The 56,159-nt window shown below is 72.0% G+C and carries 51 protein-coding genes and 1 tRNA gene (1 of these 52 running past the window's edge); 28 read left to right on the top strand and 24 right to left on the bottom strand.

From position 1 onward, the window contains the following. The 7 genes from FHS22_RS07900 to FHS22_RS07870 form a co-directional block, all read left to right on the top strand. A protein-coding gene (locus FHS22_RS07900) for a GNAT family N-acetyltransferase (protein WP_221473446.1) crosses the window boundary here: on the top strand, window positions 1-864 show its 3' portion. It extends 156 nt beyond the left edge of the window; only the last 864 of its 1,020 coding nucleotides appear in the window; the start codon falls outside the window, past its left edge; the stop codon is at window positions 862-864. Between the two features lie 197 nt (window positions 865-1,061). Further along, complete coding sequence (locus tag FHS22_RS07895; protein WP_184939753.1) at window positions 1,062-1,889, top strand: glycosyltransferase family 2 protein; 828 nt, start codon at window positions 1,062-1,064, stop codon at window positions 1,887-1,889. Between the two features lie 2 nt (window positions 1,890-1,891). Next, window positions 1,892-2,833, top strand: a complete 942-nt coding sequence (locus FHS22_RS07890) for a glycosyltransferase family 2 protein (protein ID WP_184939751.1) — start codon at window positions 1,892-1,894, stop codon at window positions 2,831-2,833. Next, window positions 2,830-3,633 (top strand): polysaccharide deacetylase family protein, encoded by an 804-nt coding sequence (locus FHS22_RS07885; RefSeq protein WP_184939750.1) that lies wholly within the window; start codon window positions 2,830-2,832, stop codon window positions 3,631-3,633. The genes FHS22_RS07890 and FHS22_RS07885 overlap by 4 nt, the downstream gene beginning before the upstream one ends. A 35-nt stretch (window positions 3,634-3,668) precedes the next feature. Beyond that, window positions 3,669-5,126, top strand: a complete 1,458-nt coding sequence (locus FHS22_RS07880; RefSeq protein ID WP_184939748.1) for a lipopolysaccharide biosynthesis protein — start codon at window positions 3,669-3,671, stop codon at window positions 5,124-5,126. A gap of 32 nt (window positions 5,127-5,158) precedes the next feature. Continuing rightward, window positions 5,159-7,387, top strand: coding sequence for a hypothetical protein (locus FHS22_RS07875; RefSeq protein WP_184939747.1), 2,229 nt, complete (start codon window positions 5,159-5,161; stop codon window positions 7,385-7,387). A 74-nt stretch (window positions 7,388-7,461) separates the two neighbouring features. Further along, on the top strand, window positions 7,462-8,658 hold the full coding sequence (locus FHS22_RS07870; protein WP_338047648.1) for a DUF418 domain-containing protein: 1,197 nt from the start codon (window positions 7,462-7,464) through the stop codon (window positions 8,656-8,658). A 7-nt stretch (window positions 8,659-8,665) separates the two neighbouring features. Here FHS22_RS07870 and FHS22_RS07865 read toward each other — a convergent pair whose 3' ends face one another. Then, window positions 8,666-10,042, bottom strand: coding sequence for a GH39 family glycosyl hydrolase (locus tag FHS22_RS07865; protein WP_338047647.1), 1,377 nt, complete (start codon window positions 10,040-10,042; stop codon window positions 8,666-8,668). Window positions 10,043-10,203: 161 nt separating this feature from the next. Beyond that, on the bottom strand, window positions 10,204-11,229 hold the full coding sequence (locus FHS22_RS07860) for a phosphotransferase family protein (protein WP_184939745.1): 1,026 nt from the start codon (window positions 11,227-11,229) through the stop codon (window positions 10,204-10,206). A gap of 214 nt (window positions 11,230-11,443) precedes the next feature. Between FHS22_RS07860 and FHS22_RS07855 the strand changes: the two genes are divergently transcribed. Both FHS22_RS07855 and FHS22_RS07850 read left to right on the top strand, forming a co-directional pair. Beyond that, entirely contained in the window at window positions 11,444-12,526 is a 1,083-nt protein-coding gene (locus FHS22_RS07855) for a GNAT family N-acetyltransferase (RefSeq protein WP_184939744.1), read from the top strand. 31 nt (window positions 12,527-12,557) lie between these two features. Beyond that, window positions 12,558-13,688, top strand: a complete 1,131-nt coding sequence (locus FHS22_RS07850; protein WP_184939742.1) for a DegT/DnrJ/EryC1/StrS family aminotransferase — start codon at window positions 12,558-12,560, stop codon at window positions 13,686-13,688. Here FHS22_RS07850 and pdxR read toward each other — a convergent pair. After that, window positions 13,678-15,174, bottom strand: coding sequence for a MocR-like pyridoxine biosynthesis transcription factor PdxR (gene pdxR / locus FHS22_RS07845; protein WP_338047682.1), 1,497 nt, complete (start codon window positions 15,172-15,174; stop codon window positions 13,678-13,680). The genes FHS22_RS07850 and pdxR overlap by 11 nt on opposite strands. A 163-nt stretch (window positions 15,175-15,337) precedes the next feature. On the opposite strand from pdxR, the gene FHS22_RS07840 reads away from it, so the two are divergent. The 8 genes from FHS22_RS07840 to FHS22_RS07805 all read left to right on the top strand — a co-directional run bounded on the left by FHS22_RS07840 (window position 15,338) and on the right by FHS22_RS07805 (window position 23,672). Further along, complete coding sequence (locus FHS22_RS07840) at window positions 15,338-15,994, top strand: pyridoxamine 5'-phosphate oxidase family protein (protein WP_184939741.1); 657 nt, start codon at window positions 15,338-15,340, stop codon at window positions 15,992-15,994. A 75-nt stretch (window positions 15,995-16,069) separates the two neighbouring features. Continuing rightward, window positions 16,070-17,950 carry a serine/threonine-protein kinase gene (locus FHS22_RS37260; RefSeq protein WP_221473381.1) on the top strand — a complete coding sequence of 627 codons (1,881 nt, stop codon included), beginning with the start codon at window positions 16,070-16,072 and terminating at the stop codon, window positions 17,948-17,950. 118 nt (window positions 17,951-18,068) lie between these two features. Further along, on the top strand, window positions 18,069-19,718 hold the full coding sequence (locus tag FHS22_RS07830) for a serine/threonine-protein kinase (RefSeq protein WP_184939739.1): 1,650 nt from the start codon (window positions 18,069-18,071) through the stop codon (window positions 19,716-19,718). A 20-nt stretch (window positions 19,719-19,738) separates the two neighbouring features. Then, on the top strand, window positions 19,739-21,193 hold the full coding sequence (locus tag FHS22_RS07825) for a protein kinase family protein (RefSeq protein ID WP_184939737.1): 1,455 nt from the start codon (window positions 19,739-19,741) through the stop codon (window positions 21,191-21,193). Between the two features lie 55 nt (window positions 21,194-21,248). Then, window positions 21,249-22,451 carry a DUF2510 domain-containing protein gene (locus FHS22_RS38930; protein WP_221473380.1) on the top strand — a complete coding sequence of 401 codons (1,203 nt, stop codon included), beginning with the start codon at window positions 21,249-21,251 and terminating at the stop codon, window positions 22,449-22,451. Between the two features lie 23 nt (window positions 22,452-22,474). Further along, a complete protein-coding gene (gene orn / locus FHS22_RS07815; protein WP_184939736.1) occupies window positions 22,475-23,107 on the top strand; it encodes an oligoribonuclease in 633 nt (210 codons plus the stop codon). Window positions 23,108-23,183: 76 nt separating this feature from the next. Continuing rightward, window positions 23,184-23,259 (top strand) — tRNA-His (locus tag FHS22_RS07810). A gap of 140 nt (window positions 23,260-23,399) precedes the next feature. Beyond that, window positions 23,400-23,672: a helix-turn-helix domain-containing protein gene (locus FHS22_RS07805; RefSeq protein ID WP_184939734.1), complete on the top strand. Its 273-nt coding sequence runs from the start codon at window positions 23,400-23,402 to the stop codon at window positions 23,670-23,672. On the opposite strand, the gene lat is transcribed toward FHS22_RS07805, so the two are convergent. Continuing rightward, entirely contained in the window at window positions 23,656-24,957 is a 1,302-nt protein-coding gene (gene lat / locus FHS22_RS07800; protein WP_184939733.1) for an L-lysine 6-transaminase, read from the bottom strand. The genes FHS22_RS07805 and lat overlap by 17 nt on opposite strands. Before the next feature lie 261 nt (window positions 24,958-25,218). On the opposite strand from lat, the gene FHS22_RS07795 reads away from it, so the two are divergent. Then, window positions 25,219-26,415 (top strand): M20 metallopeptidase family protein, encoded by a 1,197-nt coding sequence (locus FHS22_RS07795; RefSeq protein WP_184939731.1) that lies wholly within the window; start codon window positions 25,219-25,221, stop codon window positions 26,413-26,415. A 130-nt stretch (window positions 26,416-26,545) separates the two neighbouring features. Here the strand turns inward: FHS22_RS07795 and FHS22_RS07790 are convergent, their stop codons facing one another. Continuing rightward, on the bottom strand, window positions 26,546-26,926 hold the full coding sequence (locus tag FHS22_RS07790; RefSeq protein ID WP_184939730.1) for a PPOX class F420-dependent oxidoreductase: 381 nt from the start codon (window positions 26,924-26,926) through the stop codon (window positions 26,546-26,548). A gap of 157 nt (window positions 26,927-27,083) precedes the next feature. Between FHS22_RS07790 and FHS22_RS07785 the strand changes: the two genes are divergently transcribed. Beyond that, complete coding sequence (locus FHS22_RS07785; protein WP_184939728.1) at window positions 27,084-28,316, top strand: GAF domain-containing sensor histidine kinase; 1,233 nt, start codon at window positions 27,084-27,086, stop codon at window positions 28,314-28,316. Window positions 28,317-28,400: 84 nt separating this feature from the next. On the opposite strand, the gene trhA is transcribed toward FHS22_RS07785, so the two are convergent. Further along, entirely contained in the window at window positions 28,401-29,075 is a 675-nt protein-coding gene (gene trhA / locus FHS22_RS07780) for a PAQR family membrane homeostasis protein TrhA (RefSeq protein ID WP_184939726.1), read from the bottom strand. A 79-nt stretch (window positions 29,076-29,154) separates the two neighbouring features. Continuing rightward, on the bottom strand, window positions 29,155-30,771 hold the full coding sequence (locus FHS22_RS07775) for a penicillin-binding transpeptidase domain-containing protein (RefSeq protein WP_184939725.1): 1,617 nt from the start codon (window positions 30,769-30,771) through the stop codon (window positions 29,155-29,157). A 55-nt stretch (window positions 30,772-30,826) separates the two neighbouring features. On the opposite strand from FHS22_RS07775, the gene FHS22_RS07770 reads away from it, so the two are divergent. Further along, window positions 30,827-31,675, top strand: coding sequence for a spermidine synthase (locus FHS22_RS07770; RefSeq protein ID WP_377296786.1), 849 nt, complete (start codon window positions 30,827-30,829; stop codon window positions 31,673-31,675). A gap of 69 nt (window positions 31,676-31,744) precedes the next feature. On the opposite strand, the gene FHS22_RS07765 is transcribed toward FHS22_RS07770, so the two are convergent. Genes FHS22_RS07765 through FHS22_RS07725 form a run of 9 tightly spaced genes read right to left on the bottom strand, consistent with a single transcriptional unit; the run spans window position 31,745 to window position 43,462 of the window. Continuing rightward, complete coding sequence (locus tag FHS22_RS07765) at window positions 31,745-33,397, bottom strand: amylo-alpha-1,6-glucosidase (protein WP_260407764.1); 1,653 nt, start codon at window positions 33,395-33,397, stop codon at window positions 31,745-31,747. Window positions 33,398-33,399: 2 nt separating this feature from the next. Further along, window positions 33,400-34,257, bottom strand: coding sequence for a carbohydrate ABC transporter permease (locus FHS22_RS07760; RefSeq protein ID WP_184939723.1), 858 nt, complete (start codon window positions 34,255-34,257; stop codon window positions 33,400-33,402). A 15-nt stretch (window positions 34,258-34,272) separates the two neighbouring features. Next, window positions 34,273-35,211, bottom strand: coding sequence for a carbohydrate ABC transporter permease (locus FHS22_RS07755; RefSeq protein ID WP_184939721.1), 939 nt, complete (start codon window positions 35,209-35,211; stop codon window positions 34,273-34,275). Window positions 35,212-35,216: 5 nt separating this feature from the next. Continuing rightward, on the bottom strand, window positions 35,217-36,518 hold the full coding sequence (locus FHS22_RS07750) for an ABC transporter substrate-binding protein (RefSeq protein ID WP_184939720.1): 1,302 nt from the start codon (window positions 36,516-36,518) through the stop codon (window positions 35,217-35,219). Between the two features lie 60 nt (window positions 36,519-36,578). Continuing rightward, window positions 36,579-37,334 (bottom strand): SDR family NAD(P)-dependent oxidoreductase, encoded by a 756-nt coding sequence (locus FHS22_RS07745; RefSeq protein WP_184939718.1) that lies wholly within the window; start codon window positions 37,332-37,334, stop codon window positions 36,579-36,581. After that, window positions 37,331-38,512 (bottom strand): ATP-NAD kinase family protein, encoded by a 1,182-nt coding sequence (locus FHS22_RS07740; protein ID WP_184939717.1) that lies wholly within the window; start codon window positions 38,510-38,512, stop codon window positions 37,331-37,333. The genes FHS22_RS07745 and FHS22_RS07740 overlap by 4 nt, the downstream gene beginning before the upstream one ends. After that, window positions 38,509-40,062 (bottom strand): aminomethyl-transferring glycine dehydrogenase subunit GcvPB, encoded by a 1,554-nt coding sequence (gene gcvPB / locus FHS22_RS07735; RefSeq protein ID WP_184939715.1) that lies wholly within the window; start codon window positions 40,060-40,062, stop codon window positions 38,509-38,511. The genes FHS22_RS07740 and gcvPB overlap by 4 nt, the downstream gene beginning before the upstream one ends. After that, window positions 40,059-41,390 carry an aminomethyl-transferring glycine dehydrogenase subunit GcvPA gene (gene gcvPA, locus FHS22_RS07730; protein WP_184939714.1) on the bottom strand — a complete coding sequence of 444 codons (1,332 nt, stop codon included), beginning with the start codon at window positions 41,388-41,390 and terminating at the stop codon, window positions 40,059-40,061. The genes gcvPB and gcvPA overlap by 4 nt, the downstream gene beginning before the upstream one ends. Next, window positions 41,387-43,462: a beta-galactosidase gene (locus tag FHS22_RS07725; protein WP_184939713.1), complete on the bottom strand. Its 2,076-nt coding sequence runs from the start codon at window positions 43,460-43,462 to the stop codon at window positions 41,387-41,389. The genes gcvPA and FHS22_RS07725 overlap by 4 nt, the downstream gene beginning before the upstream one ends. Window positions 43,463-43,548: 86 nt before the next feature. Between FHS22_RS07725 and FHS22_RS07720 the strand changes: the two genes are divergently transcribed. Further along, window positions 43,549-44,187, top strand: coding sequence for a GntR family transcriptional regulator (locus tag FHS22_RS07720; protein WP_184939711.1), 639 nt, complete (start codon window positions 43,549-43,551; stop codon window positions 44,185-44,187). A 78-nt stretch (window positions 44,188-44,265) separates the two neighbouring features. On the opposite strand, the gene FHS22_RS07715 is transcribed toward FHS22_RS07720, so the two are convergent. From FHS22_RS07715 to ngcE, 5 genes are all read right to left on the bottom strand, one after another. Beyond that, window positions 44,266-44,835, bottom strand: a complete 570-nt coding sequence (locus tag FHS22_RS07715; RefSeq protein WP_184939710.1) for a superoxide dismutase family protein — start codon at window positions 44,833-44,835, stop codon at window positions 44,266-44,268. A 142-nt stretch (window positions 44,836-44,977) separates the two neighbouring features. Next, window positions 44,978-45,271 carry a 4a-hydroxytetrahydrobiopterin dehydratase gene (locus FHS22_RS07710; protein WP_184939708.1) on the bottom strand — a complete coding sequence of 98 codons (294 nt, stop codon included), beginning with the start codon at window positions 45,269-45,271 and terminating at the stop codon, window positions 44,978-44,980. Window positions 45,272-45,378: 107 nt separating this feature from the next. Further along, the gene (locus tag FHS22_RS07705; protein WP_184939706.1) at window positions 45,379-46,284 is read right to left on the bottom strand and encodes a carbohydrate ABC transporter permease; all 906 of its coding nucleotides are present in this window, start codon (window positions 46,282-46,284) and stop codon (window positions 45,379-45,381) included. Further along, window positions 46,284-47,261, bottom strand: coding sequence for a carbohydrate ABC transporter permease (locus FHS22_RS07700; protein ID WP_221473378.1), 978 nt, complete (start codon window positions 47,259-47,261; stop codon window positions 46,284-46,286). Before FHS22_RS07700 ends, FHS22_RS07705 begins: the two co-directional genes overlap by 1 nt. 6 nt (window positions 47,262-47,267) lie before the next feature. Continuing rightward, window positions 47,268-48,719: an N-acetylglucosamine/diacetylchitobiose ABC transporter substrate-binding protein gene (gene ngcE / locus FHS22_RS07695; protein WP_184939704.1), complete on the bottom strand. Its 1,452-nt coding sequence runs from the start codon at window positions 48,717-48,719 to the stop codon at window positions 47,268-47,270. Window positions 48,720-49,047: 328 nt separating this feature from the next. On the opposite strand from ngcE, the gene FHS22_RS07690 reads away from it, so the two are divergent. The 6 genes from FHS22_RS07690 (at window position 49,048) to FHS22_RS07665 (ending at window position 53,215) form a co-directional block, all read left to right on the top strand. Further along, complete coding sequence (locus FHS22_RS07690) at window positions 49,048-49,695, top strand: class II aldolase/adducin family protein (protein WP_184939702.1); 648 nt, start codon at window positions 49,048-49,050, stop codon at window positions 49,693-49,695. 4 nt (window positions 49,696-49,699) lie between these two features. Beyond that, window positions 49,700-50,914, top strand: a complete 1,215-nt coding sequence (locus FHS22_RS07685) for a DUF4032 domain-containing protein (RefSeq protein WP_184939701.1) — start codon at window positions 49,700-49,702, stop codon at window positions 50,912-50,914. A 154-nt stretch (window positions 50,915-51,068) separates the two neighbouring features. Continuing rightward, the gene (locus tag FHS22_RS07680) at window positions 51,069-51,449 is read left to right on the top strand and encodes a roadblock/LC7 domain-containing protein (protein ID WP_184939699.1); all 381 of its coding nucleotides are present in this window, start codon (window positions 51,069-51,071) and stop codon (window positions 51,447-51,449) included. Between the two features lie 3 nt (window positions 51,450-51,452). After that, window positions 51,453-52,391, top strand: coding sequence for a DUF4388 domain-containing protein (locus tag FHS22_RS07675; protein WP_184939697.1), 939 nt, complete (start codon window positions 51,453-51,455; stop codon window positions 52,389-52,391). A 58-nt stretch (window positions 52,392-52,449) separates the two neighbouring features. Further along, window positions 52,450-52,830 carry a roadblock/LC7 domain-containing protein gene (locus tag FHS22_RS07670; protein WP_184939695.1) on the top strand — a complete coding sequence of 127 codons (381 nt, stop codon included), beginning with the start codon at window positions 52,450-52,452 and terminating at the stop codon, window positions 52,828-52,830. 13 nt (window positions 52,831-52,843) lie between these two features. Then, entirely contained in the window at window positions 52,844-53,215 is a 372-nt protein-coding gene (locus tag FHS22_RS07665) for a hypothetical protein (protein WP_184939694.1), read from the top strand. Window positions 53,216-53,271: 56 nt separating this feature from the next. Here FHS22_RS07665 and FHS22_RS07660 read toward each other — a convergent pair whose 3' ends face one another. From FHS22_RS07660 to FHS22_RS07650, 3 genes are all read right to left on the bottom strand, one after another. Beyond that, window positions 53,272-54,126, bottom strand: coding sequence for an alpha/beta fold hydrolase (locus FHS22_RS07660; RefSeq protein WP_184939692.1), 855 nt, complete (start codon window positions 54,124-54,126; stop codon window positions 53,272-53,274). Window positions 54,127-54,217: 91 nt separating this feature from the next. Continuing rightward, the gene (locus tag FHS22_RS07655; protein ID WP_184939690.1) at window positions 54,218-55,045 is read right to left on the bottom strand and encodes a DUF4253 domain-containing protein; all 828 of its coding nucleotides are present in this window, start codon (window positions 55,043-55,045) and stop codon (window positions 54,218-54,220) included. Window positions 55,046-55,188: 143 nt separating this feature from the next. Further along, a complete protein-coding gene (locus tag FHS22_RS07650; RefSeq protein WP_184939689.1) occupies window positions 55,189-55,566 on the bottom strand; it encodes an ArsR/SmtB family transcription factor in 378 nt (125 codons plus the stop codon). Window positions 55,567-55,691: 125 nt separating this feature from the next. Between FHS22_RS07650 and FHS22_RS07645 the strand changes: the two genes are divergently transcribed. Beyond that, the gene (locus tag FHS22_RS07645; protein ID WP_184939687.1) at window positions 55,692-55,859 is read left to right on the top strand and encodes a DUF3073 domain-containing protein; all 168 of its coding nucleotides are present in this window, start codon (window positions 55,692-55,694) and stop codon (window positions 55,857-55,859) included. The last annotated feature ends 300 nt before the right edge of the window (window positions 55,860-56,159 follow it).

Here is a 56,159-nt window from a genome sequence, read left to right as displayed (position 1 = left end):
ATCTCCGTTTCCGACCTGAAGGTGGACGTCCGCGCCCTGCTCCGCACGTGCAGGCTCTCGGTCTTCGACTTCGACCACATGGTCGCCGGCCAGCCGACCTTCGCGCCCTACCAGACCGACGTACGGCCCGCGCCCGTCATGGACCTCAGCGCCGGGTTCGACGCCTACGTCGAGCAGGTCCGCGCCAACTCCCCCAAGAACTACAAGACCGTCCGCTACAAGGAGCGCAAGTTCGGCCGCGAGCAGGGCGGGCTCCGCTTCGAGTGGGACTCCGCCGACACGGGGGCCCTGCGGCAGCTCATGCAGTGGAAGTCCGACCAGTACCGCCGCACCGGCCGGGTGGACCGCTTCGCCCAGCCCTGGATCGTCCGGCTGCTCGACGAGATGCACGCCGAGCGGTCGCCGCACTTCGCGGGCGTGCTGACCATGGTCTACGCCGGCGACACGCCCGTCGCGGGGCACTTCGGCCTGCGCACGGCCGACACCCTGGTCGGCTGGTTCCCCGCGTACGACACCGAATTCGCCCGCTACTCGCCCGGGATCGTGCACCATCTACTCATGGCGGAGCACGCGGCCGGCGCCGGCCTGCGCCAGGTCGACATGGGCAAGGGCGGACGCGAATACAAGGGCTGGCTAAAGAGCGGCGATCTTTTCGTCGCCGAAGGGCGCGTCTCTCGCCCGTCGCCGACGGCCGCCGTTCACTGGATGGGTCGGACACCCGTCAACAAAGCACGCACGATCGTCACCGACCGTCCTGAGCTGTATCGACTGGCCGATCGTGTGCTGAAAGGTTTCGGCCGGATGCGTACCTCCGTCCAGAACCAATCACCCAGCACCGCCGTCAAGGAAACAGGAGGGGTCTAGGCCCCTCCGCACGTCCCGCTATATCGCACAACGCAAGTCCCGTATCGCACAACCCAGCACCTCAGCCGCCGCCAGGACCCTTCCATGCATCCCTCACCGCATCTGCCATTTCCCTCGATCGTCCCGATCGCGTCTGGCTCCGGGTCCGTCTGGCAGTCGTCTCCGACGACCGACCGAACGGAAGGACATCCGTCACCATGAGTCCCGACATCACCAAGCACCCTGCCAACCCTCCGCTCAGGTCGATGCCCCCCATCGAGCGCTTCACGCCGCTCACGCCGCACGTGGCCATCTCGCCCACGGTCAGCGTCGTGGTCCCGGCGATGAACGAGGCGGAGAACCTGCCGCACGTGTTCGCCACCCTGCCGCAGTGGATCGACGAGATCGTCCTGGTGGACGGCAACTCGGTGGACGACACCGTCGCCGTCGCCAAGCGGCTCCGGCCCAACGTCCGCGTCGTCACCCAGACCGGCAAGGGCAAGGGCGACGCGCTGGCCGCCGGCTTCGCCGCCTGCACCAGCGACATCATCGTGATGATCGACGCCGACGGGTCCACCGACGGCCGGGAGATCATCCAGTTCGTGGGCGCGCTGGTCACCGGCGCCGACTTCGTCAAGGGCTCGCGCTACGCGTCCGGCGGCGGAAGCGACGACCTCACCTTCACCCGCACGTTCGGCAACAAGGTGCTGACCGGTCTGGTGAACAAGATCTACGGCACCCAGTACAGCGACCTCTGCTACGGCTACAACGCCTTCTGGGCCCGCCACCTCGATGTGCTGAACATCGACTGCGCCGGCTTCGAGGTCGAGACCCTGATGAACATCAGGGCCGCCAAGGCCGGTCTGAAGGTCTACGAGGTGCCCAGCCACGAACGCTGCCGGATCCACGGGGAGAGCAACCTCCACGCGGTCCGCGACGGCATCCGCGTGCTGAAGACCATCATCCGGGAGTGGCGCGTCAAGCCCGCCGCCCTGCTGCCGGAGCCGCAGACCGCCACGCCCGCCGCCGACCAGGGCGCCGCCTAGCCATGAAGACCAGCGTCGTCATCTGCGTCTACACCGAGGAGCGTTGGGAGGACATCCGGGAGGCCGTGGACTCGGTCCGGAGGCAGAGCCGCCGGCCGCACGAGCTCATCCTGGTCGTCGACTACAACCCCGACCTGCACCTGATGCTGAAGCGGGAGTACCCCGACGCGATCGTGGTGGAGAACACGCACGAGAAGGGGCTGTCCGGCGGCAAGAACACCGGTGCGGCGACCGCCTCGGGCGACATCGTGGCGTACCTCGACGACGACGCGGTGGCGGAGCCCGGCTGGCTGGAAGCTTTGGAGGAGGGCTTCCAGGACCCGGCCGTGGTGGGGGTGGGCGGCCTGACCAGGCCGCTGTGGGCGACGGGCCGTCGCCCGCGCTGGTTCCCGCAGGAGTTCGACTGGACCGTGGGCTGCACCTACCAGGGCATGCCCACGGCCCGGGCGCCGATCCGCAACGTCATGGGCGGCAACGCGGCCTTCCGCAAGGAGGTCGTGACGGAGAGCGGCGGTTTCCACACCGGCATCGGCCGGAGCGTCCAGGGCCGCAAGCCGCGCCCGCTGGGCTGCGAGGAGACCGAGTTCTGCATCCGGATCTCGCAGCGCATGCCGGGTTCGGTGATGATGTTCGAACCGGAGGCGGTGATCGGCCACAAGGTCTCGGCCGCGCGCTCCCGGTTCTCCTACTTCCGGTCCCGGTGCTACGCCGAGGGCCTGTCCAAGGCGCTGGTCGCCCAGAGCGTCGGCGCCGGCGACGGGCTGGCGAGCGAGCGGGCGCACGCGCTGAAGGCGCTGCCGCTCGGCGCGCTGCGGGGGGTCGGGGAGGCTCTCCGCGGCGACGTGTCCGGCCTCGGCCGGGCCGCCGCGATCGTGGTCGGCCTCGCCTGGACGACCTGGGGTTATGTTGTCGGCTCTCTCCGCCTGAAACTGGGGCAGTCATGATCCGCGTGCCCATCCTGATGTACCACTCGGTCTCCGACCGGCCCACGGCCGAGACGAAACCGCTGGCCGTACGGCCCTCGGCCTTCGCCGAGCAGCTCTCCTATCTCAAGGAGAGCGGCTTCACGCCGCTGACCGTGGCCGACCTCGTCGCCTCGCTGCACCGCAACAACGGGCGCTCCATCCCGGAGCGCCCGATCGTGGTGACCTTCGACGACGGCTACGAGGACTTCCACTCCGAAGCCCTGCCCGTGCTCGACCGGCATTCCTTCCCCGCCACGCTCTTCCTGACCAGCGGATGGGTGAGCGACGCGGGCAAGGACGCGGCGGGCCGGCCGCTCGACAAGACGGTGTCCTGGACCCAGGCCCGCGAGGCCGCCTCCTGCGGCATCGAGATCGCCGGGCACAGCCACAGCCATCCGCAGCTCGACCAGCTCCCCGAGGACCGGCTCCGCCAGGAGCTGCGCCGCAACAAGGCGCTGGTGGAGGACAAGATCGGAGCTCCGGTCACCACGATGGCCTATCCGTACGGCTACTCCAGCGCGCGCGTCCGGCGCGAGGTGCGGCGGGCCGGCTACTGGGCCGCCTGCGCGGTGAACAACGCCATCGCCGCCGACCGGCACGACGTGCTCGCGATGCCGCGGCTGACCGTCACCGACGGCACGACGATGCCGATGTTCCGCCGGGCGGTCGAGGGCAGCCGGATCCCGCTGATCTACATGAAGGAGCGCGTGCTGACGAAGGGCTACGCCGTCGTCAGGCGCACGAAGTACGGCTTGCGCAGGGTCCGTGGGCTCGCGTGAGTGACACGTCCGCGGGCGTGGGGGGAGACAGGGACATGAGCGAACTCGACGAACGGACGATCCGGGCCGATGCGTTCACGGACGCCGGCCTCGGGCTCCTCGGCGAGAGTCCTGCGGGCGCCGGGTCCCCGGCCCCGGGCGAGGCCTCCCCTCCCGGGCCGGCCGAGGAGGCCGGGCCGACGGGGCTGTGGGGCAGGCTCCGGCATGACCTGCGCAACCCGCTGTTCCGCAACGGCTACGCGCTCATGGCCAACACCGCCATCACGGCCGTGCTCGGCATGGGCTACTGGTGGCTCGCCGCGCAGCTGTACGACGCGGCGGACTTCGGGCGGGGCCAGGCCGTGATCACCGCGATGCGGCTGTTCGCCTCGCTGACCGCGCTCGGCTTCGTCGGGGCGCTGGCCAGGTTCATCCCGCTGGCCGGGCGCCGTACCCCGGAGCTCATCATCCGGGCCTACGTGATAGCCGGGGCGACCGGCGTGACGGCGGCGGTCGGGTTCCTGCTCACGCTGCCGTGGTGGGGGCCGACCTACGCCTCCCTGGACGGTTTCGGGCCGGGCCTGTTCTTCCTGGCCTCGGTGCTGGTCTGGTCGGTGTTCACCCTCCAGGACGTGACCCTGGCCGGCCTGCGCAAGGCCACCTGGGTGCCGGTGAACAGCCTCGGCTACGGCCTGGTCAAGATGGCCATGCTGGTCGGGCTGGCGTACGCCCTGCCCGACGGCGGCATCTTCGTCTCCTGGATCATCCCCGCCGCGATGGCGCTGATCCCGATCAACATCTTCATCTTCGGGAAGGTCGTCCCCCGGCACGTCAGGAAGACCGCTTCCACCGTCCCGCCGCCCCGGCTCCCGGAGATCGGCCGCTTCCTGGCCGGCGACTATCCGGGCACGTTCTCGATCCTGGCGATCGTCTACCTGATCCCGGTGCTGATCGCCGCGCAGGTGGACGAGGTGACGTTCGGCTACTTCTCGATGGCTCACACGCTGGGCTGCCTGATCGAGCTGCTGGCGATGAACATGGCGACCTCCCTCACCGTCGAGGGCTCCTTCGACCGGGACGCGCTGGCCGCCAACGCCCGCCGGGCCCTCCGCCGGGCGTTCATGATCATCGTTCCGATCGTGATCGCGACGATCCTCACCGGCCCGTTCATCCTGCGTGTCTTCGGTTCCGAATTCGCCGATCGGGGTACCTTGCTGCTGCAGCTGATGGCGCTCGCAGTGCTGCCCCGGGTCCTCATCGAGATCTATCTCAGCGGTCTCCGGGCGCGCGGGCAGGCACGTAAGCTGGCGCTCGTCCAGATGGGGCTGGCGGTTCTCGTGCTGGTCAGCACGTTGCTGCTCTTCCCCCACCTGGGCGTGAACGCGGTGGGCTACGCCCTGCTGCTGAGCGAGCTCGCGGTCGCCGGAATGATATTCGGCGGCCTTCGCAAAATGCTCAACTATGGCAAAACTTCGCAATCGGTCGTCGCATCAGGGTCCACGCAGCCCTCATGATGTTAGACGTGAGTCAATCGGCGGGTAATGACGTGACAACGGGGGCGGCGGGAACTGCCGAGGTCGAGGGAAAGGCCGACTCCACCACCGGGCCGCCGGTGCCCGCGGCCGGGTCCGCGCGGGCGGCCGCGCTGGTCCGGACGGCCGCCAGGTGGCTGCCGCCGCTGCTCACGGTCGAGGGCCTGGTCATGTACGTGCTGGCCCTGCGCGTCTCGCCGGGGCCGCTGCGCGGCGTCGAGGTGGCGGACATCGACGGGCTCGGGCTGATCTCGGCCCTGCCCGGCGCCGCGTTCGCCGCCATCCTGCTGATGATCACGGCGTTCTTCGTCACCATCGCGCAGAACACCGACCGCAAGTTCCTGCTGCTCTTCCAGATCTCGGCGATCACCTTCGCCCTGCACGGCGCCTCCGCCCTGATCCACGACGAGCCGCGCTTCCACACCGCCTACGTCCACGCGGGCTTCGTGGAGTTCATCGCCCGCACCGGCGAGTCCTCCCCGATCCTGGACGCCCGCTTCGCCTGGCCCGGGTTCTTCGCGCTGGTCGCGTTCGTCACCAGGGCCGCGGGGATCACCGACCTCACGACGCTCATGCAGTGGACCCCGCTGCTGTCCAACCTGCTCTACCTGCTGCCGTTCGTGCTGATCCTGCGCCAGGTGGTCGCCACCACGCGGGCGCGCTGGTTCGCCGCCCTGCTCTTCGTCGTCGTGCAGTGGATCGGCCAGGACTACTTCTCCGCCCAGGGCTTCACCTACGCGATCTACCTGGCCTTCGTGGCGATCCTGCTGCGCTGGTTCGGCAGGGTCGAACCGCGCGAGACGCCCCCGAAGACCGGCGGCCGGCTGCGGCGGCTGCTGATCCGGCTGGGCAGGCTGACCCCGGGCGAGCTGGGCCACACCACCGGCGTCTACGACCGGTCGATCATGCTGATCATGCTGATCGGCCTGTTCGTGGCCGCCACGACCGCGCACCAGATCACCCCCTTCATGATGCTCGGCGCGCTGACCGGCCTGATCCTGCTCCGGCGTTCGTCGCTCACCTGGGCCGCGCCGTTCTTCTTCGGCCTGATCGTGCTCGCCTGGATCAGCTACCAGACGACCACCTTCTGGAGCGGTCACCTCGACCAGCTCTTCGGCGGGCTGGGCAGGATCCTGCAGAACCTGCAGAGCAACACCGGCGACCGGATCGAGGGCAGCGACGCCAAGCACGCGCTCGTGCTGATGGCCCGGCTCGGAATCTGCGCCGTCATCCTGCTGCTGGCCGCCGTCGGCCTGCTGCGCCGGGTGCGCCGGGGCGTCGGCGACCGGGCCGCGCTGCTGCTGCTGTGCGTTCCGGTGCTCGCCCTGGGCCTGCAGAGCTACGGCGGCGAGATCGGTCTGCGGATCTACATGTTCGCGCTGCCGGGCGCCTGCATCCTGGCCGCCTACGCGTTCTTCCCGAACCTCCCCGCGGGCACGGCCGACAACCCCGACGAGACGGTGCCGATCCGCAGGCGGAACATCCGCTTCGATCCGCATCTCACCCGCCGGATCTCCCTGCTGCTGGCCGCCGCGTGCGCGCTGGCGCTCTCCATGGCCTTCCTCGTCGCCCGCTACGGCAACGAGCAGTTCGAGCGCGTCTCCACCGGCGAGGTCGCGGCGATGCACTACGTCTACCAGCACGACGAGCCCAGCGCCCGCGTGCTGTACCTGGTCCCGCAGATCGGCGAGGAGGTCACGCCGAGCATCCCCTGGGGCGAGGAGGACTTCGACAAGATCCGCTACGAGCAGGTGCTCGTGGACAAGAACCCCGCCGTGATCTCCTCGGTGATCGACAAGCTCAAGCTCTCCCCGCCCAACACCTACCTCGTGGTCAGCCGGGGGCAGGCCGCCTACCTGCAGCTCAACCACGGCTACCCGGACGCCTGGGACAGGCGCCTGCGGGCCGCCCTGGACGCCGCGCCGCTGCTCAAGCAGGTCTACGGCAACGAGGACGCCGCGGTCTACACGCTGCGGTCCTACCCCAAGGGCGCCGAGATCCCCGAGCCGGTGAGCCTGCGCGGCCCCGGCGACCGCAGCTCGCCGTGGACTCCGGTGGGCCTGGGCGCCCTGGTGGTCGCCTGGTCGGCGCTCTTCGGCTACCAGCTCGTCCGGCTGCGCGAGCCGGGCCGCGCCCCGAGGACCAGGCGCCTGCTGCTGTGGACCGCCATTCCGGCGTTCCTGCTCTCGGTCGCCGTGGTCGCCGAGCGCTTCATCGTGATCGGCCTCAGCGCGACTCCCTGACGAAATCCCCGGCCGGTCCCGACCCCTGTGGAATGATGACCGCCATCCTCCCGTAGCGTGAGGAAGGGGTTACTGTGCGTGCAGGGGAACATGGAGGGCCGGCCACGACCACCGGGCTTCCCGGAGACCGGATCGCCGCCGTCGACGCCCTGCGGGGGTTCGCGCTCCTGGGCATCGTGGTCGTCAACATCGCCTATCTGGCCTCGGGATACCGGATGGCCGGGCTGGCCGAGCCCGGGTTCTCCGCACCGCTGGACTGGGGGGTGCGCCGGGCCGTCACGATGCTCTTCGAGAACAAGTTCTATCTGCTCTTCTCGTTCCTGTTCGGCTACAGCTTCATCCTCCAGCTCGACTCGGCCGCGGGTTCGGGAGCGGCGTTCGTCCCCCGGTTCCTGCGACGGCTGGCCGGGCTGCTCCTCCTCGGCGCCGCCCACGCGGTGCTGCTGTTCCCCGGCGACATCCTGATCACCTACGCCGTGGTCGGACTGGTCCTGCTGGCGGCCCGGCGGATCACCCCGCGTGCCGCGATGACCGCCGCCATCGCGCTGACCGTGCTGCTGGCAGTGGGCTTCATCCTGCTGGCCGTCCTCGCCCTGCTCGGCGCCGACGCCTCGGGGACGATCTCGGGTGGCGCGGCCGAGGCGGCGCGGACCGACCGCGCCCTGCACGGATCGGCAGCGATGATCATCAATGAGCACCTGCGCGAGCTGGGCAAGATCCTTGTGTTCCGGGTGCTCTTCCAGGGGCCCGCGGTCCTGGCCGCCTGCCTGGCCGGGCTGGCCGCCGGCAAGATGCGGGCGCTCGCCACCGCCTCCGGGCACGACGCCGTGCTGCGGAGACTGCAGTGGACGGGCTTCCCCGTCGGGCTCGCCGGCGCGGCCGTCGCCACGCACTCGACGTGGTCGGACGGCGGCAGCGCCTACCACATGATCGGTCAGGCGGTGGACCTGCTCACCGCGCCGCTGCTGGCCGCAGCCTACGCGGCGACGCTGCTGCGCCTGCTGCCCCGGGCCCCGCGGCTGACCGGCATGCTGGTGCCGCCGGGGCAGATGGCGCTGACGAACTACCTGGGCCAGTCCCTGATCTGCTCACTGCTGTTCACCGGGTACGGGCTGGGCCTCGTGGACCGGCTCAGCCCGCTCACCGTCGTGTCGATCGCCGTCACGATCTTCATGGTCCAGGCCTGCTACAGCCGCGTGTGGCTCGGCCGCCACCGGTACGGGCCGGCGGAGTGGCTGCTGCGCTGGCTCACCAACCTGCGCAGGCCCTGAGCGGCGGCTACGCGCCGCGGCGCTCGCTCCACCTGACCTCGTACGGCCCCAGCTCGACCTGCTTGCCGTCCACGGTGACGGTGACGTCCTCGTTCGTGGTGTTGACCATCACCAGCATGCGCTGCTGGGCGAGGACCCGCACCTTGGGATCGGAGGAGGTGACCGTCTCCAGCGTCACTCCGGCCGGGAACCACCTGGTGAAGCCGCTCAGGACGCCCGCCATCGGCAGCTCGTCGCCCTTGCCGGGGCTCCACAGGCAGGCGGGGCACTCCTCGCCGGCCTTGCGCTGGGGGTTCCAGTAGAGCGCGGTGGTGGCGCCGCTGGTGGCGAACTCCATCATGGCCGCCGTCTGCACGGCGGTGCGGCGCGCCTCGGTCCAGTCGACGTCGTCGGGGGCGACGTACCACTCCGCCCACCAGACGGGCAGGTCGCCGCCCTTCTCCCTGAGCCAGGAGGTGAGGGCGCTGAACTTGCCGAGCGCGGTGAACTCGTCGGGGTGGATGCCGGCGTCCTTGGTCATCGAGGCGGCGTCGATCACGATGAAGTCGGCGCCCTTCTTGTTCTTGATCCAGTACTCGACGGCGTCCAGGTCGCGCTGGTCGGCGGTGCCCCACGCCCCCCGCAGCTCCGAGCCGCCGCCGTTCTTGTTGCTCAGGATCGGCACGTACGGCCCGCCGACCTTGATGTCCTCGTCCACGGCCTTCAGCGCGTCGTAGACCTTGTTGTACATCTCGGTGTAGGCCTCGGCATCCCAGCGGTTCTGGGCGTTGTTCCAGAAGCCCTTGAACTCGTTCCAGACCATGTAGTGCTTGACCGTGGGGTAGCGCTTGGCCACCGTCGTGACCAGCTTCGCGAAGTCGTCGAAGTGCTTGCGCTGGGGCGCGGTCTCCAGCGAGGAGCGGCTCCAGTCGGTCCGGCCCTCGCTGCCGCCCTTCATCCAGTCGGGCGCGCAGCAGAGCGTGATCACCGGAACGGCCTGGGAGTCCGACATGAGCTTGACGCGGCGGTCGAGGTCGCGGAAGTCGTACTTGCCCGGGGCGGGCTCGGGGTTGCCCGCGCCCCAGCCCATGATGTGCTGGTTCTGGACCATCGGAACCCGGCCGAGCAGGTGCGCGGCGGCCGCGGTGTCCCGCGACCCGTCGTTGTCGGCGCTGTACTCGGTGTGGGTCACGCCCCAGCGCGGCCAGTCCTCGGTCGCGGGAGGCGCGGCCAGCGTCGGCGCCGGCTGCGTCGGGGGGAGGGTCATGGGCTGCCCTCGCGGCACCTCCTCGCGTGAGGAGAAAACGACGATCACGGCGATGAGCACCAGGGTGACGACCCCCGCTCCCAGCGCGACCGGCCAGCTCGGGCGCCTCCTCTGGTGCCTTCCCTTAGTCGGTATCACGGGTTTCGTCCTCGATCCTCGTCTGCCGGATTACAGCGTTCCACAGCCGTCACCGTGGTGACCGTACGTAAGCATGCTTCACAGAGAAGCGTTATAGCTGCATTACTACCGTATCCAGCACCCTTGCAGGGCACTTGAAACCCGTTCCGGCCCCCCCTGGATCAGCCGTCCAGGACCCGGTGGGCGCGCTCGATGAGGGTGGGAACCGCCGCGCCGATGTGCTCGAAGCCCTCGCCCACCGTCTTTCCCTGCGTGAAGCGGGCGTGGATGCCCTCCACGATGACGGCGAGCTTGTAGTTGCCGAAGGCGACGTAGAAATCGAGGTCGGACAGGTCGGCGCCGGACACCTTGGCGTAGTGCGCGGCGAACTCTCGGGCGGTGAGGAACCCGGGGGCGACGGTCACGCCGGCCGCCACCGGGATGGAGTCGCGTTCGTCGTCGCCGGGGTCCTGCCAGTAGGTCAGGGTGAGGCCGAGGTCGGCGAGCGGGTCGCCGAGGGTGGACATCTCCCAGTCGACGACGGCGAGGATGCCGGGCTCCGGCGAGAGCCGTACGAGCGTGTTGTCGAGCCGGTAGTCGCCGTGGACCAGGGCCGAGGCCGAGCGGGCGGGCAGTCTCTCGCGCAGCCGGGCCGCCAGCCGGTCGTGCCCGGGCAGGTCGGCGGTCTTCGACCGCTCCCACTGCTGGCCCCAGCGCTCCAGCTGGCGCGCCATGTACCCCTCGGGACGGCCGAAGTCGCCCAGCCCCACCTGCCGGTAGTCGACCGCGTGGATCGCCGCGAGCACCTCGGCCAGCCGCTCGGAGAGCCGGCGGGTCTGCCCGGGCGACAGCTCCCCCGCGTCCTCCCGGCTCCGCACGGCCGCGCCGTCCACGTGGGCCATGAGGTAGAACGGCGCCCCGATGACGTCCTCGTCGGCGCAGAAGGCGACCGGTTCGGGGACGGGGACCGGGGTCGGCGCGAGGGCCGAGATCACCCGCCACTCGCGCCGCATGTCGTGGGCGGTGGGCAGGACGTGGCCGAGCGGGGGGCGGCGCAGCACCAGGCGGCGCCCGGCGGTCTCGACGACGTAGGTCAGGTTGGACCGGCCGCCGGAGATCAGGGAGGCTCCGACGGGCTCCCCCGCCTCGGGGACGTTGGCGGACATCCATCCGGTCAGCCGGGGCCAGTCGATGCCAGGGACGTTCATAGCCCCCAATTAGAACCCTATTCTGGTGGGCTGCGCCAGCCCGGCGGCTCGATGACGATCTCAAAATGATGCATATCCGGCGAACCGCTGGGCACTGCGATCTTTTACCGTTACATTACGCCCGACATGACACGCTTCAACTGCAAACGTTCGTCCGGAAGTCCATGCTGGAGGGCGTAGGGGAAACCGCACACCCCAGTCCCAGTAGGAGCTCATGCGCGTCTCTATCGTTCACCCTCGCGATCTCGGCCCCGAAGACATCGATCTCTGGAGGGAACTCCAGACCGCCTCCCCGGCCTTCGACAACCCGTTCCTGTCCCCGGAGTTCACCACCACCGTCGGCGCCCTCCGCAACGACGTCCGGGTCGCCATCATGCACGACGGGCCCGACACCGTGGGGTTCCTCCCCTTCGAACGGCACCCGCTGGGCATCGGCAAGCCGGTGGCCGCCGGGCTGACCGACGCCCAGGGGATGGTCCACGCCAAGGACATCGACCTCGACCCGCAGCGCCTGATCAAGGACTGCGGCCTGGCCGTGTTCGAGTTCGACCACCTGGTCGCGGCGCAGCCGCTGCTCCCCGGCCGGCACACCCGCCACCCGTCGCCGATCATCGACATGCGGGACGGCCACGCGGCCTACGTCGAGACGATCAAGCAGACCTCCGGGAAGACCTACCGCACGACGGCCTACAAGCACCGCAAGCTGCAGCGGGACGTCGGCGAGACCCGCTACGACCACGCCACCACCGACCCCGCCGCGCTGCGCACGCTGCTCGGCTGGAAGACCGAGCAGTACCGGCGGACCGGACGCACCGACCGGTTCTCCCGGCCGTGGATCGTGGAACTGGTCGAACGCCTGCTCGCCGTGGACACCGTGCACTTCGCCGGGGTGCTGGACATGTTCTACGTCGACGGCCGCCCGGTCGCCGGCCACTTCGGGCTGCGCACCGCGACCACGCTCGCCGGCTGGTTCCCCGCCTACGACACCGCCTTCGCCAAGTACTCCCCCGGCCTGATCCAGCACCTGGCCATGGCCGAGAAGGCCGCCGAGCGCGGGATCCAGGTGATCGACATGGGCCGCGGCGAGAAGGAGTACAAGGAGAAGCTCAAGAACGGCGAGTACGAGGTGGCCGAGGGCCGGATCGCCCGGCCGTCCGCCGGCGCCGGGGTGCACTGGATGCTCCGGGTCCCGGTCCGCAAGGCGCGCGGCACGGTCCTGGCCAACCCGGCGCTGCGGACCACCGCCGACCGGGCGCTGAAGGCCTTCGGCCGCATCCGCACCTCCGTGCAGTCATAGGCGGCCCCGTGAACACCAACGGTCCGATCGTATGAGCCCCGAAGCCCTGGTGGCCGGCAGGACCGGCCGCCACTGCCTCGCCGTGCCCTCCAACCGGCTCGGCCTCTACCTCGCGCTGCGGCACTGGTGCACGCCGGGCCAGCGGCTGCTGATGTCGCCGATCTCCGCCGACGAGATCCTCTTCCTGGTGCTGGCCGCCGGGCTGCGCCCGGTGATCGCGCCGCTCTCACCGGCCGACGGCAACATCGACCCCGCCGCGGCCGACCTCACCTCGGTGGACGCGGTCCTGACCACCAACCTGTACGGCCTGCCCGACCGGGTGTCGGCGTTCGCGGGCAAGCCCCTGATCGAGGACGTCGCGCACGGCATCGAGACCACCGTCGGCGGCCGGCCGCTCGGCACGTTCGGGGTCGCCGGGGTCTACAGCTTCTCCAAGCATCCGGGGGCCGGGTCCGGCGGGGTGATCGCGGTCGAGCACCGGGCCGACCTGCGCGCCCTGGAGCGCGAGCGGGACCGGCTGCTGCTGCCCGGGGTGTTCGCGAACGAACTCCACTCCGTGCTGACCTCCGCGGCCAGGCGGGCCGCCCTCCGCCTCGGCCTGGTCAGGCCCGCGCTGAAGCTCTCCAGGGTCCTGGGGATGGAGGAGCCCCGGGACGGCTACCGCATCGACCCGCGCCCCGACGACGTGCGGCTGGCGGTGAAGCACGCGCCCGACCTCGCCGCGTTCGACTCCTGGGTCCGGGCCGACCTGCACGACTACCGCACCCGGCGGGGACCGCTCGCCCGGTGGTACCAGTCGCGGCGGCTGCGCGCCCTGCCCGGTGAGCGCGACCGGCGGCTCGCCGGGGTCCGGCTGCTGGCCAGGCTGCCGACCGCGGCCGCGGCCGTGCGCGACCACCTGGACCAGCCGCTCTTCCGGGTGCCGCTGCTGGTCGCCGACCGGGACGCGGCCATCGCCGAGCTGGAGCGGCACGGCGTCGCGACCGGCTACCTCTACGACCCGCCCTACGACGACTACCTGCCGGAGTTCACCGAGGCCTCGCCCGCTCCCCGGGTCGCGCGCTGGTGGGGGCGGCACGTGCTCCCGGTCGATCCGCTGTACGCCGGTCGCGCGCTGCCGGTCGCCCGCGCCTTCGCCCCGGCCCCGTCCGTCACCCCGTAGGCCCGTCACCCCGTAGGCCCGTCACCCCGCAGGCCCGCACCCGGCCGGGTCCGTCACCCGGCCGGGCGGACGGCCGCACCGGCTCCAGCAGCTCCGCGAGCACCGCCACCGCCCGCCGGACCTGGGAGAGCGAGGCGGAGCCGTACCCGAGCACGATGCCGGGCCTGCGGACCGGGCCGCGGTGGTACCGGGCCGTGGTCTCGAGGAGTACCCCCCGCGCGCGGGCGGCCTCCACCAGCGGCCCGACCTCGTGCTCCGGGAGCCCGACCATGACGTGCAGCCCCGCGGTGCCGCCCGTCACCCGCGGGCCCAGGGCCGCCACGATCGCGGCCCGCCGCCGGGCGTACTCCAGCCGCATGCGGCGCAGGTGCCGGTCCAGGTCGCCCCGTTCGAGGAGTACGGCCACCGCCTGCTGGGCCGGGCCCCCGGTCCGGTCCGACAGGGCCCTGCGGGTCCGGGCGACGGTGTCGAGCAGCTCGGGGACCGCGACCAGCCAGCCGACGCCGACGTCCGGGGAGAGGCTCTTGGACATCGTGCCCAGCAGGATCACCCGGGCCGGGTCCAGGCCGTACAGGGCGGGCAGCGGGGCGACGTCGTAGCGGAACTCCGCGTCGTAGTCGTCCTCCACGACGAGCGCGCCGCTCCGGCGGGCCCAGGCCAGCAGGCGCTCGCGGCGCGGGACGGGCAGGCGCCCGCCGAGGGGGTACTGGTGGGCGGGGGTGGTGTAGAGGACGCCGAGATCCTCGGGGAGGCCGTCCACGAGGACGCCGTCGTCGTCCACCGGGCAGGGGACGATCCCGGCGCCCCGGGCCGCGAAGATGTTGCCTGCCTTGTCGTAGCCGGGGTCCTCGACGCCCGCCCGGCCGCCGGGGCGCAGGAAGGCGGCCGCGACCAGGTCGAGCCCGTTCCCGGTGCCCCGCGTGACCATGATGTTCTCCGGGCCGACGGCGATCCCCCTGACCCGGCGCAGATGCCCGGCCAGCGCCTGGCGGAGCCGGGGCAGCCCGTACGGGTCCGGGTCGTCGCCCGGCGGCAGCTCGGCCGCCCGCCGCCACGCCCGGCGCCAGGCGGCCTCGTCGTAGTCCCTCACCCACGGCTGCCCCGGCCGCAGGTCGACCGTCTCCCCGCCGGACCGGATCCGGCCGCGGGAGGTGGCGGGGACGCCCGCACCGGCGTCCCCCGGCCGCGGGGGCTCGGCACCGCCCGGCGCCGCGGTGCCGTACCCCGTTCCGCCGCAGGAGGCGGGAGGCGCGGGGAGCGCCAGGTCGGCCACGTAGGTGCCGGAGCCATGGCGGCCTTCGAGCCAGCCCTCGGCGTAGAGCTGCTGGTACGCCTCGGTGACGACGGTACGGCTGACGCCGAGCTGGACGGAGAGGGCCCGGGTGGAGGGGAGGCGCTCGCCGGGCTTGAGCGTGCCGTCCCGCATGGCGAGGCGGAGGCGGCCGGCGAGCTGGGCGGAGAGCGGGACCCGGAGGCCGCGGTCCACGGAGACGGGCAGGTCGACGAGCCGGGCGGAGCGGGGTACGCCGCGGGCCCCGGAGCGCGCCGGGGAGACGGGCGGATCGGCGAGCAGACGCGGCAAAGTGGTCTCCTGGAAGCGACATGAAGTGGATATGTTCTATATGTCCACTTCTCCCTAGGTTAGGGGCATGCTCTCGACGACTCCCCGCACCGCCCTCGGGCGCGGCAAGAAGCGCGCCCGAACCGACCGCGACGACCTCTACGCGGTGCTGGACGCCGGCCTGATCTGCCATCTGGGCGTCGTGACCGGCGACGGCGTCCCGATGGTCGTCCCCACCGGCTACGGCCGCATCGGCGACACCCTCTACCTGCACGGCTCCACCGGCGCCACCTCCCTGCGCGCGGGCGGCTCCGGCGGCGAGGTCTGCGTCACCGTCACCCACCTGGACGGCATCGTCCTGGCGCGCTCGGTCTTCAACCACTCGGTCAACTACCGCTCCGCCATGATCTACGGCCGCCCCCGGTGGGTGGACGACCCCGAGGAGCACCTGGCCGGGCTGCGCGCGATAACCGAGCAGCTCGCCCCCGGCCAGTGGGACGCCGCCCGCCCGCCGACCCGCAAGGAGCTCGCCGCCACGGCCGTGCTCGCCCTCTCCCTGGAGGAGGCCTCGGTGAAGGTACGGCAGGGCCCGCCGGTCGACGAGGAGGAGGACTACGCGCTGCCGGTCTGGGCCGGCGTCCTGCCGCTCCGCACGACCTGGGGCGCCCCCGAGCCGGACCCGGCGATGCCCGGCGGCCTGGAGGTCCCCGGGCACATCGCCTCCCGGACCGCGACCACCGGATAGGCCTCTCCGGCGAACCGGACGGCCCGGCCGCGCGTCTCACAGGGGGACCGCACCCCGACCCGGTGGAGGGACGCGATGACGGCCAGCGGATGGAGCCCGCCCGGATACACCGAGCTGCGCGAGCTCGGCGCGGGCGGAGGCGGCCGGGTGGTGCTCGCCCGGCACGACGAGTCGGGCGTCCAGGTCGCGATCAAGTACCTGGCGGACGACCTCCTGGACTCCCCGGGCTTCCTGCTGCGCTTCCGCGAGGAGGCCAGGCTCCTGGTGGAGCTCGCCGACCCGAACGTGGCCCGGCTCTACGAGTACGTCGAGCACGCCGGGAACGCCGCGATCGTGATGGAGGCCGTCGACGCCGTCTCCCTGCGCGAGCTGCTCCGCGAGCACGGCGCGACCGGGCCGGAGGCCGCCCTCGTCGTGCTCAAGGGCTCGCTCACCGGCCTGGCCGCCGCGCACGGGATCGGGCTGGTGCACCGCGACTACAAGCCGGAGAACGTGCTCGTCCAGGCGGACGGCGCCAGCAAGCTGGTGGACTTCGGCATCGCCGTGCGGGCCGGCCGGGCGGACCGGCCCGCGGGCACGCCTCCCTACATGGCCCCCGAGCAGTGGACGGGCGCTCCGGCCTCCCCCTCCGCGGACGTGTACGCCGCCACCGCCGTCTTCTTCGAGTGCCTGACCGGGCACCGGCCGTACCAGGCGACCGAGCGGGCCGTGCTGATGCACCAGCACCGCAACGCCCCGGTCCCGGTGGAGGACGTGCCCGAGCCCGTCCGGGACCTGGTCACCCGGGGGCTGGCGAAGGAGCCGGCGGACCGGCCGGCCACCGCCGCCCTGTTCGTGGCCGAGCTGGAGGCCGCGGCCGCGGCCGGGTACGGCGAGGACTGGGAGGAGCGCGGACGGCGCCGGCTGGCCGCGCTGGCGCTGCTGCTCCCCCTGCTGTTCCGGCTCGGACCGCCGCGCGCCGGAGCCCGGACCGCGCTGGCCGGGACCACGCTGGCCGGGACCACCCTGTTCCGCACCGTCCTGGGCGGGCTGCGCAGGAGGTCGGCGGGGGTCGCGGCCGGAGCCGGGCTGGCGCTCGCCGCCGGCGGCGTCAGCGTCTACGTGCTGGCCGCGGACCGGACTCCGCCCCCGCAGCGGATCGACGTCGCCGCCGCCGCGCCGCCGGCCTCCTCCCCGGTCCCCGCCTTCCCCAGCCCGCCGGTCGCCTCCCCGCTCCCGGCGGGGCCGTCGGGGACGGCCACGGACCCGTCCGGCACCGGGCCCTCCGGGAGCACCGGGCCTTCCGGGAACGCAGGGTCCTCCGGGAATCCAGGGTCCTCCGGGAATCCGGGGTCCCCCGCGACCGGGACACCGGACCCCTCGCCGGGCACGCCCGCCGCCACGGCCACCCCCGCGGAGAGCCCGGCTCCCTCCCGCTCCCCGTCGACGTCTCCCCCGGCGTCCCCGCGACCGTCCGCCACGCCCACCTCCGTCCGCACGCCGACTCCCACCCCGGTTCCGAAGCCGCGGGTGCGCGGGGTGGACGTGCTGCGGGCCGGTCTCAACGCCCGGGGCCTGGCCGTCGCGACGGTCACCGTGAAGGCGGCGAACACCCGGCCGGTGCGCCTGCGGGTCGTCTTCCGGGTGGGGCGGGCGAGCCGGCAGGCGGTCGTGCCGATGTCCGGGACGACGAGCTACACCGAGACGGTCAGGTTCACGTTCCCGAAGGTGCCGTGCGGTTCCGGCTGGAGCGTGGTGGCGACCGGGCTGCCCTCGGGCCGCACCGACCGGGCGGCGGGCCGGACCGCCGCGTGCCCGAAGCCCACCCGGACGCCCGACCCCCGGCCCACTGCCACCCCCACGCCTCCGCCGGCCGGCGGATCCACTTCCGCGCCGAGCCCGAAGGCCACCCCCGAACCCACCCCGAAGATCACCAAGCGGCCCGGGAAGATCCGCAAACCTGGCAAGATCGGATAATTTTCAGGCATCGCCCTTTTCGTGCGGATTCGGTATTTATCAGCAGAGTCCGTGATCTTATGGCTAAACTACGGTCCGTCTGTTACGGGTGGGGGCCCAGGCAACGGAGGAAACCGTTATGTACGGCACGCCATCGGCCTGGCGGGTCCCCGGCTACACGGAGATCCGCGAACTGGGCGCCGGTGCCGCCGGGCGCGTGGTCATGGCACGGCACGACGCCGAGGGCGTCCTGGTAGCGATCAAGTATCTGTCCGAGGAGCTCCGCCGGGACGTCGGCTTCGTGGCCCGCTTCCGGCACGAGGCCCGGCTGCTGCACCGGCTGAACGACCGGAACACGGTACGGCTGTACGACTACGTCGAGACCGGCGAGGGCGCGGCCATCGTCATGGAGCTGATCGACGGCGTCGCCCTGCGCGCGATCCTCCGCTCCGAGGGCCCCACCGGCCCCGAGGCCGCGCTCCTGGTGCTCAAGGGCTCGCTCATGGGTCTGGCCGCCGCGCACAAGGCGAGGGTCGTGCACCGCGACTTCAAGCCGGAGAACGTGATGGTGGAGGCCGACGGGACGAGCCGGCTCGTCGACTTCGGCATCGCGGTCCGCGCCGGCGACGGTGACGCCCCCGCGGGCACGCCGCCGTACATGGCGCCCGAGCAGTGGACGGGCGCTCCCGCGGGTCCGGCCACCGACGTCTACGCCGCCACCGTCGTGTTCTTCGAGTGCCTCACGGGCGCCCGGCCCTTCCGCGCGCAGAGCGTCCCCGCGCTGGCCCGGCAGCACCAGACCATGCCCCCGCCCGTCGAGGAGGTCCCGCCCCCGCTGCAGGGGCTGGTGGAGCGGGGACTGGCCAAGAACCCGGCCGACCGCCCGCCGACCGCCGCCGCCTTCCTCTCCGAACTGGAGGCGGTGGCCGCCGACGCCTACGGACCGGACTGGCAGGAGCGCGGCCGCCGCAGGCTCGCCGGGCTCGCCGGGCTGCTCGCGGCGCTGTTCCCGCTGGAGGAGAAGTCGCCGGAGGCCGACACCTCCGTCGCGGAGACCGACCTCGGCGGCGACGGCGCGTCGCTGCTCGGCAGGCTGAGCACGAAGATCCTGGTCGGGGCCGGCTCCGTCGCGGTGATCGGCGGCGTGGTCGCCGTCCTGCTCACCTCCGGCGGCGAGACCGTGATCCGGACGCAGAGCGCGGCCACCACCCCGACCGCGGCGCCCTCCGAGCCGGTGGAGACGGTCACTCCGGCCGAGGAGACCGAGGATCCGGTGGAGGAGACCACCGAGCCGACGCCGGCCACGACCCCGACCCAGGCCGCCAGCCCTCCGCCGGTGGCGCCCACCGCCACGGCGGCCCCGTCGTCGACCCCGTCCGCGAGACCCACCAGGAAGCCGACGAGAACGCCCGGCACGACGCCGGGCAGGACGCCGACGCCCACCCCGACCGAGGACGAGGAGGGCTCCGGCATCGGTATCCCGGACAAGCCTCCGACGAGGAGCGCCACCCCGACGCCGACGCCGACCCGGACGCCCACTCCGGACCCGACCACGTCCTCTCCCAGGCCCAGGCCCAGTGACACCCCCACGCCCAGCGACACCCCGACCTCGACGCCGACCAACGACGGGACGAACGAGCCCGAGGTGCCGCGGCGGGAGACCCCGTCGCCCGGCCCCGCGGCCGCTCCCTCCGCGCTCCTGGCCCTGGGACTGGTGACGAGCGGCGCGGTTCCGTTCACACTGACGGTGAGGCGCGGCACGGCGGGGCGGCATCGGAGGCGGCGGTAGATGGCGGGACGAACACGATCGTGAACGCTCATCGGGGGGAGCTCGGCGGGGTCCGGCTGACCGGGCGGACCCGGATCGGCGAGCTCGGCACGTGGTCCTCGGCGCTCTCCGCCGACGGCAGGCCCGGCGGCGCGCTCAGGTTCGACCCGCGGCTGGTCGCAGATCCGGCGGCGCGCGACCGGCTGGTCGCGGCCGTGGTCGCCGACCGCAAGCTCGCCCAGGGCGGACCGGCCGGGCTGCTTCCGGTCGCCGACCTGGTCGCGGCGCACGACGAGATCTGGCTGATCACCTCGGATCCGGCCGACCCGACCGTGACCGACCTGCTGGCCGGGGCGCCCGGCGCGCCGCGGCCCGACGCGGGCAGCGCGGCCGTCGTCCTGGTGGAGACCGCGCAGACCCTGCTGGCCGTGCACGCCGCGGGGCTCGCCCACGGGTCCCTGCATCCCGGCACCGTGGTGATCGCCGCCGACGGTACGGCGCTGCTCGCCGAGCGCGGCCTGGCCGACGCCCTGCACGGGCGGCCCGCGGCGCCGGAGCGGGACGTGGCGGCCTGGGCGGCGCTCGCCCGCGGGCTGGCCGCGACCTGGGCGGCGGGTGACCTCCGCTCCGCCGAGCTGTTCGAACGGGCCGCGACGGCGGCCTCCACCCACGGCCTCGCCGCGGCCCGGGACGCCCTGCTCGCCGGGCGCGACCTGCTGCCGCGGGGATTCCCCACCCGCGACAGGCTGGTGGAGACGCTGCACCGGTGGGCCGCCCGCGACGCGGCCTCCCCGGTCGCGCCACCGGCTCCCGCGCCGGCCGCTCCGCACGGGAGGGGGGCCGAGGGGGCCGACGAGGGGGACATCGTCACCCTGCTGCACGTCCCGACCTCCGGCCGGGGCCGGACCGATGACGCCTCCGGCCGGGGCCGGACCGACGATGTCGTCATGCGGTTCGGCCCGGGGGTGCCGGTGGAGACGACCGCGGAGCAGATCTGGCGCGCGGGCCGGGATCAGCAGGAGACGGTGCTCCCCGCCGGGCGGCCGGACCGGCCGGGGGGCCTGCGGGCGTCCCGGGCGCGGGCCGGGCGGCGCCGTACCGTGGTGTCCACCGCGACCCTGGCCCTGATGGTCGTGGTGGCCCTGGTCGTCTGGCTGCTGCGGGGGGCCGCTCAGCCGCTGGCGGTGGAGGAGGTCGACGTGGTCGCGCCGAAGAAGGCGCAGGGCTGCGACACGACCGTCCGGATCCGGGGGGTGCTCACCACCAACGGGGAGGCGGGCGAGATCCGCTACCAGTGGAAACGGAGCGACCGCAAGGCGCCGATCGAGCAGAGCGACACGGTGGAGGCGGGGAGGACCTCGCACGAGGTGAGCCTCGAGTGGACCGTCAAGGGTGAGGGGAGCTTCAAGGGAACGGCCACCCTGCGGCTGCTCTCGCCGGTGCCCGAGGGCGCGAAGCTCGAGGATCGGGCGAGCTTCACCTACAGATGTTCATGAATGTCACAGCAAGTCCGGAATGCAGCACATTCCGGTTCTTACTACTCTGGCGGCCATGACCACGCAAACCCCCGCAGGTTGGTATCCCGATCCCTACGGCTCTCCGCAGTTGCGGTGGTGGGACGGCAACCAGTGGACCGACGCCACCCACCCGACGGACGCGCCGGCCGGACAGGACGCGGCACCGGCGCCGCAGACCGGCCCGTCCTCCCCTCCGGCGGGCACGGCGCCCCAGGGCATGGCGGCACCCGGCACCGCACCCCAGGGCATGGCGGCACCCGGCACGGCACCCCAGAGCGCGGTCCCGCAGGCCGTTTCCGTGCCGCCCCAGGGCGGCACGACGGCCCAGTTCCAGCAACCCCAGTGGGGTGGCGCGCCCGGTGGCATGCCCGCCGGTCCGGTCGGCCCGGGCGGTGCCGGCGGCGCCTCGCAGCCGCCGGTCCAGGGGTACGGCGCGCCCGCCGGACACCCCGCCCCGGCGGGGAGCGGCAAGAGCCGTCTGCCGTGGATCCTGGGCGGCGCCGGGGCGGTCGTGCTGGTCGCCGTCATCGTGGTCGCGGCCGTCTTCCTGGTCGGCGCGGACCGCACGTCGACCGCGAGCAGCCCCACCACCCGGCCCTCGGCATCCGCGACGACGCAGCAGCCCACGCCGACACCGACGCCGACACCGACGCCCGACCTCACGACGTCCCCGGTTCCGCCTCCCGCCCAGCTCCCCCAGCCGGACGGCGGGCGCATCACCGACCCGGTCACCGGCCTGTCCTACGACTCCCCCGACGACAGGTGGCAGGTTCCCCAGGTCAACGCGCCCGGCCCGCTCGGACTCACCTGGACCAGCGGCGTCGTGACGATGTCCCACGAGGACTACGACGACAAGGGCAGCGACTGGCTCGGCAACATCTACACCGCGGAACTGCCGGACGGGTTCGACTACAGCGGCGCCGAGAGCATGAAGGGCACCCTCGCGACCCTGCTCCACGCGATCGAGCCGGTCTACTACGAGCCGCAGCACGCGCGGGACGTCGTCGAGGACAAGGCCCTCACGATCGGCGGCAGGCCCGCCCGGCAGCTCACGCTCGAACTGGACTTCTCCCGGTCGTCGGAGCTCTACGGCTGGAAGTGGAAGAAGGAGCGGGTCACCTTCGTCCTCGTGGACCGGGGAGCGGGCAAGCGCCCGGCGCTGCTGTACATGTCCGTCCCGGACAATCTCGACTTCTCGGTGACCGAACGCGTGCTGAAGTCCCTCAAGATCAAGTGAGCGGGGGCACTACCCTGAAGGCTATGAGCGACCTGCTGGTCTGGATCGACTGTGAGATGACCGGGCTCGACCTCGGCCGTGACGCCCTCGTCGAGGTGGCCTGCGTGGTCACCGACGGCGAGCTCAACCAGCTGGACGAGGGGGTGGACGTGGTCATCAAGCCCCCGCCCGAGGCGCTGGAGCAGATGTCGGAGGTGGTGCGGGAGATGCACACCGCCTCCGGCCTGCTGACCGCGCTGGGCGGCGGCGTCACGCTGGCCGAGGCCGAGTCCCTCGTGCTGGAGTACATCAAGAGCCACGTGCCGGAGCCGAAGAAGGCGCCGCTGTGCGGCAACTCCATCGCCACGGACCGGTCGTTCATCGCGCGCGACATGCCCGCCGTGGACGCCTTCCTGCACTACCGGATGATCGACGTCTCCTCGGTGAAGGAGCTGGCCCGGCGCTGGTACCCCCGGGTCTACTTCGCCTCCCCGGAGAAGCAGGGCGGCCACCGCGCGCTGGCCGACATCGTCGAGAGCATCCGCGAGCTGCGGTACTACCGGGCGGCGGTCTTCGTGGCCCAGCCCGGTCCCGACTCCGCCACCGCACGCGAGCTCGCCGAGGGGGTCTCCACCACGAAGTCCCCGGGCCAGGGCGGGGACACGGCGCCGCGATAAATCGGGTACGTGAGGACTCCCAAACACCGCTACACTTTTCATGTGCTGCTGCGACGTGCAAGCCGCGGCGGGCATGGTGGGCGTAGCTCAGTTGGCAGAGCGCCAGGTTGTGGTCCTGGATGCCGGGGGTTCAAGTCCCCTCGCTCACCCCATGCGAACGGCCGGTCCTTCGGGACCGGCCGTTCTGCTTTACCCACCAAAGAGGGATATTACGGGTTATGCTCGCTGCTATCGCTACGCCGTAAGACCGGGGGCCTCGGCGACCTGACCGTGTTGCTGCCACGGAGGGCGGATGAGAGTCGACGATGCCGGGTTCAACGCCGAGCCCAGAGTCGTGACGGGCTTGAGCAGGCGTGAGACCGAGGTCATGGAGCTGATCGCGGACGGCCACTCCAACGGGCAGATAGCCCGGCACCTGTTCCTCAGTGAGAAGACCGTCAAGAACCACGTGAACCGGATCTACGCCAAGCTCGGTGTGGACTCCCGGGTGACCGCCATCGGCCTCTGGCTGGAGCAGGCCGCCCGGGGCGCCCCACCGCGGGACACGCCTAAACCGACAGGCTGAGCGCCCGGGAGGCCGTCAGGGCGCGGGTGATGGCGGAGGCACCCTCCCGGAGCTCCGCCGAGGTGACCGAGAGCGCCGGGCGGAGCCGTACCGACCGTTCCCCGCAGGCGAGGACCAGCACGCCCTCGTCCTCTCTGAGCGCGGTCACCAGGCGGTCGCGTCCCGCCGGATCCGGGAGGTCGAAGGCGCACATCAGGCCACGCCCCCGCGCGTTCTCCACCAGACCGGGGAAGGCCTCCTGGAGCTCCGTCAGCGCGGCGAGGAGCTCCCCGCCCAGTTCGGCGGCGCGCGGGATCAGACCGTCGCGCTCGATGATCTCCAGCATCCGGCGGGAGCGGACCATGTCCACCAGCCCGCCGCCCCACGTGGAGTTGATCCTGCCGCTCACCTGGAACACGTTCTCCGGCACCAGGTCCACCCTGCGGCCCGCCATCACCCCGCCGACCTGGACCTTCTTCGCGAAGGCGATCACGTCGGGACGCAGGCCGAGCTGCTGGCAGGCCCAGGGGGTGCCGGTGGTGCCGGCACCGGTCTGCACCTCGTCCATGATGAACAGCGCGTCGTGCTCGTGGCAGAGCCGCTCCATCGCCTGGAGGAACTCGGCGCGCATGTGGTTGTCGCCGCCCTCGCCCTGGATGGGCTCGGCGATGAAGCAGGCGATGTCGTGCGGGTGCCGCTCGAAGGCCGCCCGCGCCTGCGCCAGGGCCCGCTCCTCGGCGGCCTCGACGTCCCCGAGGTGGATGGCGGGCACCTCGATGCGCGGCCAGTCGAATTTCGGGAACCGGTCGGTCTTGACCGGGTCGGTGTTGGTCAGCGAGAGGGTGTAGCCGCTGCGACCGTGGAAGGCGCGGGTGAGGTGGAGCACCCGGGTGCCGAGCTCCGGGGAGCGGCCCGCCGCGGCGTTGCGGCGGCTCTTCCAGTCGAAGGCGCACTTGAGCGCGTTCTCCACGGCGAGCGCGCCGCCCTCCACGAAGAACAGATGGGGCAGTTCGGGGTCGCCGAGCACCCGGGTGAAGGTCTCGACGAAGTCGGCGAAGTGCTCGGTGTAGAGGTCGGAGTTGGCGGGTTTGTTCGCGGCGACCGCACCGAGCAGGGCCAGGAAGCCGGGATCGTCGCCGAAGGGGTTCATACCGAGCGGCGCCGAGGCGAAGCAGGTGTAGAAGTCCAGGTAGCTCCGGCCGGTCCGGGCGTCGACGAGCCGGGAGCCCCGGCTGCGTTCGAGGTCCAGAACCAGCCGGTAGCCGTCGACGAGCAGGTGGCGAGCGAGGCGGCCGTGCACGTCCATGTCCCCTCCACGGTGAGTCGGACAGACTATTCCCCGTCGATAGCGCATCTACCCGAAGAGATTACGCTCAGATCGCCTATTTTGTGAATATTCTTCGCCACCGCGGGTCGATCGTGTTCCCATCCCGCCCGATCGGGGAAGATCGCCCCAGAAGGTCGTCCGCAAGCCGGTGCGAACGCCGCGTCTTCGAGGTTTCCGGCACCGCGGGCCGCTCGGGGCCCTTCCATGACCATCAGGACGACGAACCTGGAGGAACGCCCGGTGTCTCTCCGTGAATCCGCCGCCGACATGCGCGACGAGCTGATCCGCCTCCGCCACGCCCTGCACCGGGAGCCCGAACTCGGGCTCGATCTGCCCCGGACCCAGGAGAAGGTGCTGACCGCGCTGGACGGCCTCCCCCTGGAGGTACGGCTCGGCCGGGGACTGAGTTCGGTCACCGCGGTGCTCCGGGGCGGCCTGCCGGGCCCGACCGTGCTGCTCCGCGGCGACATGGACGCCCTGCCGGTCTCCGAGCGCGGCGACGCGGCGCCGGTCTCCCGGCTGGACGGCAGGATGCACGCCTGCGGCCACGACCTGCACACCTCCATGCTCGCCGGGGCCGCCCACCTGCTCTCCGCCCGGCGCGACCGGCTCGCGGGAAACGTGGTCTTCATGTTCCAGCCGGGCGAGGAGGGCCACCGGGGCGCGAAGATCATGATCGATGAGGGCGTGCTGGACGCGGCGGGCGAGTGGCCGGTCGCGGCCTACGCCCTGCACGTGATCAGCTCGGTGCTCCCGAACGGGCTGTTCATCACCCGGAAGGGACCGATCATGGCCGCCGCCGACAAGCTCGTCGTGACCGTGCGCGGCGCGGGCGGCCACGGTTCGGCCCCGCACCTGGCGAAGGATCCCATCCCGGCCGCGTGCGAGATGGTCCTCGCGCTCCAGTCGATGGTGACGCGCGGCTTCGACGTGTTCGACCCGGTGGTGGTCACCGTCGGCACCTTCCACGCCGGCACGGTCGACAACGTCATCCCCGAGGAGGCCCGGTTCGAGGCGACGATCCGGTCGTTCTCCGCCGCCTCGCACGAGCGGGTCCGGGAGCGGGCGGTCGCCCTCGTCGAGGGTGTGGCCTCGGCGCACGGCCTCGACGTGGAGGCCGTCTTCGACATGGGCTACCCGGTCACGGTCAACGACGGCGCCGAGGCCGGATTCGTCGGCGAGACCGTCCGCGAGGTCTACGGCGAGGAGCGCTTCGCCGAGGCGCCGCAGCCGTTCACCGGCGCGGAGGACTTCTCCTACGTGTGCGACCGGGTCCCGTCGGCGTTCGTGGCGCTCGGCGCGTGCCCGCCGGAGCTCGACCCGCGCCGGGCGGCCTACAACCACTCCCCGCAGGCGCGTTTCGACGACGCCGTGCTGGCGGACGGCGCCGCGCTCTACGCCGAGCTCGCCGCCCGCCGCCTGTCCGCCGCGGGATAGCCCGTTCCGGCCTTGGAGCAGCCCGCTCCCGGCGGCGCGCCGGGAGCGGGTGGCCGCTCAGCCCACGGGAGCGGGCGGCCGCTCAGCTCACGGGAGCGGGCGGCCGCTCAGCTCACGGGGGTGGTGCCGCTCAGCCCGCGGGGGCGATGCGGATCCCGACGGTCCCCCGGGCGCCCCGCCGGAGCTTGCTGCCGAGGATGACCAGGCGGCCCTGCAGGCCGTACTTCCTCCTCAGCAGGGCCCGCACCCGCTCGGTCTCCTCCGCCGACAGGATCTCCGCACGGCCCTCGGCCTCCCCGCCCCGGACGTTTCCTCGCAGGTCGCACGCCCTGAGCGTGACCCGGGGGTCGTTGCGGATCCGCTTGACCTTCCCCGCGGCGGCGGGCGTCCAGATCACCAGGGCCTCCCCGTCCGGAGCCGCCCAGACGGGGGTGGCGACCGCCGTACCGTCCCTGCGGAAGGTCGTCACGGAGACGTACGGCTCGGCGGCCAGCTCGCGGATGCTCGTCATGGGGGCATCCTAGGTCGCGCCGGCCGGTGGACCCCGGCCACCTGGGCATGAACCGGCCGGAAGGCGGTAGGCCGCCGGTGACCTGGGCATGAACCGACTGGTACCCGGCAGACGGGGCGCTCCCGGGACGCGCCACGAGGATTCGGATGGGGTGCGAATGCCGAAGACGCCGATACCGGCCGACGAGGCCGAGCGGCTGCGGGAGATGGAGGAGCTGGGAGTGCTGGACCCCGCCCTGGGGCCCAAGCTCCACAGCATCGCCGTCCTGGCCGCCCGCATCTGCCGGATGCCGGTCGCGCTGGTCAACCTGGTGGGCGGGGAGCGGCAGTACTTCCAGGGCCGGGTGGGCATGGATCTGAGCGGCGTGGACCGCGACAGCGGGTTCTGCCCGTACGTCGTCGACGCCGGTGCGCCCCTGGAGATCCACGACGCGCTGGCCGATCCGCGCGTCCGGGAGGACGCGCTGGTGACCGGCGAGCCGCACGTGCGCTACTACGTCGGCGCGCCGCTGCTCAGCAGCCGGGGCCACACCCTGGGCACGGTGTGCCTGTTCGACCACCGGCCGCGCCGGTTGACCTCCGAGCAGCGGGAGGTGCTGCTCTCCCTGGCCGCGAACGCCACCATGCTGCTGGAGGCGCACGGCCGCGCGGAGGAACGCGACCGGTTCACCCAGGGCCTGCGGGAGCTGCAGGAGCTCAAGGAGCAGTTCCTGCGCACGGTCAACCACGAGCTCCGCACCCCCATGACCTCGATCCGGAGCTACCTGCGGCTCCTGAAGGAAGGCGGGCTGGACGAGGCCACCGAGCACAGGTTCCTGGAGGTGGTGGAGCGCAACAGGGCGCGCCTGCTGGATCTGCTGGACGACCTGCTGCTGCTGGCGAGCCTCAACGCCGGGAGCCTCGGTTTCAGCCCGGGCCCCGCGGATCTGGCCGGTCTCACAAGCCAGGCGGTCGGCGACGTCATCGACGACGCGCGGAGCAAGGGCCACACCCTGAACCTGCACGCCCCCGCCGGGGCGGAGGTGTGGGTCGACGCCGGACGGCTGCGGCAGGCGCTGCGCCACCTGCTGGACAACGCGGTCAAGTTCACCCTGCCCGGCGGCACCATCGACGTCGTCGTCACCGCCGAACCCGCACCCACCCTGGAGATCCGCGACACCGGGATCGCGGTCGAGGCGGAGGCCCTGAAGCATGTCTTCGAGGACTTCTACCGCGCTCCGAACGCCGAGGAGCAGGCCATCGCCGGCCTGGGCATCGGCCTGTCCATCACCGATAAGATCGTCCGATGGCACGGGGGCGACGTGGCCGTGGAGAACCAGGCCGGCGGCGGCATCCGCATCGTCCTCACGCTGCCCCGCGCGGCCTCGGCGCAGCGGTCCGGGCCGTCCTAGCGGGTCCGCGGGGTTCCCGCCCGGCGCGGCGGGCCGCCGGGAGGCTCCGCCGGACGCGCCACGTCCCCTCCGGCGCGCAACACGTCAGGACGCGCCGTAGACCACCAGCGACACCGCCACGTACTGCACCAGGTAGGCCGCGAGGGTGAAGGCGTGGAAGACCTCATGGAAGCCGAACCAGCGGGGGGACGGGTCCGGGCGGCGCAGGCCGTACACGACGCCGCCGGCGGTGTAGAGCACTCCGCCGGCGATGACCAGGACCACCGCGGCGACCCCGGCGCCCTCCATCAGCTGGGGCAGCACGAACACGGCGGTCCAGCCGAGCCCGATGTAGAGGGCGGTGGACAGCCAGCGGGGCGCGCCGGTCCACAGCACCCGGAACAGCACCCCGGCGATCGCCCCGGTCCAGATCACGGAGAGGACCACCGCGCCGGCCGGACCGTCCAGCGCGAGGAGCGCGAACGGTGTGTAGGTGCCCGCGATGATCAGGTAGATGTTGGCGTGGTCGAGGCGGCGCAGCACGTCCTCCAGGCGCGGGGAGAGCGTGCCGCGGTGGTAGGTGGCCGAGACGCCGAAGAGCAGGCCCGAGGTGATCGCGTAGATCGCCGAGGCGAGCCGCGCCTGCAGGGTGGGGCCCAGGGCGACGAGGACGAACCCGGCGACGAGCGTGACGGGGAGCGCTCCGGCGTGCAGCCAGCCGCGGAGACGAGGCTTGATCGAGTCCGGGAGGGACAGCTTCTCAGCAACGGTCGGGGCCATGAACCTACGGTATCGTAGGTTACGCCCCCGTAAGTTGTGATGTTCCCTACAGCGCCGCCTCCCCGGGCGTCTCCCTCCCCTACAGGGCGCGGAGGAAACGGGCCGCGATGGGCAGGGCGGTCCCGGCGCCGCTGCCCCCCTCCTCCACCAGGACGGCGAAGGCCACGCCGTCGCGGTACCCGATGAACCAGGCGTGCTCCGCGATCCCCGACCCGGTCTCGATCTCGGCCGTGCCCGTCTTGCCCGCCGTACCCTCCGGGAGGGACACCCCTGAGGCCGTGCCCTCGGTGACCACCGCCCGCATCATCGTGCGCAGTCCCTCGGCCACGCCCGGCGGGAGCGGGACGTCGTCGCCGTCCTGCCCCGGGCGTCTCATCATGCTCGGCTGGTGCCAGGTCCCGCTCTCCGCGGCCGCGGCGACCAGGGCCATGCAGAGCGGGCTGGCCAGCACCGAGTTCTGGCCGATGGCGTCGGCGGCCAGCTCGTCGTTGTTCCGGTGGGCCTTGAGCGAACAGGTGGCCGCCGGGACCGCGAGCCGCTTGTTGAAGCCGAACAGCTCCGCGGCCCGCACCAGGCCGCCGTCCTGCAGCGTTCGGGTCGCCTGGTCGACGAAGGTGGTGTTGCAGGAGACCGCGAAGGCGCGGGTCAGGGTGGTGGCGCCCAGCGCCGTGACGGACGAGGCGTTGGGGATCGCCGCCCCGCCCGGAGGCGCGTAGCTGGCCGGGCAGGAGACCGGGGAGTCGGGGGTGAGCCCCGCCGAGAGCAGAGCCGCGGCGGTCACCGCCTTGAACGTCGAGCCGGGCGGGTAGAGGCCGAGGAACGCGTGCCTCCCGCCCAGCCGGTCGGCGACCGCGAGGATCTCGCCCGTCGCGGACTCGACCGCGACGATCGCGGCCGGGTGGTCCACGCCGTCCAGCGCCCTGGCCGCCGCGGCCTGGACCGTCCCGGAGAAGGTGGTGGGAACCTTCTTCCCGGGCTCCGGCGGCTCCTCCAGGAGCCGCCGGACCTCGCCGCCGGGGGTGACGGCCTCCAGGGCGAGCCCGGGGGTGCCCTCGGAGTCCTCCCCGGGCACGCTCTCGGCGAGCGCCTTCAGGTAGCTCTCGGCACCGCTGTCGTGCGGGAAGCGCTCCTGCGAACGGGTGACCAGCTCGGCCGGTTCCGCGGGGACGTCCCTGATCCGGAGCCGCCCGCCGTCCTTGAGCGCCGGATGGAGCGTCTCCGGGGCCCACGCCACCCGCCAGCGGCCGTCCCTGACCACCAGCTTCAGCGTCGAGGAGAACGGCCACTCGCCGAGCTCCTCGACCTGCCGGACGCCCTGGAACGTCATCTCGGCCGCCTGCCCGCCCTGGAACGTGACCGTCCCGGGGGTGAGCGTCAGCGACTCGATGCCCAGCTCCTGGCTGAAGGCGTGGTGCCGCTCGATGAAGTCGTCGGGGGCGTCGACCGCGAGCAGGTCCATCGTGGCCAGGTCGGCGCCCTGCCAGGCGGTCAGGTAGGCCTTGGCGACCTCCTCCGCACCGGCGGCCGGGCCGGACCCCTCAGGGGACGCGACCGGGGGCGCGCCCGCCCCCGCGGTGGCGGCCGGGGTGCCCGGACTTCCGCTCCTGGACTCCGCGGGGCGCGTCAGCGCGTAGACGGCCCATCCCACGATGCCGAGAACCACGATCAGGAGCGCGAGGAGCGGCCGGATACGCATACGGTTTCTCCCAACGACGTCCACTCGGATATACCAGGAAAAGAGGATCAACGGGATGGTCAGCCGGGAACCACGGGAGCCGATGCCGGGCCGCTACCCGGTGACCTTCGGCGAGGTCGACCTGCTGCGGGACCTCGACCGGCCCTCCGGCTGGGTGATCTCCTCCGGCGGCGTGCCCCAGTCCTACGTGGACCTGGAGGACCCCACCTACCTCGACTTCGAGTACGTCCGGCTGATGGCCGACGTGATCGACCTGCTGGACGAGGGCCCGCTGGACGCGGTGCACGTCGGCGGCTGCGGCTGCACCCTGCCCCGCTACGTCGCGGCGACCCGCCCCGGCTCCCGGCAGCTCGTCGCCGAGCCCGACGGCGGCCTGGTCCAGCTCGTCCGGGACCAGCTCCGGCTCAAGTCCGTGCCCCGCCTCAAGGTCAGGATCCTCGACGGGCGCAGCGCCACGGCCGGGCTGCACGACTCGTCCGCCGACCTGCTCGTGCTGGACGCCTTCAGCGGCGCCGTGATGCCCCTCGACCTGGCCACCCGCGAGTACATGGGCGACGTCGCCCGCGTCCTGCGGCCGGACGGGACCCTGCTGGTCAACATCGCCGACGGCAAGGGGCTGGCCTTCGCCCGCCGGGTGCTCGCCACGATCGGCGGCACCTTCCCGCGCATGGCGCTGCTGGCCGACCCCGGGGTCCTGCGCGGGCGCAGGTTCGGCAACCTCATCGTCGCCGCCTCCCGCACCGGCCTGCCCCTCGACGGCATGGTCCGCAGGGCGGCGGGCGGCCTCAGCCAGGCCCGCTGCGTGCACGGCGACGATCTGGTCAGGTTCGTCGCCGGGGCGCGTCCGCTCAACGACGGCGACCCGGTCGTCATCCCGGTCCCGCCGCCCGCCGTGTTCGGCTGACCGGCGCCTTCCTCCGCACGGCCTGCCGCCCGTACGGAACCCCCCGACGCCGCCCGATCGGCGGGCCGGTCACGGCAGGCCGGCCGCCAGGTCCAGGAAGAGCGCGGCCGACCAGCCGAAGCCGCTGGTCGCGCCGGCCGCGCGAGCGCCGGTGAGCGGATTCCAGTACTCGTACAGGCCGCCGCCGTCGTTCACCATGTCCAGGGTCCGCCGGGTCAGCTCACCGGCCTCCTCGGCGAACCCGGACCGCCGCAATCCCTCGACCAGCAGGTAGTTGACGTTGAGCCAGACCGGCCCCCTCCACATGGTGTCCTGGTCGAACAGCGGGTCGTCGAAGGCGACCGTGGGCACCGGCCGGTCACCCCAGAAGGCGGGCGAGAGCAGGTCGGCGACCAGCCGCCGGGCGATCTCCGCCGGCAGCCGCCCGGTGAGCAGGGGCATCAGGTCAAGAGGGGTCCTGGTCTCCACCTGCCTGCCGCTCGCCAGGGTGATGAAGCGGGTGCCGTTCCAGCGCCGGGTGATCATCAGTTCGACGTGCCGGGCCGCCCGGTCTCGCCATGAGGCGGCCTCCGCCGTGCGGCCCAGCGCCTCGGCGATGTCCGCCAGCCGGTCGGCCTGCACGGCCAGGTAGGTGTTGAGGTCCGGCGGTTCGGCCCGGGGGCCGTGATCCCAGACAGGACTGTCGTCCAGCCCGGAGGAGTACGGGTGCAGATACTCGGCCAGCCCGTCCCCGTCGGGGTCGGAGACGGTGAGCCACCACTCGTGCGACCGGGCGATCGGCTCGTAGACCTCGGCCAGGAACTCCGGGTCGGGGGCCACCTCGTGGATCTTCCACACCGCCCAGGCGGTCAGCGGCGGCTTGGTGACGGGAACGATCCCGCCGATCGGCCCGCCGGCCTCCCCGTCCGCGGCCCGGCCGACGTGCTGGGCCAGCCGGAGCAGGTCGGAGCGGGGCAGGTCGGTGGTCTCCGCCAGGACGCCGCGATCGTGCACGACATCGGGGATCAGGCCGTCGGGGCGCTGGTGGCCGAGGAGGATGCGGATCTGGTCGCGGGCCAGTCCGGGGTCGGCATGACGCAGGGCGACGGCGTGGAAGTAGGCGTCCCACTTCCAGACCCCGACGTAGCCGTACTTGGAAGGGACGAGCCCCTCCCGCCCGCCGGCGGACGCGATCGGCAGCAGGTTGACCGCGAGCGTCCACCAGGCCTGGCGGGCCCGTTCCCGCAGGCCGTCCGGTACCGCGGGCATGCCTTCGAACCACGCCTGCCACTGGCGCCCGGCCTCCTCCAGAACGGCCGCCGGATCGACCGGCCGCTCCTCCCCCACGAGGACGGCGGCTCCCCCGACCGTCACCGCGCCGCCGTCCCAGACCGCCCGCACCCCGGCGGCGGCCGAGGTCAGCACCAGCGTCTCCGCGTCGGCGAAGACGAGGTCCACACCCGAGCCGAAGGAGATCCGATCGGCTCGTGCCTGCCGTACGGCGAGCTCGGCGCCGTCGGCGAAGACCCGCAGACCGGTGCGGACGGCCGTCTCCGCGAGGGGGGTCTCGTACTCGGCGCGGGCGATCCTGAGCGAGCCGTCGGCCTCGGCCGTCACCAGCAGCCGGGAGCCCCGGTCGGTGAAGGGCCGCTCGCGGAGGTCCAGCTCCGGGAGGCCGGGGGCCGCGATGCCGGTGCATGCGGCGGACGCCGCGGGACCGGAGAGAGTCACGGGATCGGGCATCGTCAGCGTCCCCCCAGACCGGACATGGCCATGCTGTTGAGGATGCGCCGCTGGCCCACCAGGAAGGCGATCATCATCGGGATGATCGAGATGGCCGAGGCGGCGAGGGTGAGGCCGTAGTCGATGGCGCCGTGCTGCCCGGCGAACTGGCTGACCAGCAGCGGCACGGTCGCCAGCTCGGGCGAGTTGAGGAAGATCAGCGGAAAGAAGAATGCGTTCCAGCTCGACAGGAAGACGACGATGCCGAGCGCGCCGAGACCGGGACGGATGTTGGGCAGCACGATCCGCCAGAAGACGGTCCAGCGGCCCGCGCCGTCGAGGCGGGCGGCCTCCTCCAGCTCGATCGGGACGGCCCGGATGAACTGGCGGAGCAGGAAGACCGCGAAGGGGTTCACGAAACCGGGCACGATCAGCGCCAGATGGGAGTCGATCCAGCCGATCCCGGAGAGCATCAGATACAGCGGCACGACGGTGACCTGCGGCGGCACCATCTGGGTCGCCAGGAACAACCCGAACAGCAGGCCGGAGCCGCGAAAGCGGATCCGGGCGAAGGCGTAGGCGGCCATCGCCGAGGTGGTCAGGGTGAGGGCCACGGTGAGGACCGCGATGTAGAAGCTGTTCCAGTAGGCGCGCGCGAAGGGCAGCCTGCCGAACGCCTCGGGGTAGTTGCCCGCCTGCCACGGCCTGGGCAGCCAGTCCAGCGGGGCGTTGAGCATCTGGTGCGCGCCCTTGAAGGAGGTGAGCAGCATCCAGGCGAACGGGAAGACCATCACCAGCCCGCCCGCGGCGAGCGCGGCGTGCAGGGCGATCCGCCCCGGCCGGAGGCGGCGGGAGCCTGGGGCACCGGAGATCACGGCCATCGACCGGTCCCCTTCCTACGAGTCGTAGTGGACGAGGCGCTTCTGCACCCCGAACTGGGCGAGGGTGACGAGCAGGGTCAGTACCAGGAGGATCAGCGCGGCGGCGCTGCTCATACCGAACTCGAAGCTCTGGAAGCCCAGGTCGTAGACCTGGTAGACGATCGTGCGAGCCCCGTCGTTGTGGTCGGGGTTGACCAGGACGTAGATCTGGTCGAACGCCTGGAACGAGCTGATCACTGCGACCACGGTGGAGAAGAAGAGCGTCGGAGAGATCATCGGCAGCGTGACGGAGCGGAAGACGCGGATCGGTCCCGCGCCGTCGATGCGGGCGGCCTCCGTCAGCGAAGGCGGGATGGTCTGCAGCCCCGCCAGGAAGATGACGACGTTGAGGCCGAGCGAGGACCAGACGGTGACGACCGCGATGGCCACGATCACCCACCCCGGGTCCTCCAGCCAGTCGGGCAGGGTGATCCCGAACCAGTCGCGCGCCGTGGTGTTCAGGATGCCGTAGTCGCCGCCGGCGAGGATGACCTGCCACATCACGGCCACGGCGACCGAACTGGTCACCACCGGGAGGAAGTAGACGACCCGGTAGAAGGTCCGGCCCCTCACCTGGTTCAGCGCCAGCGCGATGAGCAGCGCGAGCGCCAGGCCCACCGGGACGGTCAGCAGGGCGAGCTTGACCGTGTTCCAGACGGCCGTGCCGAACTCGGAGTCGGAGAGCTGGGCGGCGAAGTTGTCGAAACCGGCCCAGGTCTTCTCCCCGAGCCCGTCCCACCGCATGAACGCCAGTGCGACCGCGAATCCGAGCGGGGCGACCAGGAACGTGAGCAGGCCGAGGACCTGCGGTGCGAGGAAGAGGGCGGCCCACCAGCCGTCCCGATGCCGCACGCGCGCCGCGCGTGCGGGCCGGGTCCGCCGGACGGTGGGCCGCGCCTGGGTGACGACGCCCACGGCCGTCAGCCGATCCTGCCGTCGACGAGGGACTGGAGTTCGGTCATGCCGCGCTCGAAGGGGACCTTGCCGGTCCAGACCTTCAAGAGGTGGTCGTTGATCTCCTTGGTGAGGCCGGGGACGGCGACCTCGTCGGGGTAGTTGGCGAAGCCGGTGTCGCGCACGTCCAGGAAGGTCTGGGCGTGCGCGGGATAGCCGCCCTCCAGGACGACCTGCTCGGCGCCCTTGACCGACGGCACGGCGCCGCCGCCCTTCAACCGCAGCAACTGGCCTTCCTTGCCGACGAACTCGCTCAGGAAGGTGAACGCCTCCCCGGCGTGCTCGGAATCCTTGTTCAACGCCAGGTAGGAGGCGGCGACCGCGCCGGGCATCGGCCGCCCGTCCGGGGAAGGGAAGGGCACGATGTCGTAGTTGGCGAGGTCGCCTCCCTTCTTGACCACGTCGATGACCCACCGGCCGCCGGCGTAGAAGCCCGCCGTGCCCCGCAGGAACCGGGTGCTGGCGCCGTTGCTCTCGGGCAGCACGTCGGCCGGGAGGAAGGTCTCGTCGGCGTAGCCCTCGGCGAGGGTCTTCAGCGCCTTGCGGGAGGCCGGGTCTGTGGTGGCGACGAACTTGCCGCCCTCCCAGACCTTGCCTCCGAAACCGCCGATGACGCTGTAGGTGGAGCCGTACCAGTTCCAGAAGATCGAGCCGGCCTTGCCCGCGGCCTTGAGTTTGGCGTTCATGGCGAGATAGGCGTCCATGGTCCACTTGCCCGCCTCGTGCAGCGCGGCCGGATCCTCGGTGATCCCGGCCTCCCGCAGGGCCTTCTTGCCGTACCAGAGGACCTCGGGGTTGGTGTCGTTGGGCAGGCCGTAGATCGTGCCGTCCTTCTTGGCGCCGCCGTACACGCCCTCGAAGAAGTCCTCGGGCCTGCTCCCGCTGCCCGGCCCGGAGAGCCGGGCGTCCAGCGGGGCGAGCACTCCGGCGGAGACGAACTTGCCGATGTTGTCGTCGCCGACGAAGAAGACGTCCGGCGCGGTCTTGGAGGTGAGCTGGGTGAGCAGTTTGGGGTGGTAGTCCTCGTATTTGGGGACGCTCTCCATCTTCAGCACGATGTTCGGGTGGCGCTTCATGAAGTCGTCGCTGAAGCCCTTGTAGAGCGCGACGTCCTCGGCCGACCCCCAGGTCGACCAGCGGACGACGACCTTCTCTCCCGGGGCGGACCCACCGCCCCCGCTGCAGGCGGCGGTCGCGGTGAGGGCCAGGGCGAGCGCCAGGACCGGCGCCCTCCTGCGGGAGGGGCTCGTGCGGACGGGGAAGGACATGGGTGCCTCCTGGTGGGGGGTGTCTGGGGGTGGTGCGGGGTGAGCCCGTGGTGGTGCGGGTCAGGCGAGTCCGCCGCCGTCGACGACCAGCGCCGTGCCGGTGACGTAGCTCGCGGCGTCGCTCGCCAGGAACAGCACGGCCCGCGCGATCTCGTCGGGGGTGCCCGCGCGGCCCATAGGGCGGTCGGCGGCGTCGGCGGCGAAGGCGGCCCAGTCCTCGGAGAGCTGCCGGGCCTCCTCCCGGAGCATGGGGGTGTCGGTGTCGCCCGGGTTGACGGAGTTGACGCGGATCCCGTCCCGGGCGTGGTCGATGGCGAGCGCCCGGGTCAGGTTGACCACCGCGGCCTTGGAGGCGCAGTAGGAGACGGCGCTCCCGCCGCCCTTGAGACCCCAGCCCGAGCCGGTGTTCACGATGGAGCCGCCGCCGGTCATCGCGGGGATCGCGTGCCTGCACATGAGGAAGACCGACCTGACGTTGACGGCCATGACCCGGTCCCATTCCTCGGCCGTCAGGTCCAGGACGGTGGTGCGGCGGATGATCCCGGCGTTGTTGAACAGCACGTGCAGCCCGCCGAAGGACTCCACGGCGGTCCGCACGACGCGCTCGCAGTCGGGTTCGGCGGCCACGTCGGCCCGGACGCCGGCGGCCCGGCCCCCGGCCGCCTCGATCTCGGCGGCCACCGCCGAAGCGCCGGGCCCGTCGATGTCGGCCGCCACGACGGCCGCCCCTTCCCGGGCGAACAGCAGCGCGGTGGCCCGGCCGATGCCGGAGGCCGCTCCGGTGACGATCGCGACCTTGCCTGGGAGAGCGGTCATGGCGAGAACTCCTCTGCAGCGGGGCTGATCCGGTACATCACGCTCTCGCGACGACCGGTGATGACGGGGACGTGGCCCGCGGCGAGGGCGTCCGCCTCCGGGTCTCCGGTGTCGGCCAGCAGCGGCCTGCCGCCGAGTCCGGCGAGCTTGTCGCGGGTGGCCAGGACGAGCAGCCCGCCGGACGACATGATCTTTCTGAGTACGGCCGGGCCGATCTGCTGGTTGCCGCGGCCCAGCACGAATCCCTGCCCCCCGATCACCGACAGGACGGCGTGGGTCTCGCCCCCGTCCACGAGGGCGAGGAGCCGCCGCTCGGTCACGTCCGCGGCGACCAGGCCGCCGTCCTGGACCACGTCCACGCCGAGCAGCGTGGTGTCCAGGCCCAGCCTGCGGCCGACGGCCATGGTGGTGGCGCCCGGCCCGAGGACGTAGCGGGCCCCGGCCCTCATCCGGGCCACGACCTCCCCGGCGATGGCGTCGGCCGATCCGGGGTCCGGCCGGGACGAGCCGGTCTTGCGCCCGCACAGCCCGGAGCGCGCGGCCGGGACCCGGACGGTGCCGTAGAGCCGCGGGCCCACCCGTCCCCGCCGGAGGGCTTCCTCGTCCAGGTCCACCACCTCGGCCTCGGCCGTCTCACCGCGGAACTCCGCCGCGAGGTTTCCCGCCGTGGCGGGGCTGACCGCGAAGCACCCGGAGTAGACCTTCACCCCCGCGGGGATCCCCAGCACCGGGCACGCCGGCGAGGCGTCGAGCACATCCCGCGCGGTGCCGTCGCCTCCGGCGAACAGCAGCAGGTCGACGCCGCCCATGGCCCTGACCGCGGCCGTCGTGTCCGCCCCGGACGATGGGAACGCGTCCGCCCCGGACGATGGGAACGCGTCCGCCCCGGACCATGGGACGGCCGACCGGGTGGCGGGCGGTGCCCATGCCACCTCCGGGACGCCTCCGGCGGCCCGTACGCAGTCCTCCCCCATCGGACCCGCGGCGGTGAGCACCCGCGCGTCCGGCCGGCGGGCCAGCAGCGCCCGCACGGCCCGCTCCGCCAGGTCCCCCGCGCGGGGCCAGGAGCCGCGGGCGAGGGCCTCGCGCTGCGTGGCGGGGCCGTCGCTGCCTCTGAGCCCGGCGGGGCCGCCCAGCCCGGCCACCGGGTTGACGACCAGCCCGAAGGTGGGGGTCATGACAGGTGCTTGCGGGTGTAGGCGCGCCAGGTGGGGGCCCACTGCGCGGGGTCGTCGAGGGGGGTCGGGTCGATCTTGTGGATGGTCTGGTTGTAGGGGGCGCCCCGGACCAGGCCGGGATCGCGCCGGGCCTCGTCGGCGACGTGCGCGAGGATGGCGGCGTACTCGTCGAGGTCCTCCCTGGAGTAGGACTCCGTCGGCTCAAGGGTGAAGGGCTCGGGGACCAGGTGGGGGTGGTGGCTGGTCCAGTAGTGCACGCCGAAGTCGGCGGCGCGCGCCCCGATCTCCTCCGAGCGCACGCCCGTGTCCTCGAACAGCTCCCGCCAGGAGTAGCGGACCTGCTCGATCCGGTCGCGGCCCCAGGGCGCCGAGGCGCCGGGGATCCGCAGGACCTTGTCCATCAGGTAGTTGTTGTTGAGCGTCGCGATCTCGGCCACCTCGCGCAGGCCCCGGCCGCCCAGCGCCATGATCCACGCGTAGGCGCGCACCACGTTCGGGGTGACGCCGAGGAACGGGCGGGTCTTGCCGACGGACTGCGGGCGCTCGGTGTCGAGGCGGTACCCGTCGCCGCCGCGCTCGACCGTCGGGGCGGGCAGGAAGGGCTCCAGCCGCTCCACGACGCCGCAGGCCCCGCCCGCCGGACCGCCGCACGCGTGCGGGGTGGAGAAGGTCTTGTGCAGGTTGAAGTGGCACAGGTCGAACCCGGCGTCGGCCGCGCGGGTGACGCCCAGCAGGCCGTTGGCGTTGGCCTGGTCGTAGCAGGCCAGGCCGCCCGCCTCGTGGACCAGGTCGACGAAGTCCGCGATCCGCGGGTTGAAGATGCCGGTGTCCTCGGGATTGGTGATCATCAGGGCCGCCGTGCGGGGGCCGACGGCCGCGCGCAGCGCCTCGATGTCCGGGTGGCCGTCGGCCCCCGGCATCAGCGTGACGACCTCGTACCCGGCGGTCTTGGCGCAGGCCGCGTTGGAGGGATGGGAGAACATCGTGGTGATAACCTGGTCGCGCCGGTCTCCCTCGCCTCGCGAGGCGTGGTAGGCGCGGATCATCGCGACGTTGGCGTAGATGGCGGCCGAGCCGGAGGCCGGCTGGAGCGAGACCCGGTGCATTCCGGAGATCTCGGCGAGCATGCGCTCCAGCCGCCAGTAGACCTCCAGCACACCCTGGACGGTGTCCACCGGCTGGAGCGGGTGGAGCTCGCCGACCGCGGCGGCGAACGCCTCGTTGACCTTGGGGCTGTACTTCATGGTGCAGGTGCCCTGGCCGACCGCGACGGCCTGGTCGACGCCCAGGTTCTCCTGGGAGAGCCGTACGTAGTGGCGCAGCACGTGCAGCTGCGACATCTCGGGCAGCTTCGGGGGCCGCGCCCGCCGTACCGTCTCCGGCGGCTCGACCGCCGGCACCCCGGCAGCGGGCACGGCGATGCCCCGGCGGCCGGGCCGCGACTGCTCGAAGATGATCGGCTCGTCCCAGCGCGCCTGGTGGAAGCGGCGCAGCGGCGGCTTCGGCGCCACCGGCAGCTTCGCGAACGGTTCCTGCGCGTGCCCGCTCATGAGAGCTCCTTCCGTACGGCCGCCGCCAGCCGGTCGATGTCGTCCCTGGAATGCCGCTCGGTCACGCAGACCAGCAGCGTGCGGCCGTCCAGCCGGACCCCGCCGAAGATGCCGTGCCCGCGCAGCGCGCCGAGGAGTGCGTCGGCGTCGGGCACCTCGATCGCGAACTCGCGGAAGTGCACCGCGCCGGAGTGCAGCACCGTCGCGCCCGCCTCGGCGAGGCGGTCCATGGCGTAGCGGGTGCGGGCCAGCACGGTCTCGCCCAGCTCGCGCATTCCCTCCGGGCCCATGAGCGCGAGGTAGACCCCGGCGGTGATGCCCCACAGGGCGGCGGCGGTCCCCACCCACTCCTTGCCCTCCTCACGGTGGGCGAAGGAGGTCCGGTCGTAGAAGACGTCCCCGAAGCCGTACTCTCCGGGGACGGCGGTCGGGGCGAGGCCGAACAGGCGCGAGGGGTACTCGGCGACCAGGCGCTCCTCGTCGTGGGTGGCGATGTACCCGGCGTGGCCGCCGCCGTAGCTCTGGTGCATGCCCAGCGACTGGATGTCGCCGCAGGCGATGTCCGCGCCGTAGGCCGCGGGCGGGGCGAGCACGCCCAGCGAGATCGGGTCGGCGCTCACGACCAGCAGCGCGCCGTGCGCGTGGGCCAGGTCGGCCAGCTCGCGCCCCCGGGTCTCGACGACACCGTAGACGTTCGGCGTCTCCAGGTAGATCGCGGCGAACGAATCGTCGATCTCCACCTCGCCGATCTCTCCTCCGCCGGTCACAGGGGCGGTGCGGATCTCGATGTCGTGATCGAGGAAGTCGTGCAGCTTGCTGAGCTTGTCCGCGCTCACGGCTCCGCTGAGCAGCACCTTCGACCGGCCGGTGGCGCGGGCCGCCATGCGGATGGCCGTGCCCGCCGCCTGGAAGCCGTCGTAGGTGGGGACGTTGACGACGTCCATCTCCAGCAGCTCCGCCATCATGCTCGTGTACTCGAACAGTGCCTGGAACCGGCCGTGGTCCTCGTACGGCTCGCCCGCGTAGGCGGTGAGGAACTCGCTCCTGCCGTTGACCTCGTCGCAGACGGCTGGGACGTGGTGCGGGTAGCAGCCGTGGCCGAGGAAGCTGAGCGCCGCGACGGTGTCGGTGTCGCGGCCCAGCAGCGCGCGCATGTGGGCCACCAGCTCCTGCTCGGAGGCCATCGCCTCCGGCAGGTCCAGCGGCCGGTCCAGGCGCAGGGCCGCGGGGATCGGGGCGTACAGCTCCTCGACGCTCGCGGCGCCGACGGCGGCGAGCATCTCGGCCCGCACCCCCGGTTCGGCGTTCGGGATGTAGGGGTGGGTCACCGTTCTCCTCCGGTCGGCGTGGTACGGGTCCCGGTGACCGGCTCGGTCTCCGGCCCGGGGTTCGGTGCAGGGTTCGGCCCGGTGCGCAGCACCACGGCGTCACGGCCCGGGATCCCGATGCGACCGCTCAGATCCCGGCCGGTCAGCAGGTCGGTCCCCGGCTCGCGGAGCGTGAGCGCCGCCGGGGTGGCGGCGTGGTTGAGCAGGAAGAGGTAGGGGCCCCGGCGGGTGGCCTCCACGCCCTCGGGCACGTCGGCCGCCGGCCGCACGCCCGCCTCCGTGAGGATGCCGTCGAGGACGGGGCTGACGTCGTCGAGCAGGCATCCGAGGTAGCGGGCGTTCCCTCGCCGTGTGATCGCCGCCTGCCCGTCCAGGTCGCCGCCCTCGTAGCGGGCGAGCACCTCCGCCCCCTCGACGCGCAGCCACTCGGCCCACGTCCGCGCGGTCAGCGGGCGCCCGGTCCCCGGTCCGGCCGGCGCGAGCCGCACCGCCTGGGTGCGGCCGTCCGGGAGCGGCCAGAACTCGTCCACGGCCAGACCGAGCAGCTCACGCAGCGGGCCCGGGGGGCCGCCGTCGTGCACCTGCTCGTCGGGGCCGACCACGCCGCTGAACGGGCCGACGACCAGGTGGCCGCCGAAGGCGGCCAGAGCTCCGGCCTGGTCCTCGTCGCACAGGTAGAGGTTGGGAACGATCACCACCCGGTAGCCGGACAGGTCGCGGCCGGGCGGGACGAGGTCCACGGCGACACCGCGGGCGTGCAGCGGGGCGTACCAGTCCAGCAGGAGCCGTCTGAGCTCGAGCCGGTCGGACGGCATCGACTCGGGGGCCTCCAGGCCCCACCAGCTCTCCCAGCCGAGGACCAGCGCCACCTCCGCCTCGGACTCCGAACCGGCGATCTCCGCCAGTGCCCGCAGATCCGCGCCGAGCCGCAGGGTCTCGCGCCAGCCCCGCGAGGCGGTGCCGCCGTGCGGGAGCAGCGCCGAGTGGAACTTCTCCGGCCCGTACTTCGCCTGCCGCCACTGGAAGAACATCGCGCCGTCGGCGCCGTGGGCCAGCGCCTGGATGCTGTGCAGGCGCATCATGCCCGGCGGCTTGGGCACGTTGACCCCGCGCCAGCTCACCGCGCCGGGGGCCTGCTCCAGCAGGATCCACGGCCGCCGCTTGAGGGAGCGCATCAGGTCGTAGCTGAGCGCGATCTCGACATGCGAGGCGGGGTCGGCCGGGTCGGGGTAGGCGTCGTCGCTGACGACGTCCTCGGCCTGCGCCCACTTCCAGTAGTCCAGGTCGCGCAGCAGACCCATGAAATTGGTGGTCACCGGGACGCCCGGAGTGAGCTCGCGCAGCACCTCCCGCTCGCCCTCGAAGCACTCCAGCAGGGCATCGGAGCTGAAGCGCCGCCAGTCGAGGAGCTGGGCCGGGTTGATCGGGCCGGGGGCCTTGCGCACCGGGTTGACCTGGTCGAACGCGGTGTAGTGCTGACCCCAGCAGGAGGTGCCCCAGGCTGCGTTGAGGCCGTCGATCGAGCCGTGGCGCTCCTGGAGCCAGCGCCGGAAGTGCCGGGCGGACTCCTCGCAGAAGCACTCGGCCGTGTGGTCGGCGTACTCGTTGCCGATGTGCCACATGGCCAGCGCGGGATGGCCGGCGTAGCGCTCGGCCATCGCCCGGGCCAGCCGTACGGCCGCCGCCCGGAAGACCGGCGAGCTGGGGCAGTAGCCCTGCCGGGAGCCGAACTCCAGCCGGGTCCCGGCCGCGTCCACCGGGAGCACCTCGGGGTGCTCCCGGACCAGCCAGGGCGGCGGGGTGGCCGTGGCCGTGGCCAGGTCGGCGGCGACGCCGTGAGCGTGCAGCAGGTCCAGGACGCGGTCGAGCCAGCCGAAGTCGTACACCTCCGGCCGCGGTTCGAGGCGGGACCAGGAGAAGACGGCGACGGTCGCCATGTTCACGCCGGCCTCGGCCATCAGCCGCACGTCCTCCTCCCAGACATGCTCCGGCCACTGTTCGGGGTTGTAGTCACCCCCGAACAGCAGGCCGGGAACCTTGGTCAGTCCCACGTAGTCCTCCACACGTGACATGTAATATTTTGTATTCAAAATTCATAGTGCAGTATCCTGGACGCCGTCAAGAGATCGGCCCTGCAGGCCACCGTCGAAGGAGTGATATGGCGATCGAGCGGCGCCCGCTGCGCGAGCAGATCCGCGACGAGCTGATGCTCAGGCTCGGCCGGGGCGACTTCGCCGCGGACACCGACATCAACGAGGCCGCCCTCGCCGGAGAGCTGGGAGTCAGCCGGACCCCGCTGCGCGAGGCCCTGATCACCCTCGCCGGCGAGGGCGTCCTGCAGAGCAACCAGGGCAGAGGATTCCGGTTCGCGCCCGTGAGCCGCCAGGAGTTCCGGGAACTGTGCGACATCGTGGCCGCGCTGGAGGCGCTCGCCCTACGACGCTCGGACCCCGCCTACCTGGAACGGGCCGCCCCGCAACTGCTCAGACTCGCCGAGGAGTTCACCGCCGACGTCGCCGAGCGGCAGCACATCGAGCACCACGACGACGAGTGGCACGACCTGCTGCTCGGCGGCTGCACGAACGAGCGGCTGCTGGATCTGATCACCAGCGTCAAGGCGGGCATGCGCCGCTACACCCACCTGCTGTCCGGCGAGACGACCCTCATGGAGCGCGCCGCCGAGGAGCACCGCCGGATCGCCGAACGGCTGATGGCAGGCGATCTGGAGGGCGCGGCCGAGGCCCTGCGGGACAACTGGGTCAACGGCATGGAGCGGATGATCTCCCAGCTCCCCTGAGGGGGCGGCACCGGCTCACGCACGCGAACGGCACCGGCTCATGCCCTCCCCCGAGGAAGGCACGAGCCGGTGCCGGGATCAGCCCTCGCCGAGGGTGACGCAGGCGACCCTGGGCCCGGCCGTGCCGGCCTTGGCCCCCGTCACCTTCGTCCGCTGGGCGTGGATCACCAGGGAGCGGGGCGCCTTGTCCGGCGGGAAGGCCCAGTCCTGCCGGGACGTGGCCGTGGCCGCGCCCTCGGCGTCGGTGGTGAAGTCGAGCCAGACCTCGTTGTCGGCACTGGCGTGGGTGTGGACGTGCCGGTAGTGCGGCCCGGCGGCCTCCGGGTCGGCGCCGCACGGGTTGACGTGCAGGTGCACGCCGTACGTCCGGCCGGGCAGGAAGCCTTCGACGGTGACCGAGGAGGTGGCGAGCACCGCGCCCGACTCGGCGGTCACCCGCGCCGACGCGCCGCGGGGCACCAGCTTGTCGTCGTAGGCGATGGCCGGACCGCCCTTCGCCGGAGCGCCGAACCGGCCCTCCCCGGTCAGGCTGACCACGGCGGCCGGTGTGCTCTTCGCCGGCGGGTGGCCCGCCGGGTGCCCCGCCTGCTGGGTGCCGCAGGCGGCCGCGAGCAGGGCGGTGACGGAGAGAACCACGGGCAGGCGCATGACATCTCCTGAACCGGTCAGGTCGGGAACGAGACCCCACTCTAACCAGTGACCGGACGGTCACGCTGGGTGTTTCACCGATGAGGCCGCACCGGCTCCGTCCCGGCCGCCCGGCGGCGCGGCGGCCGGGACGCGCCGGGCGTCATCCCCCGTGGGCTGCGGCGATCTCGTCGATGCGGGCGGCGAGGGTGAAGTCCGCACCGGTCAGGCCGCCCGCGTCGTGCGTGGTGAGGGCCAGGTGCAGGGTGCGCCAGCGGATGTCGATGTCGGGATGGTGGTTGAGCTTCTCGGCCTCGACCGCGATCTCGTCGACGACGCGGATCGCGGTCGGGAAGTCGGGAGCGGTGACGGTCCGGCGGATCTCGTCGCCCTCGCGCCGCCACTGGGGCACACCGGCCAGCAGCCGCCGCACCTCGGAGTCGTCAAGCAGGTTCATCGCACCAGGAGAGCACGGCGGCGGCCGGGAAGCCAACCGGCGGTGTCCCCCGGCGCGCCGGGAGACACCGCCGGGGGACTCTGCGGGGGGGAACGCCGGGCCGGGCGCTACTTGACGGCGCCCGAGGTGAGGCCTGACTGGATCTGGCGCTGGAAGATGATGTAGATGATCATCACCGGGATGATGGCCAGGCTGAGCGCGGCGAACATTCCCGGCCAGTCCGCCTCGTAGCCGGCGCTGGTGGAGATGTTCGCGACGCCCTGGGTGATCAGCCACTTGTCCTCGACGTTGCCCGAGAGCAGCACGATCGGCAGGAGGTACTGGTTCCACTGGCCCAGGATGTTGAAGATCGTGATGCTGATCAGGCCCGGCTTGGCCATCGGCACCATGATCTGGAAGAACGTCCGGGTGTGCGAGCAGCCGTCCATCATCGCCGCCTCGGCCACCGAGGTGGGCAGCGTCTTGAAGAACGCCGAGAGGAAGAAGACCGTGAACGGCAGCGAGTAGGCGATGTAGACCAGGATGACGCCCAGGTGGGTGTCGAGCAGGCCGAGGTTCTTCACCACGAAGAACAGCGGGATCAGCGCCAGGAAGACCGGGAAGGTCATCCCGGAGACGAACAGGTAGTAGATCGCCCGGTTCCCGGGGAAGGTGTAGCGCGCCAGCACGTAGGCGGCCATCGAGCCCAGCAGCATGGTCCCGGCCGTGCTGCACGCCACCACGAAGACGGTGTTCAGCATGTACTGGCCGATGTGGGCCTTCTCCCAGGCCCGTCCCCAGGCGTCCCAGCCGAAGGAGGTCGGCAGGGTGAGCGCGTCGCCGAAGATCTCGGTGTTGCTCTTGAAGGAGGCCAGGAACGTCCAGAGGATCGGGCCGATGATCAGCAGTGCCCAGATCACCAGCGCGACGTGGGACAGCGTTCCGAAGACGCCCAGCGGGTTCCTGCGCCGCCTCGGCCGGCCGTGCGGGGCCGCCGCCCGGGTGGACGGCTTGTACGCCGTGTCCGCAGCCATCAGAACTCGATCCTCTCGCGCCGGGTCACGCGCAGGGTGAGCGCCGCGAACGTGATGGTCATGAAGAACAGCGCCACACCCATCGCGGACGCGTAGCCGAACTTGGAGAAGTTGAACGCCGTGCGCCAGATCTCCAGCGGCAGGACGGTCGTGGCGTTGTCGGGCCCGCCGCGGTCCACCGAGAGCACCTGGACCAGGGCGAAGGCGTCGAAGGCCGCGATGCCGAGGTAGACCCAGGCCACCTGCATGGTGTCCCACAGCAGCGGGAGGGTGATCCGGAAGAAGAGGGTGAAGCGGCCCGCGCCGTCCAGCGCGGCGGCCTCGAACACCTCCTTGGGGATGGAGGACATGCCCGCGGAGAACAGGACCACGTAGAAGCCGACGGCCTGCCAGACCATCACGCCCATGATCGCCCAGAGGGCGAGGTCCGGCTCGATGAGCCAGCCGACCGGGTCGAGGCCGACCTTGGCGAGCATGCTGTTGATCACGCCGGTCTCGTCCGGGCGGTAGATCGCCCGGAAGAGCACGCCGACGATGGCCACCGCGAGCACCTGGGGCAGGAAGAAGACCACACGGTAGAACTTCGAGCCCCACAGGCCCGTCATCTGGCCGCCCTTCTGCCCTCCGCTCAGGTTGAGCAGGAAGGAGAAGAACAGCGCGATGGCGATGGTGACCAGCGGCACGACAAGCAGCAGGACACCGTGGTGGCGCACCGCGGCCCAGAAGACCTCGTCCTCGAAGAGCCTGGTGAAGTTCTCCAGGCCGATGTACTGAGGATTCGCCGAGATCCCCTTCCAGTTGGTCAGCGCGATGTAGAAAGCCTGGACGTACGGGCTGATCACGAAGACCACGTAGAGGACCACGGGAGCGGCGAGGAACCCGGCGATGAACGGGTACCTGCTGTTCCGCACGCGGGTCACGAGCGGGGCCCTGCCGCTCCGCGCCCCGGCCGCGACTGGATGCTTGTCGTGCCGCATGGAGGGCTACACCGTCCGGTTCTGCTTGGTGATGGACGAGTCGGCCTTGGTCTTGTCGGCGGCCTTCTGCATCTTCTCGCAGAACTCCTCGGCGGAGATGCGGCCGAACATCAGCGCGTTGGTCTGCTTGCGCAGCTCGGTCTCCAGCTCCTTGTACCAGCCCTCGAAGCTGTTGTAGGTGACGATGTTCTGGCCCGCGGCGGTCTGCGCGGCGCTGAGGCTGGCGTTGCCGGGCGAGAGCTCCAGGCCGTCGGCGGCGCCGGTCACGACGGTGATGTTGCCGGACTTCTCGGTGAAGCCGCGCGCGCCCTCCTTGGAGAGCATGATGCGCAGGTACTCCAGGCCGCCCTTGGGGTTCTTGGCCTTGGACGGCACGATGTAGCCCTCGCCGGCGGCGGCGCGGATGGCCTCGAAGGGCAGCTTGTCGGCGGCGGTGACGCTGGGGGTGGGCGTCAGGGCGTACTTGAAGCCCTCGGGGGTCTGGCTCTTCTGCTCGTTCTCCAGCCAGGAGCCCGACGGGTAGAGGGCGATCTTGCCCTGGTTCTGCCGGGTCTGCACCTCGGTGTGGATCAGGCCCTCGAAGGACTTGTCCATGTACTTGCCGATCTCGGCCCAGGCGGCGGCGGACTGCTTGACCGAGTCGCGCTGCCACGCGCCGTCGACGAGGTTGTCGATGTCGAGGAGGAGCTGGTTGCCCTCGATCTTCGCGGCGGAGATGAGGATCATCCAGTAGGCGTAGTAGGAGGCGTTGCTGCCGGCGTACGCGAACGGGGTGATGCCCTTGGCCTTGATGGTCTCGCAGAGGGTCTTGAACTCCTCCATGGTCTTCGGCGGGGTCCAGCCCTCCTTCTCGAAGAGCGCCGAGTCGTACCAGAGGCCGTAGGCGGAGAAGACGTAGTTCATCACGTACGGCTTGCCGGTGATGAGGCCCGACTCGACGGTGCCCGGCGCGACCATGTCGCGCACCTTCTTGCTCGGGTCGTCGATCGAGGGGGCGTCCCACAGCTCGGCGAGCTCCAGGAGCTGGCCCTCCTGCTGCAGGGCGGCGTTGTCCATCAGGTCGGTGCCGGAGTTGGCGATCATGTCCGGGACGTCGCCGCCGGCGAACCGCGGCTGCAGGGTCTGCGCGATCTGCTGGGTGGCGACGTGCTTGATCTCGGCCTGCGGGAAGGCCTTCTTGTAGAGCGGCTCGTGCACCTCGGTGGCGTAGCTGTCGCCCAGGCCGCCCTTGAAGATGACGACCTCGAGGGGCGCGTTGGCCGCGACGCCGAAGGGGTTGGCGGCCGAGGTGGCCGCGGCCGCCGAGGGCGCGGCGGAGCTCGTGGCGGCGGGGGAGCCACCGGTGGCGCAGGCGCTGAGCAGCCCGGCACCGGGACCGGCGACGAGAGCGGTCAGGCCGATCCGGCGAAGCATCTGCCGCCGGGTGATCTCTCCGGGCGTACCGGCCGAGTTGGACATGCAACCCTCCAGGGCGGGGGACAATTAGGAAAGTTTCCTAAACGTTTGGTTGAACGTACGGACCTCGGCAGCTCAGCGTCAAGAGTCCGCATCCGGTCTAGACCGAGCCGTGATGTCCTCGCGACACTTCCGGTAGAAAGCCGCCAAACACAAGGGATGTCTCCTGGCAGATCGGCATACCGTACCTCATACTTCGCACCTGATCAGCAAGGCGATATCCCCCGCCCCGGCGCGGGCCCGGCGCCCTCGGATCCAGCGAGGCCACCGCCGGTCTAGACCAGTAGAGGATATTTGCTCATAAATATCGCAATCCCCTACTTTTAGCCCCATGTTGCTGGCCGAGCAGCGCCGCCTGCTCTGTGAATACGGCCGCCGGGCCGCCGGAACCGGCCTCGTCGTCGGAGCCGCCGGGAACCTGAGCGTCCGGGTCGGCGACCTGGTCGCGGTGACGCCCGGCGGAGTGCCCCTCGACCGGCTGGAGCCGGAGGCCTGCCCGGTGCTCGACGTCGAGGGCCACCTGGTCGAGGGCGGGCTGCAGCCGTCCTCCGAGACCCCGATGCACCTGGCGGTCTACGCGAGCACCGGGGCGCAGGCGGTCGTGCACACCCACTCCGTCTTCGGCACCGTGGTCGCCACCACCATGACCGAGCTGCCGCCGGTCCACTACAACGCGCTGCTGCTCGGCGGGACCGTCAGGGTCGCCGAGTACGCCACCTACGGCACTCCCGAGCTCGCCGCCGCCGTACGGGACGCGCTCGCCGGCCGCCAGGCCGCGCTGCTGGCCAACCACGGCGGGGTCACGATAGGCGACGACCTGGACAAGGCCTTCGAGGCCACCCGGCTGCTGGAGTGGCTCTGCGAGGTCTACGTGCGGGCCAGGTCCGTCGGGGAGCCCCGCGTGCTCACCGAGGAGCAGCTCGCCGCGGTGGTCCGGCGCGCCTTCGATCCCCCCGTCTACCCGACCCGCGAGGACTGACTCCATGCCCCTGCAGCTCACCGGCGCCCCCAGCGACCCGGACCTGCTCCGCCTGCCCTGGGACCTCCCGCTGGAGCGGTGGCCGGAGCACCACCTGGTCTCGCTCCCCCGCGGCATCTCCCGGCACGTGGTCCGCTTCGTCCGGCTCTCCGGCAGGGTGTACGCGGTCAAGGAGATCAGCGAGCACTTCGCCAAGCGGGAGTACCGCCTGCTCTGGGACCTGCACCGGCTGGACACGCCCGCGGTGGAGCCGGTGGCGGTGGTGACCGGGCGCACCGGCGCCGACGGCGAGCCGCTGGACTCGGCGCTGATCACTCAGCACCTGCAGTTCTCCCTTCCCTACCGGGCGGTGATGTCGGGGACGATCCGGCCCGACACGCTCAACCGCTTCCTCGACGCGCTGGCCGTCCTGCTCGTCCGGCTCCACCTGACCGGCTTCTACTGGGGCGACTGCTCGCTGTCGAACATCCTGTTCCGCAGGGACGCGGGCTCCTTCGCCGCCTACCTGGTCGACGCCGAGACCGGCGAGCTCCACCCGATGATCAGCGAGGGCCAGCGGCTGCACGACATCGACGTCGCGCACACCAACATCTACGGCGAGATGCTCGACCTGGAGGCCGGCGGCCTGCTGCACCCCTCCCTCGACCCCGAGGAGGTCGCCGACTCCATCTGCGGGCGCTACCACCGGCTCTGGGGCGAGCTCACCTCCGAGGAGATCATCGACGAGGTCGACTGGCACATGATCGACAAGCGCATCCGGCGGCTCAACCGGCTCGGATTCGACGTCGCCGAGATGATGGTCCGCCGCAAGGCCGGCACCGGCCGCCTGATCGTCCGCCCCAAGGTCGTCGACGCCGGCCACCACCAGCGCAGGCTGCTCCGCCTCACCGGCCTGGACGTGGAGGAGAACCAGGCCCGGCGGCTCCTCAACGACCTCGACTCCTTCCGGGTCTCGTACGGCCTGCGCCACGAGGACGAGGCGATCGTGGCCCACCGCTGGCTGGCCGAGGTGTTCCAGCCGACGATCGAGGCCGTCCCGCAGGAGATGCGGCGCAAGCTGGAGCCGGCCCAGCTCTTCCACGAGGTGCTCGACCACCGCTGGTTCATGTCCCAGGAGGCGGGCAACGACGTCGGGCTGCCGACCGCCGTGCAGTCCTACGTGAAGAATGTTCTTGTTTTCAAGCCGGACGAGAAGGCACTTATCTCCGAAGTCCTGTAGGGGATGTCCCACCCGGGGTGCACATCTTTCTACCCGGTAGTTAAATCCTCTATCTCACGACAACTCATTTCTAATCAGGGCACTTAGCACCCTTCTGCATATCTCTACTCTGGCCGGACGACGTTTTTCCACAGCCGTCGGCGAGGGAGATCTAGTGCTCGGAATCGAGGAGTGCCTCACCGAGGTGATGGCGATACCCGGTGCGCTGGACGCGATCATGATCGACCAGACCAGCGGGATGGCGGTGGGGGTCGGCGGCGGCAGCCGCCACACCGACGTGGAGAAATCCGCCGCGGGACTCAGCGAGACACTCCGGGCGACGCTGGACGGACTCGCCACGGCCTCCCCCACCGGAACCGTCCGGATCAACGACATGATCGTGACGACGGACAGCGGCCACCATTTGCTGAGACCGCTGGAGACCATATTCGACGGACCTTTAGTGATATACGTCCGCCTCGATCTGGAAAGATCCAATCTGGCCCTTGCCCGCCACCGGCTCCAGTCGCTCTCGGGCCGGCTCATAACGACATAAGCCATGCCGACCGTCGAGAGCATACTCAGCGGACTCGCCGAGGACCGGGCGACCGGTTCCCTGCGGCTCGGAAAGGCCGGGGCGCTCTACCTCACCGACGGTCGCGTGACCTACGCCGAGAGCCCCTCCTGTCCCCGGGTGGAGGACCTGCTGACCACCAGCGGCCGGGTCTCCGCCTACGCCGTACGGCAGGCCAGGCAGGCCGCGGGCGAGGGACTGTGGGGCGGTGACCGGCTGGTCGAGCGGGGCGTGCTCACCCGGGGCGAGCTGGAGTTCTGCGTGCTGGGAGCGGTGCTCGACGCCGTGTTCTTCCTCCTCCAGGCCTCCGGCGTCCGGCCCCGGTTCCGCCCGGGCGAGCGGCACTGGCTCGGGCCCCAGTGGTATTTCGACGTGACCGGACTGGTCAGGGAGTGCAGGCGAAGGAGAGCGCAGTTGGACCAGGCCTGGCCGTCCACCGGGTTGGACGCCCTTCCGGTCGTCCCGCTGGGACGCATCCCCGCCCAGCGGGTCATGCTGACCTCTCTCCAGTGGGAGGTGCTGGTCGGCACGGACTCCACCGCGACCCCCGCCGAGCTGGCCCGGAAACTCGGCCGGCCCGTCTACTCGGTGCTGCTCGCCGTACGGCAGCTCGCCGCGGCCGGGCTCCTGCGCGTGCCGGAGCCCGCGCCCGGCGCCCCGGACGGCGTCCCGGCCGGAACGGCGCCCTCCAGGGCGGCGCCCTCCGGAGCGGCACCGCCCGGAAGACCGCCCGAGCTCCCGCCCGCGGCGCCGGCCGGCCCGCCCGCCGGCGCGCTGCCCAGGCGGGCGGACACCGTCCGGGACGTCCCGGAACGGGGGACCGGCCCCTCCCCCGGCGGGGGCCGGCTCCCCCAGACGACGGGCGACCCCGCCGACGTGAGCCTGCTCATCCGGCTGAGGAACGCGTTGGAGGCGCTCACATGAGGTCGGCTCCATGCTCATGAGGTTGCGGACCTTGAAGTGGATCGGAAGGAGGATGCCCGTGGAACTGCGAGACGAGGTGCACCGGGAGATGGCCCTGCTCCGCCAGCGCATGCCCGACGTGAGCGGGAGCATCGCGTGCAGCGTGGACGGGCTGCCGATCGCCAGCGACCTGGCCGGAGAGGTCGAGCAGGCCGGCGCGCTCTCGTCCGCACTGCTGGCCCTCAGCCGCCGGATGACGAGCATCGTCGACAAGGGAGCGCTGGAGGAGACCCTGATCTCCGGCACCAACGGCTACGCGGCCTTCTACGCCGCGGGCCCCAAGATCGTCCTTACAGTCCTGGCCCGCCCGGGCGCCAACCTCGGGCTGCTGCGACTGGAGGGCCGCAAGACGGCGGCGAACCTCGCCGCCATCACCAGACGCATGTCGCTCACCAAGTGAATCGGAGAAGGCAATGGCCAGCATGGACGTCTCCCTCAAGGAGATGATGGCGATCGACGGCGCCGTCGGCGCGGTGGTCGTGGACTACAACAGCGGGATGGCCCTGGGCGCCCTGGGCGGCTCCAAGGACCTGGACCTCCAGGTGGCCGCGGCGGGCAACACCGAGGTCGTCAAGGCCAAGCTCCGCACGATGGAGTCCCTCGGCCTCAAGGAGGCCATCGAGGACATCCTCATCACGCTCTCCAGCCAGTACCACGTCATCCGGCCGATCACCGGCCGGGGCGGCAAGGGACTCTTCCTCTACCTCGCGCTCGACCGCGGCCGGGCCAACCTGGCGCTGGCGCGGCACAATCTCAAGAGCATCGAGGAGAAGCTGGAGGTCTGATCCTCCGCCTGCGGCCTCGCCCCGGGAGGCGGGCCGCAGGCGGAGCCGCGGCCCGCCTAGCGCTCCGCGGCGGCGGTGAGGTCGGCGATCGCGCCGACGATCTCGGGCCAGAGCGCGCGCGGCAGGTCGTGGCCCATGCCGGGGAAGGTCACCAGCTTGGCCCCCGGGACGGCGTCCGCCGTGGCGGTCCCGCCCGGCAGCGGCACGAGCTGGTCCTCCTCCCCGTGGAGCACCAGGGCGGGCACCGACAGCTCCCCGAGCTGCGGCGCGCGGTCGCCCGAGGCGACGATCGCGGCGAACTGCCTGGCCACCCCGGCCGGATCGTAGGCGCGGTCGTAGCTCAGCCCGGCGACCCTGGCGATCCGCTCGGCGTCGAAGGGGTAGCCGGGCGAGCCGATGACCTTCCAGGTCTCCAGCGCCCGCCGGACGGCCGCCTCCCGGTCGGGCGAGGGCGGAGACATGAGCGCCGCCATGGCCGCCTCGGTGGGCGGGGCGGCCTGGGGGCTCGGCGTGGACATGATCGAGGTCAGGCTGCGGACCCTGCCCGGGTGGCGGATGGCCATCGACTGGGCGATCATGCCGCCCATCGAGACGCCGACCACGTGGGCCGAGTCCAGGCCGAGCGCGTCGAGCAGCCCGGCCGCGTCGTCGGCCATGTCGCCGATCAGGTACGGCGCCGCCCCGCCCGGCTGCGGTGCTCCGGCCTCGTGGAGATGGGTGGACTCGCCGACGTCCCGGTTGTCGAACCGCACCACGTGGTGACCCCGCTCCGCGAGCATCCCGCAGAACTCCTCGTCCCAGTGGATCAGCTGGGACGCGAGTCCCATGACCAGGAGGAGCGGGCGGTCCCCGGGGGAGCCGAAGGTGTCGTAGGCGATCTCGATGCCGTTCGCCGGGGCGCGCAGGACCATGGCACTCCTCTGGTTCGCCGAAACAGAATCTCCTTCTGATTCGGTGAACCAGAATCGCATTCGGCGACAGGGCGCGCAAGAGCCGCCGCGGTCAGTCCCACCAGAACGACCAGGCGTTCCTCCCCCTGATCTGCTCGGCGTAGTCGATCAGCGATCCGGCCCCGTAGACGACGCTGTCGGGGCAGAACGTCCAGTGCTCGGCCGCCACGTGCAGGGCGTGCTCCGCGGTCACCGGCGGCGCGGCGACGCTCAGGTCCAGGGTGTTGAACCCCATGCCGACCACCCGCGCGCCGAACCGCTCCTCCCAGCTGCGCACCACGGCCGCCAGCGGGACCATCCACTCGTTGTGGTTCAGCGCGCCCTGCCAGCCCATGACGGCCAGCGCGTCGGCCCCCCGCTCCACGGCCACCAGCCCCAGCGGGGTCCGGCGCTCGGCCACGATCCCGGCGTACCAGTCGGCGACCGCCCCCGGGTCGGCACCCGGCGGCCCCGGCGCGGCGGGCCCCGGGCATCTGGGGCCGAACGGGGCCAGGATCTCCACCTGGTCGGCGTGGGCCTTGCCGGTCCAGTCCGCCCACACCTCGGCCATGAACGCGGAGACGTGGTAGTTGTCGATCTCCGCGGCGGCGTCCGGGGCGACCTGCCCGGCCGACCACGGCTGGACGGAGTCCTCCAGCAGAACCGGCCAGAGCCCCGAGCGCGGGTGCTCGGCCCGCAGCACGGTCCAGAGCTCGGCGGAGACCGCCGCCTCGCTGAGCCAGAACGCCGGCCGCCGGTGGGTCAGGAGCCGCGCGTAGCCGGGGTCGGGCCAGACGACGTCCCCGGGCGGCAGCTCGATCCCGAGCACCCGCCCGTCACCGCCGTCAGGGAACAGCTGACCCAGCAGCGGCGAGAGCCGTTCATGCTCGCGATCGTCCATCCCTACCGTCCCGATCCTCCTGCCCACGCCCTAATTTTGCCCGGCGGGCGGCCAGAAGGAAGCTCCGGGCCGTACCAGTCCGGAGCGGGAGCCCCTTCCGCACGGCTCCCCGCCGGAGGGGCCGGCGGCCGCGGCTCCGCCGTTCACCGCTCGACGGCCACCCTCCGCGCCCCCGGGCCCGCGGCCGCGCGGTCGGTCTCCGCGCGCAGCTCGGCGAGGAGTTCGCCCTGGTCGGCCAGGACCTCGGTCAGGATGGCGCGCGCCGACGTCAGCAGGCCGGCCATGTCCGGAGTGGACAGGGCGTAGACCACGGTGGCACCCTCGCGGGTGGCTGTCACGATTCCGGCCCGGCGCAGCACCGCCAGTTGCTGGGAGAGGCTGGACGCCTCGATGTCGATCTCGGCCAGCAGGTCGCGGACCGGCAGCGGTCCGTCTCTCAGCAGTTCGAGCACCCGGATGCGGACCGGGTGCCCGAGCGTACGGAAGAACTCGGCCTTGGCCTGGTAGAGCGGGACCGGCATGGAACGCAGGCTACTTACAAAATAGCAAATTGCATAATTCTTCAACTCGTATAGGTCTTGGGTAAGATGCCTGCGATGCGACAGTGACGAGAGGCCTAGTAGGCCTATACAAGGGAGTGCAGCCAATGGGACGGGGTCGAGCCAAGGCGAAGCAGACGAAGGTCGCCCGCCAGCTGAAGTACGGCACCCACAGCATGGATCTCGAGCGGCTGCGCAGGGATCTCGGGGCCGGTGACAATCCCCCGCCGGTCGACGAGGCCGACGACCACGCCGTCGAGCCTGCCGAGAGGTAGGCCCCCGCCCGGCCCCGCAGGGGATGTGCGGCGGGGCCGGGCAGGACGTACGGCGGCGCGGTGTGTGACGAAGGCCCCTGTCCCGGGTCCGGTCGACGCGAGGAGGCCGAGACCGGAACCGGCGACAAGGAGTGACCGAAATGTCGAGAACGGCGCACACCGAGCTGAGCGCGCAGGACGTCCACGTTCCGACCCGGGGCGACGGGCGCCGCCCCGCGCGGGGCGGCGCCCGGGGTCAGACGGTGAAGCGGCCCACCAGCTCGCGCAGCGAACCGCTCATCCCGGCCAGCTCGACCGCGG

Origin of the sequence: Thiemannella venezuelensis (genome assembly GCF_014203605.1) — a bacterium.
GTDB lineage: Bacteria > Actinomycetota > Actinomycetes > Streptosporangiales > Streptosporangiaceae > Planomonospora_A > Planomonospora_A venezuelensis.
The sequence above is the reverse complement of the archived record's forward strand: the minus strand, read 5'-3'. Positions and strand labels throughout refer to the sequence as shown.

What these genes read in the sequence shown, in the direction of transcription:
- FHS22_RS07895 (WP_184939753.1), top strand. Translation starts at nt 1,062, where the DNA reads ATGAGTCCCGACATCACCAAGCACCCTGCCAACCCTCCGCTCAGGTCG.
- FHS22_RS07890 (WP_184939751.1), top strand. Translation starts at nt 1,892, where the DNA reads ATGAAGACCAGCGTCGTCATCTGCGTCTACACCGAGGAGCGTTGGGAG.
- FHS22_RS07885 (WP_184939750.1), top strand. Translation starts at nt 2,830, where the DNA reads ATGATCCGCGTGCCCATCCTGATGTACCACTCGGTCTCCGACCGGCCC.
- FHS22_RS07880 (WP_184939748.1), top strand. Translation starts at nt 3,669, where the DNA reads ATGAGCGAACTCGACGAACGGACGATCCGGGCCGATGCGTTCACGGAC.
- FHS22_RS07860 (WP_184939745.1), bottom strand. Translation starts at nt 11,229, where the DNA reads ATGAACGTCCCTGGCATCGACTGGCCCCGGCTGACCGGATGGATGTCC.
- FHS22_RS07855 (WP_184939744.1), top strand. Translation starts at nt 11,444, where the DNA reads ATGCGCGTCTCTATCGTTCACCCTCGCGATCTCGGCCCCGAAGACATC.
- FHS22_RS07850 (WP_184939742.1), top strand. Translation starts at nt 12,558, where the DNA reads ATGAGCCCCGAAGCCCTGGTGGCCGGCAGGACCGGCCGCCACTGCCTC.
- FHS22_RS07840 (WP_184939741.1), top strand. Translation starts at nt 15,338, where the DNA reads ATGCTCTCGACGACTCCCCGCACCGCCCTCGGGCGCGGCAAGAAGCGC.
- FHS22_RS37260 (WP_221473381.1), top strand. Translation starts at nt 16,070, where the DNA reads ATGACGGCCAGCGGATGGAGCCCGCCCGGATACACCGAGCTGCGCGAG.
- FHS22_RS07830 (WP_184939739.1), top strand. Translation starts at nt 18,069, where the DNA reads ATGTACGGCACGCCATCGGCCTGGCGGGTCCCCGGCTACACGGAGATC.
- FHS22_RS38930 (WP_221473380.1), top strand. Translation starts at nt 21,249, where the DNA reads ATGACCACGCAAACCCCCGCAGGTTGGTATCCCGATCCCTACGGCTCT.
- orn (WP_184939736.1), top strand. Translation starts at nt 22,475, where the DNA reads ATGAGCGACCTGCTGGTCTGGATCGACTGTGAGATGACCGGGCTCGAC.
- FHS22_RS07805 (WP_184939734.1), top strand. Translation starts at nt 23,400, where the DNA reads ATGAGAGTCGACGATGCCGGGTTCAACGCCGAGCCCAGAGTCGTGACG.
- lat (WP_184939733.1), bottom strand. Translation starts at nt 24,957, where the DNA reads ATGGACGTGCACGGCCGCCTCGCTCGCCACCTGCTCGTCGACGGCTAC.
- FHS22_RS07790 (WP_184939730.1), bottom strand. Translation starts at nt 26,926, where the DNA reads ATGACGAGCATCCGCGAGCTGGCCGCCGAGCCGTACGTCTCCGTGACG.
- FHS22_RS07785 (WP_184939728.1), top strand. Translation starts at nt 27,084, where the DNA reads ATGCCGAAGACGCCGATACCGGCCGACGAGGCCGAGCGGCTGCGGGAG.
- trhA (WP_184939726.1), bottom strand. Translation starts at nt 29,075, where the DNA reads ATGGCCCCGACCGTTGCTGAGAAGCTGTCCCTCCCGGACTCGATCAAG.
- FHS22_RS07775 (WP_184939725.1), bottom strand. Translation starts at nt 30,771, where the DNA reads ATGCGTATCCGGCCGCTCCTCGCGCTCCTGATCGTGGTTCTCGGCATC.
- FHS22_RS07770 (WP_377296786.1), top strand. Translation starts at nt 30,827, where the DNA reads ATGGTCAGCCGGGAACCACGGGAGCCGATGCCGGGCCGCTACCCGGTG.
- FHS22_RS07765 (WP_260407764.1), bottom strand. Translation starts at nt 33,397, where the DNA reads ATGCCCGATCCCGTGACTCTCTCCGGTCCCGCGGCGTCCGCCGCATGC.
- FHS22_RS07760 (WP_184939723.1), bottom strand. Translation starts at nt 34,257, where the DNA reads ATGGCCGTGATCTCCGGTGCCCCAGGCTCCCGCCGCCTCCGGCCGGGG.
- FHS22_RS07750 (WP_184939720.1), bottom strand. Translation starts at nt 36,518, where the DNA reads ATGTCCTTCCCCGTCCGCACGAGCCCCTCCCGCAGGAGGGCGCCGGTC.
- FHS22_RS07745 (WP_184939718.1), bottom strand. Translation starts at nt 37,334, where the DNA reads ATGACCGCTCTCCCAGGCAAGGTCGCGATCGTCACCGGAGCGGCCTCC.
- FHS22_RS07740 (WP_184939717.1), bottom strand. Translation starts at nt 38,512, where the DNA reads ATGACCCCCACCTTCGGGCTGGTCGTCAACCCGGTGGCCGGGCTGGGC.
- gcvPB (WP_184939715.1), bottom strand. Translation starts at nt 40,062, where the DNA reads ATGAGCGGGCACGCGCAGGAACCGTTCGCGAAGCTGCCGGTGGCGCCG.
- FHS22_RS07725 (WP_184939713.1), bottom strand. Translation starts at nt 43,462, where the DNA reads ATGTCACGTGTGGAGGACTACGTGGGACTGACCAAGGTTCCCGGCCTG.
- FHS22_RS07720 (WP_184939711.1), top strand. Translation starts at nt 43,549, where the DNA reads ATGGCGATCGAGCGGCGCCCGCTGCGCGAGCAGATCCGCGACGAGCTG.
- FHS22_RS07715 (WP_184939710.1), bottom strand. Translation starts at nt 44,835, where the DNA reads ATGCGCCTGCCCGTGGTTCTCTCCGTCACCGCCCTGCTCGCGGCCGCC.
- FHS22_RS07710 (WP_184939708.1), bottom strand. Translation starts at nt 45,271, where the DNA reads ATGAACCTGCTTGACGACTCCGAGGTGCGGCGGCTGCTGGCCGGTGTG.
- FHS22_RS07705 (WP_184939706.1), bottom strand. Translation starts at nt 46,284, where the DNA reads ATGGCTGCGGACACGGCGTACAAGCCGTCCACCCGGGCGGCGGCCCCG.
- FHS22_RS07700 (WP_221473378.1), bottom strand. Translation starts at nt 47,261, where the DNA reads ATGCGGCACGACAAGCATCCAGTCGCGGCCGGGGCGCGGAGCGGCAGG.
- ngcE (WP_184939704.1), bottom strand. Translation starts at nt 48,719, where the DNA reads ATGTCCAACTCGGCCGGTACGCCCGGAGAGATCACCCGGCGGCAGATG.
- FHS22_RS07690 (WP_184939702.1), top strand. Translation starts at nt 49,048, where the DNA reads ATGTTGCTGGCCGAGCAGCGCCGCCTGCTCTGTGAATACGGCCGCCGG.
- FHS22_RS07685 (WP_184939701.1), top strand. Translation starts at nt 49,700, where the DNA reads ATGCCCCTGCAGCTCACCGGCGCCCCCAGCGACCCGGACCTGCTCCGC.
- FHS22_RS07675 (WP_184939697.1), top strand. Translation starts at nt 51,453, where the DNA reads ATGCCGACCGTCGAGAGCATACTCAGCGGACTCGCCGAGGACCGGGCG.
- FHS22_RS07665 (WP_184939694.1), top strand. Translation starts at nt 52,844, where the DNA reads ATGGCCAGCATGGACGTCTCCCTCAAGGAGATGATGGCGATCGACGGC.
- FHS22_RS07660 (WP_184939692.1), bottom strand. Translation starts at nt 54,126, where the DNA reads ATGGTCCTGCGCGCCCCGGCGAACGGCATCGAGATCGCCTACGACACC.
- FHS22_RS07655 (WP_184939690.1), bottom strand. Translation starts at nt 55,045, where the DNA reads ATGGACGATCGCGAGCATGAACGGCTCTCGCCGCTGCTGGGTCAGCTG.
- FHS22_RS07650 (WP_184939689.1), bottom strand. Translation starts at nt 55,566, where the DNA reads ATGCCGGTCCCGCTCTACCAGGCCAAGGCCGAGTTCTTCCGTACGCTC.
- FHS22_RS07645 (WP_184939687.1), top strand. Translation starts at nt 55,692, where the DNA reads ATGGGACGGGGTCGAGCCAAGGCGAAGCAGACGAAGGTCGCCCGCCAG.